The organism is Pseudomonas sp. UBA5706, from assembly GCF_002419965.1.
Classification (GTDB): Bacteria; Pseudomonadota; Gammaproteobacteria; order Pseudomonadales; family Pseudomonadaceae; genus Aquipseudomonas.
Window position 1 is genome coordinate 87,846 of sequence record NZ_DIHC01000033.1, and the last position, 57,671, is coordinate 145,516.

Here is a 57,671-nt window from a genome sequence, read left to right on the forward strand (position 1 = left end):
TCAAGCTCAGCTGAATAATCTTCAAACGATTTTTTGAGTCGGTTAAGCTCTTCTCTAGTACTTGGATTGTTCGTCGAGCTCAACTGCCTTTCAGTCTCATCGATTCGGCGCTCGGTTTCTTCTATCGTAAGCCGCAAATCCTCGATCTTGACCATACTCTGAGCAGAAACTATATGAAGTTCCGAATCGGACTTTAAATACTCAATAAAAAACTCACTGCCATTGCATATGATTTTCACAGACAGTTCATCTGACACCAACTCCAGCACGTCAGACATAGAGCTCGCCAGGCACTTCTCCTCATCTTCGAATACCATCTCGACTGATCGGAATGAAAGCCATCCTGGCACATCCCCAATGTCACCACATACGGTCTTGCGCGACAAAATATCGAGAGCAAGCTTCACCACCAGCAATATCGTCGTTTTCCCAGCTCCATTCGGGCCGACAAAAGCGTTTACATTGTCAAACTCTAGGCGCAGTCTTTCGACACCTGGCAACCCATGAAATACCGCACTCCGAAGCTTCATTTATACTCCATAACCCTAAAATCAAAGCATCAAGCGCCGATAAAGAAACTGGCAAACAACTCGGACTGGGTCTTGATATTCAATTTACTATAAATATGTCTGCGGTGCGTCTTAACGGTATCGACCGATATAGCCAGGCGGTCGCCAATGCCCTTACTCGAATGCCCACTGAGCATCAGTTGGCAGATATCAAACTCCCGAGCGGTCAGCGCTGCCCGCAATCCATCAAGCCCCGCTGTCGTGGGTGCCTCCACGCGCTCATGGGCCTCATAGGCAATGCGCTGACGCATCAAGGAGGTCATCCAGGGCTCGATCATGAACAGTGCTCCGATCTCCTCTGCGGTAAATCGCCTGTGCGATCCAAACGACAGGCAGACCAGCCGCCCATCGTCGAGCAAGCAGTTGAACTGAATTTCATCGGCGACGATGTTGAGATGGAAATAGCGCTGGTAGTACTCGGTGTCCTCAAAGCAATCCGGCGCCACATCCCGCAATTGGAAAAGTCCGCTACGAGGCGTTTCGCAATTGACGCCGTAGAACGGATCAATCAGATAGATACCGTTGAGGTAATCCTGAAATAACGGATCAGGGCCACCGCCGGGGGCTGTTGACTCAGCAAGCAAGGTTGGTCTGCCATGCTGAAAAAGCATTGCTACCCAGTTATCGAAGTGAAGTACGTCCGACACCCGCCCCACTACAGCTTGCCAAAAGCCTGGCCGATCAATGTGATCGATGAGAAGGCCTACGGCACGATGCCAAGCGATCTCCGGAAACGAGGGGGGCATAGTCACTCCTTGGGATTACCCACCACGTGTGATTACCGTCATGGCAAGGGCAGCTCATAATAGCTCAGCAGGAAGGCTCATCGCCTGCCCTTAGTGTCCTGGAGATTTTGAATGAAGGTCGAACTAGCCCAGATCAAGGGTCGAGATGGTGACACGGCATACAATCTGGCACGAGCGCTGGATGTGATTGCGACCTGCGCGGCCGACACTGAGCTGTTGATCCTGCCGGAGACGTACATCACTGGGTTTCCAACCAAAGCGAACATCTCCGAGCTAGCAGAGCCGCTGGACGGCCCTAGCATCCAGCGCCTGCATGTTGCTGCCAGCGCGCGGAACATCTCAGTCGCAGTTGGGTTCGCGGAGGTGTGCGATGGGCGCTACTTCAACACTACTGTTCTGATTACGCCTGAAGATGGAGTGGCGCTCCACTATCGCAAGACTCAACTGTGGTCGGGCGAGCGAGATGTTTTTGAGCCTGGCGATCGATTCGTGACCGGTATGTGGAAAGGCATCCGGGTAGGACTGCTGATCTGTTACGACATCGAGTTTCCTGAAACAGCACGCGCTCTAGGGCAGCTGGGTGCTCAATTGTTAATCGTCACCAACGGCAACTTCGATCCATACGGCCCGACTCATCGTACCTGCATCATGGCTAGAGCGTTGGAAAACCAGGCATTTGCTGTGATGGTAAACCGTGTGGGTCTAGGCGATGACGGCTTGGTTTTCGCCGGGGGATCCGCTGTAGTTGATCCGTTCGGGGATTTGATGGTCGAGGCTGGCCGAGAAGAGGCACGCATCTGCATGTCCCTCAACCCGGAGCTCTTAGCTAAAGCGCGCAAGCCCTACGTCTACTCTCAAGATCAGCGCATGAAAGTGTCCGGTGAAGTCATCGAGTACGCAGATCGCCGCGAGCTGCTGATTCCAGGCGCCCAATAACATCTGCTTCACCTCAAACAAAAATACTCAGCATTTCTCTTGCAGCACCTGCCGACCACCCGACCGCCAATGGCGGACGACAAAACCATAATCGGAGACGTCGATGACAGATTTAAAACGCACCTTGTCGCTTAGTACGCTGGTGATCTTTGGAGTTGGCCTGATGACTCCCATCATCGTGCTGGGCACCTTCGGCATCCTGGCCCAGTCCAGTGGTGGGCATGCCCCTATGGCCTACCTTGCCGCACTGGTGGCAATGTTCCTGACGGCCCTGAGCTATGCCCATATGGCCCGCGCGTTCCCCGTTTCCGGCTCTTCATACACCTATGTACGCAAAGCCCTTAATCCGAAATTAGGCTTCATGACCGGTTGGGCGATTCTCCTGGATTACCTGTTCCTGCCCATGGCGATCTGGCTCATTGGCACCGCGTATCTTAACTCGGCTTATCCTGATGTTCCCGGGTACGTGTGGCTGCTGGCATTCATCGTGCTCACTAGCGCTATCAACATCATCGGGCTCAAACTGGCGACGGCGGTCAACATCGCATTGCTGGTGATTCAGATCCTTGTCCTAGGAGTCTTTATAGTCCTTTGTGTTCATTACACACTAGGTGACGCGACGAAGCCTCTGTTCAGCTTAGCGCCGTTCATGAGCGGTGGTGTGCAGTGGCCACTGATTATGAGCGGCGCAGCGATTGCTTGTTACTCATACCTGGGATTCGATGCAGTCAGCACCTTGACCGAAGAAACTCATAACCCAGAACGAAACATGCCCAGGGCCATCCTTTGGGTAACAATTATCGGCGGCCTGATTTTCGTTGGCACGTCGTACATCGTGCAGATTGCTCAGCCATCGTTGGAGTTTGCCAACGTCGACGCAGCGGCATATGAGATCGCCCGCAACATTGGCGGTGACCTATTTGTCTCGATATTCCTGATTGGCCTCATTCTGGGCCAGTTCACTTCAGGCATCGCGGCCCAGGCCAGTGGGTCTCGCCTTCTGTACGTTCTAGGTCGTGACTCAGCTCTGCCAAAGGCATTCTTTGGCTACCTGTCGCCCCGCTTCAAAACGCCTGTCTTCTGCATCCTGCTGAGCGCTGTGGTGGCGCTGCTGGCACTCAATATGGATGTGACCACCTCCACATCATTCATCAACTTTGGTGCGTTCCTGACCTTCATCCTGGTCAACCTATCCGTCATTTTCCATTACTGGAGAGCTGAGAAACGCAGGGGCTTGGTGGCGTTTGTTCTGTATCTACTGTTGCCAGCCGCAGGCATGGCGGCTGACCTTTGGCTGATGTTCAGTCTTGATCACAAGGCAGTGGTGCTGGGCCTTTCATGGCTGGCGATCGGATTCGTTTACCTCCTGTTCCTGACAGGAGGACTTCGCCGGCAGCCGCCAGAATTGGCAATGTGATTATATAGCCGAGCGTCAGTCAGCATAGGTCGCACAGGGAGGTAGCGACCTACGCCAGCGTTACTCACTGACCAACCAGTAAGCCTTCGCCGCTCCGCCTTGGCGGGCATAGCCAATACAGAACGCCATCAAGTCGCTCAGCCGCTCGTCAACCATAGATCGGCGGATTCCAGGCTGAACCCCGATGACCGAAAAGCTAAGTTGAGTGGCTTGGGTGGACGTCAGCAACTGAATGGTCTCTGGAAGGTTGCCGCTCACAAAAAATGAAGGTGAGGTGTGCCGGCGATGCATACGATCTTCCATGTGATGTAGAAGGGTAGGCACTTCGCAGTAGAAAACAGATTTCACCAATTGACCTGCAACTTCATACACATCCCCCACTCGACCGCCGTTAGCCGGGCCACCAGCGCCTTTGCAGTGGTATAGGCTGACATCAACTTCCCCATCGTCTCCCCTAGTGACGCACACGTAGTCCGCGGCTTCGCCCGTACGGTGGTCATAGAAAATCGCCTGAACGTTGGGCAATGTCAGAAGATGTTGTTGCAAGCGTTCTTGCACCGTGGCCCTGCCCGCGAGCAAGGCCCGGCGCTCTAACGTCTTAGGCGTCGTGTCGTTGGGCAGAAATTCAACCGTGACGTCACAATTGTCCCAGACGATGGCTTCAGCATCCCCGGCAACAAGCTTGAGTGTCTGCTGAAGCGGAGCCGCGATAAGATTCATGCCTTCGAATGATGACTTGTCGGCGGCGTAAAACACGGGACAGTTCTCACACAGCCATTGAGCGAGGGGCATCCAAGCATCATGTGCAGATTCAATTTCGAGGGTTGCCACTCGATCCAGGCACGTGATCATTTGCCCTTGAGCGAGGTTGAAGCACATCTCAACCGCCCCATCCACGTGCGCAACGGCAAATGTCATGCTCCCAGCCTGAGGGTCACTCCGAAAATCCTGCAAATCCCATTCGACCAATTTCGAATACCTGTATGCGACTTGAACCGTCGGACGATATCGAATTTTCGGATTGGCCTTGAAGCCCTGCTTCGGCCAATTCGCCGCGATGACCATATCAGGCAACCGGCGCAGCGCAGTCGTAGTTCTGACGATGTCGAGGTGAGTCGCACTTAAGGGCATATCCCCTGCTATCCGGGCGTTCAGGGTACGAATCCATTCTACAAAATCGGGAATCGACAGGCGCTGATTGCTCCAGATTCTAGAGCTACTGCTGGCACCTACCGTCTCCTTGATCTGCCCATTCATGCCGCTCCCAAAAAAATGCCCCTGTGCGTATGCACGACTGTCTCCGGAAGTAACCGCACGCTCTGCCTGAGGCCCTGTCAGTGTCCGATAGGTCTCACTCTGCGAGTTGAAGGTCGTGTTCTTCAATCCAACGTTAAAGAACTTCACGCCCTGCAAGCCTGCCCTTGCTCGGCTGGTCTCTTCATAGCTCAGTGGCCTGCTACCGTCCGGACAAATGACATCCATGATGGCGAGGTATAGCTTTTCTGTCCGAAGGGTCGAGCCGATGTAGCAATAACTGGACTCAGGAAAAAACATCAGAAAAAACGCTTCATGGCGAACATCGATCACCGCATCCAGAATCGTCCACTTGGGAGGTGCTTCGTCCGCAGTGAGAATCACTGAGATGGAACCGTCCTCTGTTCCCCACTGCTTTACCACCCGCAACCGCCGACCTACCTTTTCGCCGAACAAGGAAAAATCGGGCGCTACGGAGCAGTGGAAAACCCGGACGTGAGCGTACAGATGAAAGGAGAGCGGGGAGACAGACTCATAGTCGGATTCGGTGATCCTGCGGACAGGCAGTCCCTGCATGAATTCTTGGTCTTCTACGGTGCCTTGGATCTGCGCGAAAGCTGCGTCATCAATCATCTGCGCCAGCTCTACACCCTCCTTGAGCAATGACGCGGTGGCCTCCCGTATCCTGAACGTAGGCGCGATCAGCGTCGGCTGGCCTGTGGAGGCATCAATTCTTGCGAACCGGCCAATGAACTGGATGGTTGGCACCAACGATTTATGAGGGGCGTGGAGCGCAGCCACCTTCAGCTTAGGAAAGTCGTAGCCCTCTCCAAACATATCCACGCATACGATCGCATTCAGCTCACCAGAAATGAGCTTCGCCTCGACCGCATCTTGCTGGCGTTTCGTCAATTGGCTGCTGATTGCTTCCACCGCAATGCCGAGTGCTCGGTACAGCGGGACTAGGTCTTGGGCAGCTTTGATTGTTGCGGCGCGTATGAAAAGCCTGTGGTCAAAGCCCTTAGCCAGGTCTTCATTGAGCTGGTGAACAGCGGCGCCGGCTATCATTTGATCGACGTGCGCATCGTCCAGTTCGTTCTCGATAGGTGCTGCACAGAATCTGATGGGATCAAACGCGCCCTCAGCGACTGCCCTCATCACCGGATATCTGTATACCAGCTTGCCCGGGATCAGACGCCCGTCGCGCCGAAACGGGGTGGCGGTCAGAAAGACGAATTTAGCGTTCCTGTAGTGCTCGACATAGGCGACCCATGAGTCTGCGGGTGCGTGATGCGCCTCATCGAAAATTATCAAATCAAATAGGTCGGGGTCGGCGCCTGGAACGATCGCGGGCGATGAGCTTCCTGGCGTGGAAACAACGACATCAAACTGTTCCAGTAAGCGCCAGTCGTCTACAGAGTGAGGCCGCTTGGCATGCAGGTGAACGGACGGCAGCGGGCCATCATTGGGAAGCGCCCCTATTCGCCTCAAGGTGGATAGCACCGAAATGTGAGAATGAACCTGTTTCCTCAAGGGATTGGTCGGCTCGACTATCAATACACGTGCAGGCCCCAGCAGCAAGGGTAACGCCATCATCAAGGATGTCTTGCCGTATCCCGTGGGTAGACAAATGATGGCGGGATCATCCTGTACCGAAAAGTGAGCCAGCACTGCATGCATGCCGCCCAGCTGGCCAGGTCTGAAGCCTGTGTTGGGACTTCGGTACTGCTGAAACAGATTGAGTGTCCCTGCTTGCTCGACAAAAAAACCTGGCACGGCAACCCCTCCATGGGATTGAAAAATTCCCACCTAAGCCTAACCGGGTAATGGCCATTCGCAAGCATCAACATCGAAGAAAAATCCGTCTGTAGTGGTCAACTGATCCCGGACACTGAATTGAGTTTTTCCTCAGCGACCGCAGGCGCTAGCCCTTCGTTGAACTGATGCGGTCGCCGCCAGTTGTATCGCTCCATCAGGAACCGGCCGATATCCTGTTGCGCTAGCGCAGCGCTCAGACATGCAAGCTCGGCATGAAGCTTAGGTTCGTAACAAGCTAATTTCACAGGTAGAAAAAAGGGGGCCGCGAGGCCCCCTTCTCTTAGTTCAATCACGCATTAGCGAATTGCGCACTGAGTTTCGCAGCAGCTTTTTCGAAAGCCACCTTCATCTCTTCGATCACAATGTTGCTGTGCTCAAAGGAGATGTAAATCCGCCCATAAGGCGAAGGCATCATGGTCAGACCCGCTTCCCGCAGCGCTAGATGGAGTGCTTTGGTGAAAGCAGGGTTGGCCATCTTGGCTGCTTCCTCATAGGTCACTGGCGCTTTGGCCGATCGCCATACGCCGAAGACGTTGCCGTAGCCGCTGGTGGTTACGGTAATGCCATGGGATTCAAAGATGGCCTCGATGGCAACGCGCAGGTCGTTACCGCGCTGGATGAGACGCTCGTAGTCACATTTGTCGAGGTGGGCCAGGGTGGTGGTCACCGCAGCACACGCCATCGGGTTCCCACTGAAGGTACCGCCGCGAGCGACACGGTTTTGCTCAAAGCCTTCAAGGATATGAGGCTTGCCTACAACCGCTGAAACAGGGATGCCATTACCGATCGCTTTACCGACGCTGGCCAGGTCAGGGTCAAGCCCTTCACGCAGACCCGCAAGGCCCGCATAGAGTCGAAACCCCATCAGTACTTCGTCGCAGATTACCAACGCACCATGCTTATGGGCGATGTCTTGAACATGCTTGAGGTAGCCAGGCAGCGCCATGATGCAACCTGCGTTTGCAAGCATTGGTTCCAGGATCACCGCTGCGATGTCTTGGTCTTCTGCGAACAGGCGCTCCACATCGGCGAAGTCGTTGAAACGAATGAGCGTCGTGCGATTGGTCGAAGGACGTGCGCCATCTTCAAACGTAGCCTCTTTGGAGGTCACGTTGCCGAAGCTCACATCATCAAACCAACCATCAAAACCAGCGGCCATCTTGGCAATCTTGCCTCGACCGGTGTACGCACGAGCTGCCCGGCAAGCGAGGTGAACCGCTTCGCTACCAGAGTTGGTAAACATGACCTTTGTCAGCTCGCCCGTGTGCTTTGCCAGCTCCGTGGCGGCGCCGTGCTCACGGACATGGGCCCAGGAGGGAGCAGCGCCGTCAGCCAGTGCTTGAGACACAGCGGCGTTGACGGAGTCATCGGAATGACCCAACAGAACTGCACCGAACCCTAGGGCTGTATCAATGTATTTACGGCCTTTGTCATCAAAAAGATACGCGCCTTTAGCGCTTTTAATGAACAGCTTTTCTCCTTCCAAGTCAGGAAGGATACGGGCGGCGCTTGATACATCACCAACAAGATTAGGCATCTTAAACCTCTGAATTTTGACAGTAGTTAACCGACCCGCTGGATGTTTCGGGAAGGGTAAATCTGGCTTTATAGCCGTCTAAATGAGTTGGCCTTGCCTTATTATTCTTGTTTTACTTTCATTTTCTCGTTACGACGCCGTAGAACTTCCAAGGTCAACAACATCAACACAGACAGGATGACCATGATTGTGGCTACAGCGGCAATATTGGGACTAATATTCTCTCGAATCCCCGCAAACATCTGAAGCGGGAGGGTGCGTTGCGAAGGGCTGGCAAGAAACAGCGTCACGACCACTTCATCAAAGGAAGTGGCAAAAGCGAACAGCCCGCCCGAAATCACGCCCGGTGCAATCAAAGGAAGCACCACTTTGAAGAACACCGTCAGCGGAGGTGCGCCCAGGCTGGCAGCGGCTCTGCTCAAATTGGTGTTGAAGCCTTGCAAGGTTGCATTGACCGTGATGACAACGAAGGGAACCCCAAGCATCGCATGCGCCAGAACCAGTCCTACATAGCTGTTGAGCAACTGCAGCTTGGCGAAGAAAAAATACAAGCCGACGGCAACGATGATCAGCGGAACGATCATGGGCGAGATCAGGAAGGCCATGACGATGCTCTTGCCCTTGAAGTCGCCACGGCACAGACCGACAGATGCCATCGTTCCGAAAATCATGGCCAGCACCGTAGAGCCTGGGGCAATGATGAAGCTGTTCTTGAATGCCTGTCGCCATTCCTGGGAGGTCATGAGTTCTTGATACCAGCGCAACGAGAAACCGTCCATTGGGTAGGTCAGGAACGACGACGAATTGAACGACAACGGGATGATCACCAGGATCGGCACAATCAAGAACAGCAGGATCAGAATCGATAGAGACACCAATCCGAAACGGGCGATCTTCTCTGCAGGTGATGCATAGGGTTGCAGCATTTCAATTACCTCGCCTGGTTTGGATTGGTGAGTTTTCCGTAAACCGTATAGAGCAACAGGGTCGCGATGAGCAGCATGCTGCCAAGCGCCGAGGCCATACCCCAGTTCACAGTTTTATTGGTGTAGAAGGCTACGAAGTAACTGACCATCTGATCTGCCGCGCCGCCTACCAAAGCCGGGGTGACGTAGTAGCCGATGGCGAGAATGAAGGTGAGCAATCCGCCTGCAGCCAAACCAGCGAAGGTCTGTGGTACATACACCCTCCAGAAAGCCACGAACGGGTGAGCACCCAATGAGATGGCTGCGCGCACGTAGTTCGTTGGGATGCTCTTCATAACGCTGTAAAGCGGCAATATCATGAATGGCAACAGCACATGGGTCATCGCGATGATCACGCCCGTACGGTTGAAAACAAGCTGGATAGGCGAATCGACAATGCCGAGAAACATTAAGCTTCTGTTGATCAGGCCATCCGATTGCAGCAGCACGATCCAGGCAGCTGTCCGAACAATCAATGACGTCCAGAATGGCAGCAGTACACAGATCATCAGCAGATTGCTCTTGCCTTCAGGCAGCGTGGCCAGCCAGTACGCTACTGGAAAGCCCAGCAACAGGCAGAGCACTGTCACGATCCCGCCGATGTAGAACGTGCGAATGAAGATGTCCACATAAATGGACTGGTTCGGATCGGCCTTGATGATGCTTCCGCTGGCCGGATCCAACCGATGATCCACAGAGGCCAAAAGGTAGTAAGGCGTGATCTTTGATGATGCCTGCTTCAAGGCTTTCCAGTAGGTAACGTCGCCCCATGCCTTGTCGATATCAATAAGCGCATCACGCTTGGATGGCGCGGTGTCATCGGGAAGGTTACGCAGCGTCTTGGTGATCACGGTGCGGTAGTCAGGAATCTCATAGCTCAAGCGCTTGCTCAAGGCCATGATCTGCCCATTCTCTTTGGCGTCCGCCAGCTCCTTGAGGAACCCTGCATAGGTGGCCTCATCAGGAAGCTCGCGCTCGTCCCAACTGCCCAAGGCAGCAGCGGTCACTGGAAGTGCCGTGTGTACCTCGGGGTTATCTACGCTACGGCTCAACATGGTGCCGATCGGGAATGCGAAGCACACCAGGATGAAGAGAAATAGCGGCGCGATCAGGGCAAGCGACTTCATCTTGTAGGCGCGCTGGGATTTCTTCAGCTTGGCCCTGAGGTCGATCGTCTCGTCAGTAGTTTGAAGCACTGCGGCTGTGTGGCTCATGATCGGCAACTCAGTGTTTGGTTACATCAAGAGCACGAATATGCTCAGGTGCCCAAGAGAGGGAGATCGAGCTACCAACTGTCCAACTGCTGTCCATTTGCGAGGCGGGAAGCTTGACCATGAAATTGGATTGCCCGGCGATCTCAGTGATCATACGGACATGGTCACCCAGGTAGATGTATTCCTGGATTCGGGCAGTCAGCGGAGTCGTGCCAGCTGGACTCACGATGACGCGCTCAGGACGGATGCACAAAGCGACCTGCTCATTCTGTTTCGCTTGGAATACGGTGAGAGCACGGATCAAGCTACCGTCAGCCAGGCGCACCATCGAGTGGGTCGCATCGGTCGATGCCAAGGTGCCAACGAGGGTGTTGTTCTCACCGATAAATTGGGCGACAAAGCTTTTGGTCGGAGCTTCGTAGATGGTCGAAGGGCTGTCGATCTGCTGAATCACACCGTCGTTGAATACAGCCACACGATCGGACATTGTCAGCGCTTCGCTCTGGTCGTGGGTTACATACACCACGGTAAGGCCCAGCTGTTTGTGAAGATGCTTGATCTCCAACTGCATGTGCTCACGCAGCTGTTTATCCAATGCCCCCAAAGGTTCATCCATCAAAACGAGCTTGGGCTCAAAGACCAGGGCACGGGCCAATGCCACACGTTGCTGCTGGCCACCGGACATCTGGGCCGGGTAGCGCTTTGCGAAATCTTTGAGCTTGACCATGTCCAGCGCGCGACGGACTTTGTCGATCCGATCGGTTCGATTCATCTTGCGCACAGAAAGCGGAAAGGCCAGGTTCTCCTCGATCGTCATGTGAGGGAACAGCGCATAGTTCTGGAAGACCATGCCTATATCACGCTTGTGAGGAGGCAGGTTGTGCAGCGGTTTATCTTTGAGAAAAATTTCGCCATGGGTAGGCGTTTCAAATCCTGCCAGCATCATAAGGCTGGTGGTCTTCCCAGATCCTGATGGGCCCAGGAGAGTTACGAACTCACCTTCCTTGATATCCAGATTCAAGTCTTTAACGACAGGACGAAAACCGTCGTACGTTTTCTGAATATTTTTGAAACTGACCAGGTGCTTCATGTTGCAAGCCTCAATAGGGAGACGCAGATACCTGCTGCGCTCTCCACCTGCGTTGATTGCAAATGAAGAGCCTGCAGCGGGTGCCTAGGTCACGCTGGGTGACCTCGGCCAAACTTCAGGTGAACCTGTCATCTCATTAAGATGACAGGTAGTACTGGACGGATGTATTACTTCTGGGCGATCCAGGCGTTGAAGCGTTCAGTCAGCGCTTCGGTGTTATCTACCCAAAACTCGACGTCCAGCGGCAGGGCCTGGGCCATGTTTTCTGGAGTGGTCGGCAGATCAGCCTTGAGATCAGCCGGCACCAGAGCATTTGCTTTGGTGTTAGTCAGGCCATAGGCGATGAACTTGGGAAGCTTGGCTTGGTTTTCCGGCTTGCTCGCATAGGCGATGAAGTCCATTGCCGCTGCTTTGTTTTCGCTGCCCTTGAGGACAGTCCAGGAGTCGATCGCCGAAACGCTGCCATTCCACAAGAACTTGAAGTGCTTGCCTTCGTTGCGGTTGAAGCCTGTGATACGGCCGTTGTAGGCCGAGCTCATCACAACGTCGCCTGCCGAGAGCATCTGCAGAGGTTGAGCGCCGGCTTCCCACCAGACGATCGAGGACTTGATGCTGTCGAGCTTCTTGAAGGCGCGATCAACGCCAGCGGGGGTACGCAACTCTTTGTAGACGTCAGCAGGCTTCACGCCATCGGCAATGAGGGCAAATTCCAGCGAGTACTTTGGCCCTTTGCGCAGGCCGCGCTTGCCAGGGAATTTGGTGGTATCGAAAAAGTCAGCCCACGACGTAGGAGCGGTTTTGAGCTTGTCACCATCCCAAGCCACACCCGTGTTCCAGACGATTGCGCCCACGCCACAGCTGTTGACCGCCTCAGGCACGAAATCCGACTTGCTGCCGATTTTGGCCCAGTCGATTTTTTCGTAAAGACCCGAATCGCAGCCTAGCGCGAGATCTTCGGCCTCAACCTCGACGACGTCCCAGTTGGGGTTACCAACCTTCACCTTTGCATCCAGCACCCCGACACCGCCATCCCAGCTCTGGTCGAGAACGTTCTTTCCAATCTGTTTGCCGTAAGGAGCAAAGAAGATTTCCCGCTGCGCGTCTTGAAAGTTTCCTCCCCAGGAAACGATGGTCAGATCACGAGCACTGGCAGCCTGAGCGGACATCAGTCCAGTGATTGCTAAGGCGAGTGCGGCAAAAGCATGGCATGGTTTATGCATTTTGAACCCCGAAGCGAGTGTTGTGTGGTGGCGGTAAAAATTTTTACCATTCCGCCCAGCTCTTCGCAAGCGATATTTATTTTCGTGCCGTATTTTCGTAAATCGCCCGGATAGCCGGTAAGCGATTGTTTTCTAACGCCTATGATTTAGTTGAAAGTGTTTATTTTGGCTTCCACAGATCCGAATTGTTAGCAGGCTAAGCAATCGACAGATAGACTTGATCTGGCCACCTCGTGTTACTTTTGCTCTCTAAAGGGAGAGCACAATGGTGCGACCTTACCCATATCGGTGCACGTAGCGGCCGGCTGGGAAAAAGACACATGCTGGCTGTGGAAGAAGCTGAATACATTTGAGGATTCAACCGTGATAGAAACTTCGGCGATCAGCCGGAATCCCCATGCTCCTGATGACTCGCAAGAGGTACCGGCATTCGCCGAGGAGAGTGCCTCGGTAGGGGAAAGACTCAAGGCTCTAAGGCAAAGCAGAGGGCTTTCTATTCGAGGCCTGGCTGAACAGGCAGGTGTGCCCCACGCAACGCTGTCCATCATCGAGCGCGATAAATCCAGCCCCTCGGTGAGTATCCTCAAGCGCTTGTTGCGCCCGCTGAATGTGACACTAAGCACGTTCTTCTCTGATTCGGCGGTTCAGGATCGAGCAGTCTTCTACAAGGCGAGTGATCTCGTTGAGCTAGCCGACGGCAGAATGCTCTCCTACCGCCAAGTCGGCGCCAACCTGACTAACAGCTCCATGATGATCCTCCATGAGCGCTATGAGCCTGGCGCGGATACAGGACAGGAAGGTGAGGAGCTCTATTCCCACGAAGCGGAAGAAGGCGGTGTCATCATCGAAGGTCGCTTGGAAATGACGGTTGGAGATGAGATACGAGTCCTGGGCCCAGGTGATGCCTACTATTTCGATAGTCGCCTACCTCACCGCATGCGCAACCCGTTTGATGAGGTCTGCGTCGTCGTGAGTGCAGTATCCCCACCGACGTTCTGACGTCGGGTGTCACAGAAGGGGCAGCCACTACGCTGTCCCTTGTCTATTGCGATGCCCACATGGAAGAAGTGCATGAGCAGCACCAAAGACTATTTCTTCGAGATCGAGCAAGAGCGGCGCGACGCATGGCTTCAGGAACGGCTCGGGGTTGAAGAGCTCGACGATGAGTCCGAAGCCTATATCCAGCTAGCCCTAGAACACGCAAACATGATGGAAGCTTACGCTGAGGAAGCGGAGTACCGATGGCTCGAACGCCAGTCGTTCCACGAGCAATACATCGATTTTGGAATAGATCTGCGGGCAGCAATGGATCTGATGACTCAGAGCCAAGGTGCTCCGCATTCGGCCATGATTTGCAAACTGCTCTACGCCCATGCCGTAACTCTTCTCGAAACCATGATCGGTACATCCGTTCAGGCTCTCGTCGTAAGGGACGAGACTTTCTACCTGAACATCGCCAAGCAAATGGACTTGATCCACAAGAGCAAAAAGTACTCGGTTTCTGAAATTGCCAGCCATCCAAAAGGCCTGCTAGGGCTGACACTGAAGATCCTCTCCGAACTTTCGTATCACAACCCCGCAACCATAAACACAGTCCTATGTGCCCTCATAGGCGATCGCATGAGGGGACTCGATGTTTCGCCCATCGTGACCATCTGCCAGAAGCGTCACGACATCGTGCACCGAAATGGCAAAACGATCGACGACCAGCCGATTGAGTTAACCCCGATGGAGGTGCACCTTGCGATGCACACCATTGATGCTTTTGCATCGGATGTGAGTCGTAGGATAAAGGCAGCTCTTGCCGACCTTGACGGCTCTGAGCTGGAGTCTCAATCCCGTGACGTAGATTTTTAGTTTGGATGCATTGGGTATCCAATGCGCGCGCTGGGTCAATGCCAGGGTGACTCGACGAGCTTGGCCTCCAGAAAATCTCGGAAGACCCGAATTCTCGGACTCAAATGCTTGCGGTTCGAGTAGATCAGATAGATGGGCTCTTTAGCCGGGATGGCAAATTCACGCAGGATAGGGATAAGCCGGCCCTCTCTGATATCGGCGCCGATGTGAAACTGAGCTAGCTTGACGATCCCTCCTCCGCCCAACGCAATTTCGCGCAGCAGATCCCCTTGGCCAAATACGGCTTTAGGTGCAATGGGTATCGTGACAGGCTCCTGGTCGATGATTAACTGCCAGGTGTTCCAGGCACTATTGAAGCCAAAGTTGAAGCAGTCGTGATCAAGCAAGTCAGATGGCTGGCTCGGGGTACCGCGACGCTCCAGGTACTCCGGCGACGCGCAAGCAATCCATGCGCTCTCTCCGATCTTCCTGGCGATCCTTGATGAGCTCGGGAGCACGCCGCTATGGATGGCTATGTCTAACCCCTGGTCGAAGTGATCGACGTACTGAGCACCTACCTGGATATCGACCGTCAGCCCCGGATAGGTGGACAGAAACTCAGGCAGCCAAGGCAAAATCTGGTGTTTGGCGAAAGTGGTCATCGTGTGAATCCGCAGCGAACCGGCCACACGCGTTGGAAAAGCCTCAGCCAGTGAGTCGGCCTCTGCCATGGCGCTGATGACTTCCCGCGCACTGACCAAATAAGCGGCCCCCTCCTCCGTCAACGTCAGGTTTCGATTCCCGCGCTGAAACAGCCTGACCTGCAAGCGATCTTCCAGGCGGGTGATCAGCTTGCTGACAGCCGAAGGCGTAAGCCCATTGGCACGCCCGGCAGCGGAGAAATTCCCGTGCTCGGTAGCCCACATGAAGGCGAGCATCTGGGAGTAGTTATCCATGGGAGCGGCCTCTCGGCAAAGTCTTGTGGGCGCAGCCTGCCAGCAATCCGCGACTCAAACAACAAGCGCGCCGAAGCGCGCTTGTGCAGAGCATACCAACGATCAGCGAATGAACTGCTCGATGTAGTCATCCGGCAGGCCAAGCTCTTTGTAGTGCTTACGAGCGGCTTCCAGCTTGGTGAAGACGTCCTCGTAACCCACAGCAACGCCCTGGGGGTCGACGTACGTGTAACCGCCCTGCACGTGGAACCAAGTGATCATCTCTTCCACGTCTTCCGGGACAAACAGGGTGTGCGTTTCGCCCGGTGGCTCATAGGCAAACGAACCCTCGGAAGCGACCCAATCGTGCTCCAGATAGTACCAGCGACCTTTCAGAACGATCGCGTGCACGCCACCGGTGTGGCGGTGACGGGACAGTACACCGCTTTGGCGGACGCGCAGCAGGTTGATGTAGTAACCGCCCGTGGTGCTCAGGAGCAGTGGCTTGAAGGATACCGAAGCAGTTACAGGAACCCACAGCTTGTCGTCATTCAGCCACTCGGTCAGCACACCTGGGTGCACCATATCCGGGGTCATATACGGTACTTGGGGCAACGCGTACGGGATCGCGAGTTCATCAGGCTTGCGTTCAGCGGTCATCATTTGGTTCCACGGTGGTCATCTGGTGTCCCCATTTGCTTGGGGTTGTACACAGGTTAAGCCACCGCTTTCGACCGAAAAAGACCAGCTTAGGAATACCTGCTATGAACCAAATTCACACCATATCTATGTTGTGGGCCAGATATCGGCTGGCAGCGCCCCATTCCCGCCGATAGCGCTACCAGCACCTAAGCGGGGTTCAAAGGCCGCGCAAAAAATGCACACATCCACTCGATGCCGTCGACGGCTGGAAATCCTACTACCCTATGTCAGGCTACACCATATGAGCAAAAGCCCTTCCCACACGAAATTTTTAAGGTATATAATCTCGTCACCCGAAACCAGAGCATGACTCAATGACCCTAACCCCTGAAGCTATTGCCGCCTTGCTAATCGCCAACGTCTCGCGCGACCTCGTGATGGGTGTCGAAGACGCCTTTGCTGCCGGTGCGCTACAGGCTTACGGGGTGACGAAGGAGGTGAGTAAGCAGCGCAAAACTGCTCTGGGACAAATGCGGCACATCCTGATGAACGAGCGCTTCAGCGACTTGCTGGAGGCATCCAACGCTGAATTGATCTCCCCCCAAGGTAACCGCGTGATCGTGGGCCAGGCTGGAATTTTTAAGTTTGCGCGCTTGAACATGAGTACTGCGAACTGGAATCGACCCACTCGTAGCATCATCCGACGTGAGCTGGCCGAAGCAAATGAGGCCATGAGCCAACTGGTGCAGCCATCCCTTCTTGGGCCTCAGGATGTGACCTCCGGGGCGTTTTTCTTCGTCGCACGTTTCAGCGGTTCACTGCATCATCATCCCGAGACGCCGCTGCAGGTCTATATCGCGGTGCCCACTCCGAAAATGGATGGCTGGCTGTTTCGGGAACCTTTAAGCCAGTTCCTAGATCGCTATGAAGCGGCTCCTAAACAGGCCGACAACGCAAAAGTAAAACTCAAATCGGGCCTCATCGAGCTCGGAGGACAGGAAGAAACATGAGCCGGGGCATTACAGATTTCCAGCCAGGTCGATTGATTCAAGCATTGGCTGCCCGCGCCCTTTCTCAGGTACAGCTTGCTGCCATGGTCGGCGTGTCGCCCGCCACGATCAGCAAGTGGAAATCGGGTCAGCAGGCACCCGAAGCGGAGGCGCTGGACAGCCTCTCAAAGGTCATCAATGTCAGCCCTGAATGGTTCACTCGCCCTCTTCCCAAGAAAGGATCGCTGCCTCTTTTCAGAAGCAACGCGTCCGCGCATGTCTCTGCAAGGGCGATGCTGGAAGCTCGGCTTGAATGGACGCAGGACATCGTCCTGGCGATGAGCGAATTTGTCGATTTTCCGGACGTTAACCTACCCGTAAGGACGTTCACGGATCCTCAGCAAATTGCCAATTCCGATATCGAGGAAGCGGCCAGCGAGTGCAGAGACCTCTGGAGTCTCGGCCGTCGCGCAATTCCTGATTTGGCATTGGCTGTGGAGGGAGCTGGCGTCATCGTGGTTCGCGAAGAAACCGGTATCGCACCGATCGAAGGACTTTCAGCTTGGAGCCACGAGCTTCAAAGGCCGCTGATCCTGCTTTCCGCCGACAAGGGTAATGGCTTTCGCAGTCGATTTGACCTTGCGCATGAACTCGGTCACCTCATTCTGCACAAGGGTATTGACCGCTCAACCGACCCCGAGCGCTACAAGTTGATGGAGTCGCAGGCTCACCGGTTCGCGGGAGCCTTTCTGCTGCCGGCAGAAACGTTTGCTGCTGATGTCAGGACTCCGGTCACACTGGACAGCCTCCTGTTGCTCAAACAGCGCTGGGGCGTCTCGGTCGCCGCCATGATCATGCGTCTTGAAGCGCTCAAGATCATCGATGCTGATGCGAAGCTGGTTCTGTTCAAACGCAGGTCAGCCAGGTGGGGAGCTAAATCTGAGCCAGGTGATGATGCGCGCGCCCCTGAACAACCTCGCCTTCTCAAGCGTACGATCGAGTTGTTGTCCTCTTCTGGGGTCATGCCGATTGAGTCGGTATCGAGCTATATCGGTTTGGCTGCAAACGATGTGGAAAAGCTGGCGGGCTTGCCTGAGCGTTATCTGTCGGGGAAAGCTTCGGTCTTCCATCTGGCCAAGCTGAAGTCTATGGTTAGCGGGGACTCGTCGATCAAATCTGCCGACAGCGGTGTGGTGCTTCCTTTTAATCGGAGCAGATGATCCTCGTCCGCCGCATCGAAGGGGTTCAATAGCTTGCGCATTGCTGAAACTCAGTTCTAGAAGACGGCTGCAGTTGGGAAATGAGCCATCAGCAATCTGGCCAGCACTCGTTGTGCACAGGCCTCCGTCCTTACACGGCTAAACGCTGTTTTGCACTGACGCGTTGCGCCAAACACAGCGGACACGCGTTGTCTGGACTTGGGGCTCTCGCAAACCGCGACAGCTTTTGGGCAGGCTCAAGCGGCGTAGGCGCTCATGACCAAGCCGCTTTACTGTTACCTAGCTGTTAGCCATAAAAAAACCGCTTATCCGTTATCCCTGAGCGGAACCATGTGCTGTCCGTCATAAGGCTCATCTAGGGGTAAGCTTTTATTAACGGGATGGGCTTCTCGGGATTAGCTTCCCAAAGGCCGGTCGTCAGCCCGAGCGTAAAGTGTGACCTGTGGTACCGACTAGTCCTCGGCTCACAGGACAGGAATCATAAGGAAAATATGACTAAGAAAATTCTAGATTGGCGTGCCCGCCGGAAATGGTTGGGCGACATTCGTTCATACTCAAAAGACTTATTGACCCCGGAGCTGACTGCCACCCTGGAGCGCACTCGCCCCAAATGTTGGTCAGACGTCATGGACTGGCTACCCGATCACGAAGAGGTCGTTGCAGAGTTTAGTAGTCGCATGTCCTCGTTCTATTCCCACTTCAAAGGTTTTCACGGGTGTCGGCCGGAATCACTGTCGTCCTATTACTCAGATGGGCTGAAGGGCCAAAACGCCGCCGCAATCATTGAAAGGTTTCGATTGCTATTTTCTGACGTTCCTCTGGTCGACCTTGAACAAGCCATTCTGGACATGGCTCATCGCGAGTCTAGCGAAAAGGGTAAAATATGGCTCTCGGGAGATGATCGCGAGATGCTCGAAAACTTCGGCCACTACGTTATCAACGGTAGCGAATATCTTTTGGCCTTGGCAGCAAAACTAGGAACCGGTGGCCGTGGTGGAGAAGACTACCGGCTGCGGTTACGTACCATTGGAATTCCGACCATCCTGGAAGTGGACATCCCGATTGACTTGGTTCCGCCCCTGCAGCAGTTCGAGGTAGCAAGAATGCTATTGTCCGAATGGGGGCAGCTTCGGACAAAGACACCACTCGGGATGTCATCTACCCCCTGCTACGTGGTGCGCTCGGATATTCCAAGCGAATGCATCAAGGCACATTACCACCCAGCGAGGATCAGAGACTTCCACCATTATGTACCCACCTATATCAACAAGATCGTGCGATGTGAGCACTGCCTGTGAGCTGAAATCTGACCCGGCATCTATACAAATAAGTGGGTGGAAGCAAACCTACACAAGCCCTTGCTTAATTACAACTCAATAAGCTTTAAGATATACACGCAATGGATATTGAATTTATAACAGAAGCAGAACGAAAAAGGATGATCGCTGCAGGTTATGCCAGTACAAAACACATTTCACTGGCGTGCGCCTATGTGACTCCACAACATTTGGAGCAAGCAATTGAGCCATTAACATTCAGCTTCTTTGAAGATCACTGTGACGAACGCGCCGCCATTGATTTTTCACAAATCCCAACGCTACACCGAGTAACGCTTTATCGGGCTTTGGAGAACGCGGATGAAATTCAAGGAATAGGTTTCGGCTTTCCTGGCATGCGGGGGCCAGGGGAGCATAAAGATCAGATCGTACCTATCAATGGCTGTGCGCTACTGCAGCTAGCACGTCACCTGTTGTCCAAGCTTCCTGCCCACGCGTTTCCGAAAGGCGAGATTGATACTAAGTTCTCAATTGATCTGGGATTGTGAACGCACCACGCATGTGGTCTTTGGCTTTCTTGAAGCTGCTGACGCACATGCCCACATGCAACCTTCCGCTCACTTTGGCTCGGCGGCGGTTTCGGAGACGTGGCACCTACCGGGGGTGGGGCTAACTACCAGAATGGCTGGACAGGATGGGTTAGCTTCTCGGTTGGCTGATGGAATTAGGCAAAGGCACGGGGCTGTAGGATTTGACAAAATCTGGGTTTTTTCGGTGCAGGTGACAAAACGTGATACTCGTCGAAGATCAAAAGTCCGACGCCTTCCAGCGATGGGTCGTCCTGCAGACGGCGGGTGAGAATCCCCTCGGTGACCACTTCGATCCGGGTACGGGGGCCGACCTTGCTGTCCAGACGGATCCGATAGCCGACCGTTTCCCCGACCTTTTCACCCAGCTCTGAAGCCAGCCGCTCGGCGGCGGCGCGGGCTGCGAGGCGCCGGGGTTCGAGCATGAGAATGCTTTGCCCGGCCAGCCAGGGCTCGCCCAGCAAGGCCAGGGGAACGCGCGTGCTCTTACCCGCGCCCGGGGGGGCCTGGAGCACGGCTTCATTGCGCAGCGTCAAGGCTTCACGCAGGACGGGCAGAACAACATCTATCGGCAGCGAACTCATGGCGACCCTCGAACTGGCCGGCGATTATAACGGCTAAGCACGGAGTCACTGCAGCGGTTTTCGATTCGCAAAGTCCCACAGCAGGTCTTGCCCAAGGGCCATCATTGACTGGTTCGGTACGCCTGTTACCCCACCTCAACACCACCTTGGCACCCAAGGGTGCGCAGTGGCTGCCCCGCCGGTACACGGATCAGAAAATATTGATCGGGTAGTCAACGATCAGCCTAACCTCGTTGATATCGGCATAGCGGTAGCCGGTGCTGGCGCGGTGAGTGGCCTGACGCAACCTGAAGCTCAGATCCTTGGCGGTGCCGGACTGCACCACATAGCGCGCCTCTATATCCCGCTCCCAGTGCCGGGTGTCGCTGCCTTCGGGGTAACGGTAGCGTGAGGTGTAGTAGGTGTTATCGCTGTGGGCATTGCCGATGTGGTCGCCGCGTACGTAACGGGTCATGAACGTCAGGCCGGGGACGCCAAACGCCGCCATGTCCAGGTCATAGCGCAGCTGCCAGGAGCGCTCGTTGGCCTCGGTAAACGTCGCGTATTGCACCGCGTTGGCCAGGGCCACGCCGCCGCCCATGGTGCCAAAACCAGGCCAGTCCATGGGTTCGTTGCCGTCCACGCGCTGATAAGCCAGGGTCAGCGTATGCGCCTGCATTTTGTACGCCGCCGCCAGCGACCACGTGGTGTTGTCGATGGTGCTCGCCAGTTGCTTACCGGTGTCGGTGGTGCGGTACACGTTGGCGTCCAAGCTCAACGACTGCGTCGCGGTCAGTGGCTGGCGGTATGTGAGATTGGCGTAGTACTGGTGCCAGGTGTCCTTAAGGTTCGAGCCGTAGAGACTCACACGCAGACGCTCGGTGGGCTTCCATACCCCACCCAGATAGTCGATGGAGCGGATACTGATCGGCAAACCGTAATCCAACGCCAGGGCGTCGTCATTGTTGCTGGAGTCGACACTGCCTTTGGCGGTGAAATGACCTGCGTCCAGGTGCAGATCCTCGATGTCATCGCTGGCGAGCATGAAACCGGTGGCGGAACTGGGAAACAGCCGCACCTGGTTGACCCAGAACACCGGCACGGCGGGAAACAGGTTGCCGTACTTGAGCTCGGTACGTGAGACCCGCACCTTCAGTGCACCGCCGGTTTTCGAGTAGCTGTCGTCGGGCTCGCCGTCGTCATGCAGCGGTAGCAGGCGGATACCGGCGCGCCCGCCCCCGCTGTCGAGCTTGATCGCGGTGTAGTTGTAGGCGTCGATGCCCAGACCAACGGTGCCCCGGGTATAGCCCGACGCATAATTGATCATCAGCCCCTGTACCCATTCTTCCGAGTACCGGCTGCGCTCGTCGCGTGATTTATAGGGGTTGCGCCCTACTCCGCTGACACCGTCATGTTCGTAGTCGCGACGGAAATAGAAATTGCGATTGAGCATGTCCAGATGGGCATCGTCGATAAAACCTTTGGCATCGGCCTGATCACCGACCGCCCAAGCGTAATCGATGCACGCCAAGGGGGTGGCCAGCAGGCAGGCAAGGGTATTGCGAAATCTCATGATGATGGCTCGCTTGTTGTTTTTGTTGTAGGAAGTTCAGTCGAACGCACGCGACCGTCCTCACGGCGAGCGCCCACGGGGGCACGCCGGTCGCGATGAGGCAAGGATTACAGTGCGCAAGCCAGTGGCCGTCGGGGATCAGGGCATGGTGCTGCTCGACATCGCCGCCAACGCAGGCCCGCCGTTGACCTGTCGTGCCTGGGCCATGTGGCAGGCGGCGATGTAGCCGAATGTCAGCCCAGGCCCCAAGGTAATGCCCGGGCCCGGGTACTGGCCGCCCATGATCGAGTTCATGTCATTACCGGCGGCATACAAACCCTCGATCGCCTGGCCCTGAGCATCGAGTACACGGGCCTGCTCGTCGGTGATGAGTCCGCACGCGGTGCCGATGTCGCCGGGCACCACCTCGACCGCATAGAACGGCCCCTTGATGATCGGGGCAAGGCACGGATTGGGCCGATGGGCCGGGTCGCCCAGATACTGGTTGTAAGCGCTCTGACCCTTGCCAAAATCCGGATCCTGCCCTTGCTCAGCGAACGTGTTGTAGCGCGCCACTGTGGCCTGCAGCCCTGCAGCATCAATACTCAACGCCAAGCCCAGTGCCTGAACGCTGTCACCACGTTTCAGGTAGCCGCTGTCGATAAAACGCCGCAGCGACGCCGCCTGCGGCCTGACCATGCCCAAACCGTAACGCTGCAGGAACTGACTGTCGCAGATCAGCCATGCCGGCACTGCCCCTGCCTTATGCTGGGCTTCGCCACAGGCATGGTAAGAGTCGGCCTCGTTGACAAAACGCTGACCGGCCTTGTTGACCATGATCACCCCAGGCTTATAGCGATCGAGCATTAAGTGCGGGAAACGCGCCGTGCTGCCATCGGCGCGTTGCATCATCGAAACCGGGGAATAAAAAGCGTTATTGCGATTGCGTGCGTGACCGGTGCCAGCACCCAAGCCCATGGCCAGGGTGATGCCGTCACCGGTATTGGCCTCATTGCCCGCCGACCATTGCCCGGTGGGGTGCGGCAGCCACTGTTCACGCAGTTTTAGATTGGCCGGAAAGCCGCCGGTGGCCAGCAGCACACCACGCCGTGCCGAGACCCGTACCGGCTGACCGGCATGATCAATCAGGGCACCCACAACCCTTGCTCCCTCCAGCAGCAGCTCGCGGGCCGGGGCTGTGCGCCAGAGCTCGACGCGCAGGTCCAGCAGGCTTTTATACAGGCGCCCAGCCAAGGCATTACCCAGCACCAGGCGTGTGCCACGTGAGTATCCGCGTAGACGGTCGCTGGCAAAGCGCGCGAGCAATTTCAGCGCGTGCCTCATGCCAGGCAACGAGCGCTTGGCTTTTAACAGCAAATCGATGTCAGTCTTGTTGACCATCATGCCGTCGAACGCAAGAAACTCTGGCCAAGGCGCGCGCAGGTTTTCGAAGTCCGCACCGAGCTGGCGTCCGTCGAACTCCAGCGGATCAAGCGCCCGCCCGCCTCGCCCGGCCCCTTCGAGTTCGCAGAGATAGTCGGGCGAGTACTGGCGACCGGAAAACTTCACATGGGTATGCCTCTCGAGAAATTCGAGCATCGCCGGGCCGTGGTCCAGAAAAGCCTGACGCATGGGCCGTGGCGCCGCCTCCCCGACCACTTGATCCAGGTAAGTCTCCACCGCTTCGCGGCTGTCCAGGACTCCCAGCGCCTTACCCTGGGCATTCAACGGCACCCAGGTGCCACCGCCGGACAGCGCCGTGGTGCCGCCGAAGCGATCAGTCTTCTCCACCAGCAGCACGTCCAGCCCATGCAACTTCGCTACTGCTGCGGCGCACATGCCGGCCGCACCACTGCCAATCACCAGCACATCGACTTCAATGGATTTCACAGGCACAGCCTCCGGGTTATTGGCTCAAGCCCAGCGATGGATCGACGTCCGCGTAGGGTGTCGGTCGCAGCAGCCATGTGTCGGCGCGGCCCAGCAGGCTACGGCCAAGGCTACGACGCTGCTCGGCATGAGCCTGTTGAATGCGCGCATCGCTCCAGTAGGCCTGCCAACCGGCCTCACGCGTGGCGAAATCCGGCCACGACAGCAGGCTGACCAGCCCCGGCATGTACTGCCCGGCGACCAGGTTGAAACTGCCGAGCAAACTGGCCCCCAACTCGTTGAGTACCGGAAGCGCGGTTTGTGCAAGGTAGGCGTGGGCGGCCTTGGGCTGCCCATTGGCGATAGGTTGCACGATCAACTCATGCAAAGCGCCCACCTGCGGCGCTGGGCCGTGCTGGCGGTGCTCCAGCCAGGCCGGACTGGGCGTGAGCAGGGAAATGTCGTAGTGCTGGACCAGTTCACTGCCGCCGTTGGTTTCGGCCCGCAATGCCCACCAGTCGGGGTCGGCATAAAATCCGTTCCAGTGCGTTTCGCGCTCGGTGTTGTCCTTCCACGCCATCAGATAGATGAACAGCGGCGTGCCACGCCCGGCAATGGCGTGCCAGCGACCAACGACACGAATGCCGTGCTTATGCAGCAAGGGCGGCAAACCATCGCGCATGCGCGCATCCAGATCGTGCATGCGCCCCGGTTCGACGTGGTAATAGCGAAGTTCGTATTGCATGGGATGCTCCTGAGTCAAAGACTGGCCGAGGCCACGTAGTTGCCGACGCTCCAGCCACCGTCGACGGTTAGCGTGTGGCCGTTGATGAAGCCGGCCTGATCGCTGCAGAGGAAATAAATGGCGTTGGCAACGTCTTGCGGCGTGCCGATGCGATGGAACGGTGTGGTATCGATCATCACGGCTTTAAAGCGCGCGTCGGTGCGAATGCGTTCGGCGGTCAATGGCGTCTCGATGATGCCGGGAGCCACCGCGTTGACCCGGATGCCCTGCGGTCCGTAATCCACCGCCATTTGCCGGGTCAGACCGACCAGCGCAGCCTTGGTCGCAGCATAAGGCGCTACGCCGGGATGCCCGATAAGGCCAAAGATCGACGCCAGATTGATAATGCAGCCACGACCAGGCTTGAGGTGCGGTAAGGCCTCGCGGGAGAAGCGAAAGACACTGCGCAGGTTGATGTCGGTGTAACGGTCCCATTCCTCGTCACTGGTCTGCGCCGCACTCTTGGCTTTGCCGATGCCTGCATTGTTGATCAGCCAATCCAGGCCGCCAAAGGCGTCCACGGCCAGCTCTACGGCCTGCCGTGGCGAGTCCTGCGAGGTGACGTCCTGGACCAGCAAGCGAAACGCCTCTGGCCGAGCGCTAAGGCTGCGGGTCTGTTCGAGCAGCGCACGGTCCAGGTCGGTGATCACCACGCGCGCGCCCTGCTCTGCCAGACGCAATGCGGTGGCGCGCCCCAAGCCTTGGCCTGCCCCGGTAATCAATGCCACCGGCGCCGTTGAAATTTTATCTGCACACATGCTCGATCCTCCTTAGCTGTAGCTGCCGCCCAACGACTTGCCGCCGTCGACGAACAGCACCTGTCCGGTCACAAAACCCGTGGCCGGGCTGCAGAAAAAGGCGATGGCATTGGCGACGTCCTCGGGCCGTCCGGCCTTGCCGGTCGGCTGCAGGGCTTCCTGTGCCCGCCGACGCTCGGGGCTCAGCGACTGCAACAAGGGGGTATCGATCAAACCGGGGGCAATGGTATTCACCGCGATGTCGCGCGAGGCTAACTCCATTGCAGCAGCGCGGGCGTAACCGACCACTGCAGCCTTGGAAGCCACGTAATGGGCATGATTACGCGCCCCGAGGTAAGCCCGCGACGCGACGATAACCACCTTGCCACCCGCGGTCATGCGCTCGCTCGCTGCCTGGGTCAAGGTATGCACGGCAATGGTGTTGATCTCGTACATGCGCCGGAAATCATCGCCGCTGGCCTCGCCGAACGGGCGTTCATCGAAGATCCCGGCGTTGTTGACCAGGGCCGTCAGCGGTGGGATATCGGCCAGCATCTGCCGCACGGCCGCTTCATCGGTGATGTCCACGCCCAGTGCGGTGACGTCCAGGCCCTGCTCGCGAAGCTTTGCCGCCTCGGACTGCGCGAGGGTGACATTGCGGTCCACCAGGAACACCGCGAAGCCGTCTTTGGCCAGCCGCTCGACAGTGGCGCGGCCCATGCCGCTGGCGCCGCCGGTGACCAGCGCGTAAGGAAGAGTCATAGGGTTGCCTCTACTCGATTCATTGTTGTTGGAAGAGGTGCAGGCATGCACAGCGCGGGGCCTATTGCATGCGGTAACCACCGTTGACATCAGTCATGGTGCCGGTGATGTACGACGCTTCAGGAGAGATAAGGAAGGCGATGGCCGCGGCGATATCGTCCGGCTGACCCAAGCGTCCCAAGGGGATATTGGCAGCGGCCGCAGCCTCCTGACCGGGCGCCATGGACAGGCGCAGCATCGCTGTGTCGATCAGGCCTGGCGCAATGCCGTTGACGGTAATGCCCATTCCTGCCGTTTCACGTGCCAGTGCCTTGGTATAGCCCAGCACCGCCGCCTTGCTGGAGATATAGGCCGAACTGGAGCGATACCCGCCCAACTGCGCCGCGCATGAGGAAAACGTCACGATCCGGCCATGGTCCACGGCTCGCAGTCGGCGCGCACGCACGAAGGCACGTGTACATAGGAACGTGCCGCGAGTGTTGACCGCGTGGGTCAGCTCCCATTCGTCGAGCTCGGTGTCAGCGATCAGCCGCCGCTCACCCTCGTGGAGGATGAGGATCCCGGCGGCGCAGACAATCGCGTCGACCGGGCCGTGCTCGGCTTCGATGGCTGCAAAGGTGGTATCGACGCTGGGCTCTTGGGCGACATCCATGCGCCAGGCGCTATGGCCGCTGCCGGGCAAACCATTGACGGTGGCTTGGCAACTGGCCTCATTGAGGTCGGCAGCGGCAATGCGATAGCCACGGCTGGCGAGATACCTGGCTACTCCGGCACCAATGCCTTGGGCGGCACCGGTAATCAAAACGTGGCGCATAGCGCCATTGGAAGACACTGCAGGCGATGACATGAGGTTTTCCCCCTGACTATTGTTTTTAGAGACCATGTATACATGTAAGCCAGTTACCCGACAGCGCGGCACAATAAGCTGCGTAGCGACAGAAAAACGCTGGACCATGGATACAAGATTGGTGCTAATCTAGCATCTTTACGTAATGCGTAAACAGATTACGTAAATTATTTGATCGCTGCTCTTGCGTGATTTGGTCAGAGCCAGCACAAAAGGCCAGCGATCAGCCCCTTGCGTATCGCCCGATAAAAACAACAAACAGGACATCGTTGATGGAATCTCAAATTGCCCAGTTCCACGCGGCGCTAGACCAACGCCCGGTTTCCAGGCAGCAATGGCTGATGCTGTTGATGCTGGTTTTTCTTTTGGTGACCGATGGCTACGACGCTCAGGTCATCAGCTATGTAGTACCGGTGCTGTCCCAGCAGTGGAATTTGCCGCCAGCCGCGTTCGGGCCGGTGTTCAGCGCTAATTTGTTCGGCCTGACCCTTGGCGCGCTGTTGGTCAGCCCGCTAGGCGACCGCATTGGAATTCGCCGGGTGCTATTGGCTTGCGTGTCGTTGTATGCGGTGCTGACGGTGACCATGGTCCTGGCTAAAGACATTGAGCTGCTGATGGCCATGCGTTTTGTCTGCGGCTTGGGCATGGGGGCGGCAATGCCCAGCACCATGGCGTTGATGGCCGAATATTCGCCCCCTCGCCTGCGCACGGTGATGGTCACCATGGCCGCCTGCGGTTATTCGCTAGGGGGTGTGCTGGGCGGATTCGTAGCTGCCCTGATGATGGATAGCTACGGCTGGCAGGCTGTGTTTATTGCCGGGGGCATCACGCCGCTGCTGTTGCTGCCGTTTCTGTTCAAGTACCTGCCGGACTCGCTGAGCCATCTGTTCAAGGACCCTGCGCCCTATACGCGGCTGCTGCAGATCACTCGTCGCTTCATGCCTGAATGGCAAGTGCCCGAGCGCAGCACCGCGCCCGCCGACGCGCAACCGGTAGCGACCAGCAAACTGCCGGTGGTCAATCTGTTTCGGCAAGGCTGGTCGCGCCCTACCCTGTTTATCTGGGGCACCTTCCTGTTCAGCCTGATGCTGACGTACTTCTACCTGAGTTGGCTGCCGGTGCTGCTCAAGCAAAGCGGCATGACGCTCAACGCCGCCAACGTCACTACCTCGATGTTCCTGCTATCGGGCGTGACCGGCGCGGTACTGATGTCGTACCTGGCCGACAAGCTACAAAACAAAACCCGCGTGCTGGCCTTGATGCTCTGCGGTGCAGCCTTGGCCACCGTCGCCATTGGCAAAAGCCAGGGCCATGCCGGGTGGTTGGTGTTCTTCGTATTGGTGGCCGGTTTCTGCATCATCGGCGGGCAACTGATGCTCAACTCCTTCACCAGCAGTTTTTACCCCAGTTATGCCCGCGCGACGGGGATCGGCTGGGCCATGGGCATCGGCCGTTTCGGCTCGATCATGGCACCGCTGCTGGGCAGCCTGCTGATGACTCTGAACACGCCGCCCGAGCAGATCTTCTATCTGTTCGTCATCCCGGCGCTGATCTCCATGGTCTTGATCACTCAGGTGCGCAGGCCACAAAGCCAGCCGCCTGCGCAGGAGAGCGTCGATGAAAAAGCGCAGGATCCGCTGGCACGAGCAGATCAGACGCTCAGTCGCCACTGACCCGCGCGAAGTTGGCTTCCAGAAAGCGCCCGGCAAAATACACGTGCTCGCGCATCAACGCTTCTGCGCGCCATCCCTCACGGCGAATCACCGCATCGACGATGCGGTGATGGTCGTCATGAGAACGCAGGATCGTGGCGTAGTCATGCCAAAGCATCAGACGTGAACTGACATATGGAATTTCCTGGGTGCGCTGAACGAACTCGCCAATCCAGTGATTGGCGCTGTTGTCGATCAGCACCTCGTGCAGCATCACGTTCATTTGTCGGTAGGGTTCAAAGTCCTCGGCTGCCAGGTAGCCTTTGCCAAGCATGGCGTCTCCTGCGGCCAATTGTTCATGCAACAGGGCAATGAGTTCGTCGCTCAGGCCTTGCTCGGCAGCCATCCGGCAGGCCATGCCTTCGAGGTTGGCGCGCACCGCATAGGCTGCAACGATGTCACGGATGTCGAACCGGCGGATCAGGTAGCCGCGCTTGGCCTGGTACGTCAGCAGGCCCTGATGCGCCAAGGCATTGAGCGCGCCGCGCAACGGCGTACGCGAGACTCCAAGCTGGCTGGCCAGGGGAATTTCCTCCAGGTGCTGGCCGGGCTTGAGCGCACCGCTGAGGATCTGTTCGCGCAGTTGCTCGGTGATTTTTTGCGACAGCGTCTGCATTGACCTTCCTTGTTATGGACCAGCGTGCCGTGACAGGCGCACGTTTATTGCGCCGGCGCCGCTGCCCAATGCGCGGCAGCCAGTTCAGGCAACCCGCCTTGCCAGGTCAAGGCCAGCGCCGTGATTGCGCGTCTCACATCAATACGTGTGGGGCTGCTCTGAGCGCCCGGTTCATAGCGCCGTGGGTCGGGTGCCGCCCATGCGCCGGGTAATAGTGTCCGCCGTCTGCAGCAGCATATCGGCCGCCGAAGCCTGGTTGGAGGGCGTAAACACCGAAGCCGCGCCGACGACGGTGATCACCCCGGCCAATACCTGCCCGGTCGCGAACAGCGGCGTGGATACGGCATTGACGCCCGGCATCAGCAAGCCGTGGATCTGATTCCACCCCGTGGCGCGGATCCGCGCGACCTGCGCTTGCACGTCTTCAGGGGTGGGAGCGCCGCCGTGAGCCCGCTCCTGATCGCTAAGCTCGCTGGTCTCGGCCAAAGGCAGGAAACTGTTGAAGACCATACCGGTGGATGATGTAAGCAACGGCAGCACCGAGCCCACCCGCGTCACCAGCGTCACCGCGCCCAGCGAGGGCTCGACATGCACGACAGTGGGCCCCTTATTGCCCCAAACGGCCAGAAAGCAGGTCTCGTTGAGGCTTTCACGCAGGCTCTGGAGATAGGGAATACCGACCTTAATGACGTCCAGCCCGCCCAACGCAGCCAGTCCTACCAACAGCGCCTCGCGGCCCAGGCCGTAGTGATTGTTGGCGCGGTCCTGTTCAGCGAAACCACTGGCAATCAACGCTTGCAGGTAGCGATGGACCTTGGCCGCCGGCATGCCGACGTGCTCTGCGAGCCTGGACAGCGAGGTGCTGGGCGCCAGCTCTGCCAGCCCCTTGAGGATGCCGGTACCCACTTCGGCGGCCTGCACTTTCTGCTGCCGGGCGCCGGGTGCGAATGCGGCTCCTGATTGGATGTTGTCACTGACCATGAGCGATAGGATGCCTTTGCGGAGAGTGCGCTTTTATAACTTGACCTCCACCCAAACTCAAATTACGTTATTCGTAATCCAATTACAAAATATACAAAGAGGTCGTCCATGCTCCCCGCCTCCGATACGCCGCGCTATCTCAGCGGTTTCGGCAACGAGTTCAGCAGCGAAGCCCTTCCCGGCGCCTTGCCGGTGGGCCGTAACTCACCACAACGCCCTGATTACGGCCTGTACGCCGAACTGTTCTCAGGCACGGCGTTTACCGTCCCGCGCAGCGAATCGCGACGTACGTGGCTGTACCGCATCCATCCATCGGCGAAACATCCGCGGTTTGGCCGCCTTGAGCGACAGATCCCCGGACGCGAGCCGGGACCGGTCAATCCAAACCGCCTGCGCTGGAACCCCCTTGAGTGCCCTGCTACGCCGACCGATCTGCTGGACGGCCTGGTGACACTGGCAGCAACCGGGCCGGCGGAACGCGCTGAGGGCATCACCGTGCACCTGTATGCCGCCAATACCTCCATGCAGCGCGCGTTCTTCAACGCGGATGGCGAGTGGTTGCTGGTTCCGCAGACAGGGCGCTTGCGTGTGGTCACGGAACTGGGCGTACTGGAAGTCGAGCCGCAGGAAATCGTCGTGCTGCCGCGGGGCCTGAAATTTCGCGTGGAACTGCTCGACGCCACCGCGCGGGGTTACATTTGCGAGAATCATGGCAGCGCCTTGCGCTTGCCCGACCTGGGACCGATCGGCAGTAACGGCCTGGCCAATCCGCGAGACTTCCTGGCGCCGGTGGCGCACTTCGAAGAGCAGAACACGCCCTGTACGCTGGTGCAGAAATTCCTCGGCGAGCTATTTGCCACCCAGCTTGATCACTCGCCGTTCAACGTAGTCGCGTGGCACGGTAACAACGTGCCCTACAAGTACGACTTGCGCCGCTTCAACACCATCGGCTCGATCAGCTACGACCATCCCGACCCGTCGATCTTCACTGTACTGACCTCGCCCAGCGCCACCCATGGGGTGGCGAATGTCGACTTCGTGATTTTCCCGCCGCGCTGGCTGGTTGCAGAGAACACCTTCCGCCCACCGTGGTTTCATCGCAACGTGATGAACGAGTTCATGGGCCTGATCGAGGGTGTCTACGACGCCAAAGCCGACGGTTTCGTTCCTGGCGGTGCATCGCTGCACAACTGCATGAGTGCCCATGGCCCGGACGACACCACGGCGCAAAAAGCCATGAGCGTGGAGCTGGCACCGCACAAAGTCGACCACACCATGGCCTTCATGTTTGAAACCTGCCAAGTGCTGCGGGCCAGTCAGGCAGCCTTGGACAGCACGCAGTTGCAGATCGATTACGACGCCTGCTGGAGCGCACTGGCCGACAACTTCACCCGAGAAAGATCATGACCCCTGTTCACACACAACAAAGCTGGATCGCCAGCGCCAACGACAACACCGACTTTCCGTTGCACAATCTGCCGCTCGGTATTTTCAGCCGACCCGGCGAACAGCCGCGGGGCGCCGTGGCCATTGGCGATCAACTGCTGGACCTGGCCGCTGCCGTGGCCGCAGGTGTATTCCAGGGCGCAGCGCTAGGGGCCGCGCAAGCCGCCAGCGCCAGCAGCCTGAACGCCTTCTTCGCGCTGGGCAGCGGGCCGCGCCGCGCGTTGCGGGCAGCCCTGATCGAGCTGCTGGGTGAACACAGCGCGCATCAGCAACAATTGCAGGCAGCGATCTACCCGCAGGCCGAATGCCAAATGCATCTGCCAGCCAAGGTGGGCGACTACACCGACTTTTATGTGGGTATCCACCATGCCACCAATGTCGGCAAATTGTTCCGCCCGGACAATCCCTTGTTGCCTAACTACAAATACGTGCCCATCGGCTACCACGGCCGCGCCTCGACCTTGAATATCAGCGGCAAGGCCTTCAAGCGACCGCAAGGGCAGACCCTGCCCGCAGGCGCCAGCGAACCGGTGTTCGGCCCCAGTCAGCGACTGGATTATGAGTTGGAAATAGGCGTGTGGATTGGCCAGGGCAATGCTCAGGGCGAACCCATCGCGATTGCCGATGCGCCCGAGCATATCGCCGGGCTGTGCCTGTTGAACGATTGGTCGGCACGCGACCTGCAGGCATGGGAGTACCAACCCCTTGGGCCGTTCCTGTCCAAAAGCTTCGCCACCACGCTATCGCCCTGGGTGGTGACCGCCGAGGCGCTGGCGCCGTTTCGTTGCGCCCAGCCAGCACGCCCCGCAGGCGATCCGCGGCCGCTGGAGTACCTGTTCGATGAGCATGATCAACAGCACGGCGCACTGGATATAGAGCTGGAAGTCTTGCTGCTCACGCCAAAGATGCGGCAGGAGAATCTGGCGCCTCAGCGCATCGGCTTGAGCAACACGCAATACATGTATTGGACGATCGCGCAGATGGTCACCCATCACAGCGTCAATGGATGTGCCTTGCAACCTGGCGACTTGTTGGGCACAGGCACCTTGTCAGGGCCGGAGCCGGACCAATACGGCAGCCTGCTGGAAATTACCCAAGGCGGCAAACAGCCACTGAGACTGGACAACGGTGAAGTGCGCAGCTTTGTGCTCGATGGCGATGAAATCATCCTGCGCGCGCGCTGCCTGCGCCCCGGTGTAGCGCCTATCGGCTTTGGCGAGTGCCGCGCCAGGGTCGTTTAAGCAAGCCGTTGCCCATACGCAGAATGCAGACCACAACCTGCATTCTGCGATTGCCTTCCCAAACGTGCCCCCGCCTCGCCGGCCTGGCGTTGCAAATGGCGAATTCGCGTGTGATTGGTCATGCCCCGATGGACAGCTGTTCGGTTAACCACCAAGGCCGTTACGCCGCGCTGAACAGCTCGTCGATAGCGGCCTTCAGTTCGCTCATTGCAAAGGGCTTCGGCAGCCAATGAACCCGTCCATCTTCGAATGCCGAAGTGGGCACGGCGTTTTCAGAGAAGCCCGAGATGAACAGGACCTTGAGCGACGGGGCTTTCTTCAGCGCCAGTGTCGCCAGCTCATGACCGCTGGTTCCCCCGGGCAAGCCGATGTCAGTGACCAGCAGTGTCAAGGACGGAAGTTCGGCCAGTAGCCTCAGCGCTTCATCGGCCGTCCCGGCCTTGATGATGTGGTAACCGACCTCCTGCAGCGCCTCACCCACCAGATCACGAATGGCAGCTTCGTCGTCCACCACCAGTACCGAGCCCTGCTCAACAATGGTGCCATCACCGGCAATCACCGGAGTACCTGCTGCAGCAGTAGGCGATGCCCCCTGATAAATCGGCAGAAACAGGCTGACTGTTGTGCCCTTCCCCACCGCTGAGCTAATCCGGACATCGCCTGATGACTGACGGGCGAAGCCGTGGACCATCGACAGTCCCAACCCGCTACCAGCTCCCAGCGGCTTGGTGGTGAAGAACGGATCGAACGCTCTCTGCAGAATGCTTTCAGGCATGCCGGTGCCGGTATCGGTGACGCGGATCAGTGCATAGTCACCAACGTCCAGTGCAAGTGCGTCCGTTTGCGAAGTGATCCGGACCTCGCTCACCTCAATCCGCAGCCGTCCGCCACGGGGCATGGCATCCCTGGCGTTTATACAGAGGTTCAAGACTGCGTTTTCAAGCTGATGCGCGTCACACAGGCAGAGCAACACAGTGGCAGGCGCCAGTAACTCCAGTTCGATGAGAGGCGTCAGCGTGCGGCTGATCAACTCTTGCATGTCCTGCATGAGCAGTGCTGGCGCAACGACCTTACTGGCCAGCGTCTGACGTCTGGAGTAGGTCAGCAGGCGATGCGTCAGCGCTGCGGCACGGGACGAAGCCCCTTGGGCCGCCGCCACGTAGCGCTCTATGTGCTCGAATTTGCCTTGGGCAATACGCCGCTGGAGCATTTCCAGGCTGCCACCGATCACGGTCAGCAGGTTATTGAAATCATGCGCCAGACCGCCGGTCAACTGACCGACCGCCTCCATTTTCTGACTTTGCTGCAACTGCGACCTCACCTGCTCCAGCGTCTCCTGGCGCTCCTTGAACAGCGTGACATCCCTAGCCACCGCAAGGTATCGGCCTTGCCGCCGCGCAATACGCCAATTGAGTTGCAGATGCTTGCCATCGCGCCGAACGCATTCGGTGTCGAGCTCGACACTCGTGAGTGTATTCAGCGTCTGCAGCGCAACGGCCAACTGCTCCGCGGAAATAAACTCCCAGAGACGTCCCTGCGCCAGCTCCCCTTCCGTCCACCCGGTCTCGACCTGCCACGCAGGGTTGGCCGCCAGCAATTGGCCGTTTTCCGAGAGCGTGCAGATCAGGTCCGGGGAAACATTCCAGACGTCATTACGCTCCTGAGTACGGCGTTCCACCTCCTCCTCCAGACGCATATTGGCGCGATACAGTGCGTTCAAATTCTGCCGGAACAAGTGGCAGACCATTGCCATGGCTAAGCTGACCAGGCCGAAGCTGAAGGTATTGCCCCAACTGGACCCGTCGTGCTCAAAGCCAACAGAGCCAATGAAAAAGTACTGAGCTGTCAGCACTGCCAATGCGCAACCCACGATGGACGCACCGGTGCCGAACCAGAACCCGCAGAACATCAACCCGGGAATGAAGAACAGATAAGGCAGCGCCGTGCCAGGCATTTGTGCTCGTATCAAACCGCACAGGGCCACGACTACGACTGCCCCCAGGTAGCGAACGACGAAGCCTTGCCGCATGCGTACCTGTCGGCGCGCCGTGTGCAGCGTCGAAACGGACGCATCGCTCAGCCGACCTTTGACGACATGGGTCGATTCGGACATGCACTCGCACCCCTCTGACGTTCGATTTGACCTGTGTGAAAATTGCGCCGGGCAACCCCGGCGTGCTGACAGGCTATCGGCAAAGCCTGCGCTAGACTTGAGTCTGGCGTTCCGACCCCGCATGATGGCCATCCAATAGCATTTCTCGAACAATGTTAGTGAAAAATCCGATTAGTCGCAGGTTTCGGGAATGAATAAGCTAGCGAGGCCAGATGGGCGCGCTCATTCGATCGTCGACCGCCTCATTACGATTTGCCACAGGAAAGGCCTATGCAAAGCTTCAGCGTAACGTTCGACGAACGAGCACGCCTGGCCGAAGTCGATCGGCTGACTGCGGACTTGCCGAGCGGTTCGGACCCCGTACTCAACAGTATCGTGGCGATGATCTCGACGCATTTCGGCGTGGCCACGGCGCTGGTCAGCATCGTCGATCGCGACTTTCAGGTGTTCAAGGCCAAAGTAGGCCTGTCATTACCGCGCACCTCGCGAGAAGTTTCTTTCTGCGCCCATGGCCTCGACAGCAGCGACATACTTGAAGTGTGCGACACGCACGCCGACTCGCGGTTTGCCGACAATCCCTTGGTCAGTGGCGCGCCGTTCATACGCTACTACGCAGGCGCACCTCTGGTGATCGAGCCCGGGCTGGCGCTGGGCGGCCTGTGCGTTATCGATAAGGCAAAACGAGCCCCCATGAGCGCGCAGGACAAGGTGTTCCTGCAAAATGCGGCAGAACTGGTGGTGGCCCGACTGCAATCCATTCACTCGCAGCATTTCTTCGACGCGATGACCGGGCTGCCCAACCGGCAGCGCTTCGAACTGGACGTCAATCAATTGAACGTCCCCTCATCCGAGCGAGCGGCGCTCCTGATCGAACCACTGTCAGCGATGGGGATGGACAGACTCGCCAAGTCGCTGGGCCTGGATTTCTTCGCCGACTTCATGTTGGCAGTCAAAGAGCTGCTGCTCGGACTACTGCCCCCAGGGGCGACCTTGTATCGAACACACACGCTGTGTTTCACGATACTGGCCGACTGTCATACCCAGGACACCCTGCCCCGGCTGCTTGACAGCATTACCGAAGCGCTCGGGCGGCCGGTGAACAGCAAAAACGTGCCGGTCGTTGCGGATGTAGGCATCGGTGTACTGAAATTCGGCCCCGACGCTCAACTGCCTATCGACAGCTTGCGCTTGATGGCCAGCATTACGGAGGCGGCGCGCAAGGGTTCACACCGCTGGCTTCACTACGATCCGGCAATCGATGCATCGCTACGCCGCAGCGTCACGTTGCTCAATTCAATCGAAGCTGCATTACTGGCGCCCGACCAATTGCGGCTGGTCTACCAGCCACGGGTTGACCTGGGTAGCAACCGCTGCGCCTCTGCTGAAGCGCTGCTGCGCTGGGCCCATCCGACATTGGGTGAGGTGGGCCCTGCCGAATTCATCGGCCTTGCGGAAACCACGGCGTCGATTCGCCATATCACCCGCTGGGTGGTCAGGCATGTGTGCGAACAGTTGGCTCAATGGCGTCGCCAGGGGCTGACCATGACGGTGTCACTGAATGTGTCGGCGCTGGACCTGACCGACGCGGGCCTGTTTGATGAACTGTGCCAGGCGCTGGACACTTACGACATCGCCCCGGAATACCTGGAGCTTGAGTTCACTGAAAACGTGCTGGTGACCGACTTTGCCGCCGTCCGTGAACAGCTGCTTCGCCTGCGTCGCCTGGGTGTGGCCGTAGGTATCGACGACTTCGGTAGCGGTTACAGCAACTGGACCTATCTGCGGCAAATCCCGGCGACCAGCGTGAAGCTGGACCGCTCGCTGCTGGCCGATCTTCAACCGGGCAGCAGCGACTGGCACATCGTGCGCGGCCTGATCAGCCTGGCAAAGGACCTCAACCTCACGGTGGTGGCAGAGGGAATAGAAACCGAACTTCACTACCATCTGCTGCGCGGCTGGGGTTGCCACGAGGGGCAGGGTTATTACTTCGCCAAACCCCTGGCCCCTGACCATTTGGTCGACTGGTTGTCCAACGGTTCCTACCCGCCCATGATTCCTATGAATGCTGCCAACCAGGACGTTTAAAATACAGCCTGCCGGCACAGAACCGTCCCACGCACTGGATAGTCTTAGAGATTAGGCATTTGCCTTGTATAGTTGCGACTTTCTCTTAAGGAGATCTCCATGCGTATTCCTTCCCGTGTGATTGGCGGCGCTCTGGTCGTCAGCCTGCTGGCTCAACTGACCGCCTGCGGCAGTATTTTCTATCCTGACCGTCGTGGTCAGATCCAAGGCAGTGGCCGAATGGACCCGGCAATCGTGATCCTCGACGCCGTGGGCCTGCTGTTCTACATCATCCCTGGCGTCATCGCCTTTGCCGTCGACTTTGCGACCGGTGCGATTTACCTGCCTTCCGGCAAGCAGGCGCAGATCGACCCGCAGAAGCTGCAGCCCGCTGTGAAGGCAGACGGCACCGTGGATAACGCCAAGCTGCAAGCCATCATTCAAACAGAGCTGGGTCGCACCCTGCCGCTGGACGATCCTCGCCTGATTCAGCACAAAGGCAGCGCGCAGCAGTTGGCGACGCTGGGTCTGGTGCCGTCCGCTTGATTTCCAGGTCCAGATTGAAGGAAGCGCCATGAGCACCAGCCCTGAACATGCCCGGTTATTGCGTCTGGCGACGCGGGCATCGCTGGCCGTCGCCAGCACTCTGATCGTCGCCAAGGCCGTGGCCTGGTGGCTAAGCGGCTCGGTCAGCATGCTGGCGGGCCTGACCGACTCGCTGCTCGATGGTGCGGCCTCGTTCCTCAACCTGTTGGCAGTGCATTACGCGCTGCGGCCCGCCGATGAGGACCACCGCTACGGGCATGGCAAGGCCGAGGCATTGTCGGGCATGGCGCAGTCGCTGTTCATTGCGGTCAGTGCGTTTCTGATCGGTTTCCAGGCCATCGAGCGCATTCAACATCCGCAATCATTGGGCGCTCCGGGGCTCGGCATTCTGGTAATGCTACTGTCGATCGCACTCACCGTCGCGCTGTTGACTTTCCAGCACAAGGTGGTGAAGGAAACCGGCTCGGCAGCGATTCGCGCCGACTCGCTGCATTACCGCTCTGACCTGCTGCTCAACATCAGCATCATGGTAGCGCTGGGGCTAGCGTATTTCGGATATGACCAACTGGACGCTTACTTCGGTCTGGTGATCGCGTTCTACATTCTCTGGAGCGCGATCTCGATCGCACGGGAAACGGTGTCGGTGCTGATGGATGCCGAGCTGGAGCCAGGCGTCAGCACGCGGATGCTGGAGTTGGCGCAGAACGTACCCGGCGTGCTGGGTGCCCATGACTTGCGCACGCGCATCTCGGGCAATCATTGGTTTGTGCAGTTGCATCTGGAATTGCCCGGCACGCTGACACTGCTGGTGGCGCATGACCTGTGCGAGCAAGTGGAGCGCGCGATCATCGCCGAATATCCCAAAGCCGAAGTGCTGGTGCATGCCGACCCGCAGGAGGTAACGCAGGGAGCGAGTGGACCGGTGTTGAATTGAAGACTTATTTCGATAACAACCTGTAGCCAACCGGCTTGCCGGCGCAAGCGATCTCAAAAACGCCACTGCCGGCAGGCCGAACCGCAGAAAAAGCAGCAGCTCGACAGCAAATCACTGTTGAACGCTGTATCCCCTCCCCGCATAACACGCCGCCATGGCCTGACGGTAGATCCCCACGACTTCAGGCGCTGGCTGGTAGGTCGCAGCCGCTGGGTCAAAGTTGCTTTGCTGCACAGCGTATCGATAGCAATCGTATCGATCCTGCTCGATCTGTTGCTGGGTCTGGCCATTGGCCGGATAGGCAAGCACGTCGTAGGGGTCGGCCGTTTGCTGCTGAGCCTGTTGTGGCACCTGCTGCGGCGAGTACACCGGTTCGACACCTTGCGGCGGCTCGGCGACGACGTATTCCTGGGTGCTCTGCTCGTAGGTGTAATAGGTGCCCGCCGCGAGGAAGAACAGCGCGCTGCCCAGCCAGACCTGTTGCGCATAATCCGGCAGATACCGCACTCGCACCCCGTGCGGCGGGGCAACCACCACATAACGCGGGCCCTGCGGGCGATACCAGTAGCCACCTGAATAGAAGTAATCGCTGCCGTGGTAAGGCACGCGGGAGTAGCCGCCTGGCATGCGATCAATTTCATAACCAGGACGATAGCGTGGTCCGCCGCCCCAACCATCGCCATGGCCATCGGGGCGACCGACGTCCGGACGACGATCGCCACCCCGCCATGGGTTGTTCTCACGGGGCTGATCGCGGTAGAAGCCCTGGCGCGGCTGCTGGGTCTGCATCACGGTGTCCGGGCGGCTCTGGATCGGCAGGTTGCTCTGGCGATCCTGCAACTGGCGCTGCTGCAATTGTTGCTGTTGCTGGCGCTGTTGTTGTTGAAGCTGATCCTGTCGTTGCTGATTACGTTCGCGGTCCTGCTGCTGGCGCTGTTGATCGGCGCGCTGCTGCTGATTTTGCTGGACCTGACGCTGCTGGTTGAGTTGTTCCTGCTGGCGCTGTTGCTGTTGTTGCTGTTGTTGCTGTTGCTGGCGCTGCTGGTCCTGATTGAAGCTGCGCTGCTGGTTCTGTTGCTGGCGTTGCATCTCGAAGCCACGCTGCTGTTGCTGGCGTTGCTGCTGCTCATTGCGCTGCTGTTGTTGCTGCTGTTGATTGTTGTCGTCGGCCAACACCTGAGCGCTGATGCTCAAGGACAAAAGACTGACACCTGCCAAACGCCAGATGCACATGTTCATGCTTTCCTCACTGCGGCGCGGATACCTGTTGATAGGACTGCATTCTGGGTACGCCGTTCGCCGCACTCTATCAGCGAGGGTCAGGCCGCGAAACCATCAGGGTGGCCAGGTCCCACACCCGGCATCACCCTCTTGACCAAGCCAGCTTGCTGACGGTGGCAATTTCGATGAAGCCACCGTCGGCAAGTCGGACGGCTACAGGAGCGCACGCAGCTTATGAATAGGGGAAACAAAATCGCAGGCATAAAAAAGAGGGCCTTTGGCCCTCTCTTGAATACTTCGTCCTGGCTCGACGCTTTTGACGCCGGCTCACCTCGCATCGTCTTCTGGACACTGCGTAGCCCGGTGGCCTGATCAACCCTATGGGGCTGGAGGCCGCGGCAGGCCTGATTCGGCGGGCCGCGCTGGACGCGTTGTCCGGGCAGTGATTCTGGTTAAAAGAATAGGCTCGAGCATGCGACACAGGATTGCGAATGTTGCTGACGAAAACACTACTTGCGCAATTTTTCGCTTCGGATGAATAATTCGGCGCAATCGTTCTTATAAAGGTGCCCTCCGTGAGCAAGCTCGATAGATATGACCTGAGTATTCTGGCCGAACTGCAGCGAGACGCGCGCATCTCCAATCAGGAGTTGGCCGAGCGCATCGGGCTGTCGCCCTCGCCCTGCTCACGGCGGGTCAAACAGCTCGAAGACGACGGCTATATCGTGCGTCAGGTGGCACTGCTGGACCGCAAGAAGCTGGGCCTGAGCCTGACCGCTTACGTGCTGATCGGCATGGACCGGCACACGCCCGACCGCTTCGAGCATTTCGAACAGCAGATCCGCAACTTGCCGCAGGTTCTGGAGTGCAGCCTGGTCACCGGTGTCGATGCCGACTACCAACTGAAAGTCGTGGTGCCCGACATGGACCACTACCAAAAATTTCTTCTCGGCCATCTGACCCGTATCGACGGTGTCACCAGCGTGCGCTCAAGCTTCGTGCTCAATCAGGTGCTGGCCAGTACCGAACTGCCGCTGGTTCATCTGCGCAGCTGATGTCACGACAACGTCTATAACCGTAAGCCCACCGTTGAACCGGAGATGATGATGCAACCCGAGGTGTTCGAAGAATGGATGATGACCATTCTAGTGACCGTGCTGATCGGTTTCATGGGATTCATCGTCTGGGACCTGGCGAAAAAATCCGGGGCTGGGCGGTTCGGCACGATGATTCTGTTCGGCGTGCTGGGGCTAGGGGTTTTGGCGTTTGTGATCAAGACCGTGGTGATAGCCTATCTTGAGCAGCACCCATGATACCGATCGCGCTTCGGACCTGTAGCGGAACGCTTTGCCGGCGGTAGCGGTGTCGAAGCGGGCAACCTTGCCCTACACAAGGCGATCAATTCCAGACACGCACTCACGACAACTTCGCAGGCACTTCCCGCCACTGCCCTTGATCCAGCCCATCGATGGTCCAGTCGCCAATGCGTACCCGAACCAGCCGCAGGGTGGGCAAGCCCACTGCTGCAGTCATTCGGCGCACCTGCCGATTCCGGCCTTCCTTGATGATCAGCTCCAGCCAATGGGTCGGCACACTTTTGCGGAAACGTACCGCAGGGTTGCGCGGCCAAAGGTTGGGCTCGTCGAGGCGTCGGGCCTGCGCGGGCAGGGTCGGGCCGTCATTCAGTGCGACGCCATCTCGCAGGGTTTGCAGTTGCTCATCGGAAGGCTCGCCCTCTACCTGCACCCAATACGTCTTGGCCAGCTTGTGTTTGGGGTCGGCGATCCGCGCCTGCAACTGCCCATCGTTGGTCAGCAAAAGCAGGCCTTCGCTGTCACGGTCCAGTCGTCCGGCCGGGTAGATGCCGGGGATTTCGATAAAGTCCTTAAGCGTCGCACGCCCTTGGTCATCGCTGAACTGAGTCAACACGTCAAACGGCTTGTTGAACAGGATCAGCCGGGGCTCGGCAGGCGGTGCCTTGGCGACACGGCGAGGTGCGCTGGATGCATTCGGCGCGGGGCGGCGGGAAATGGGGCGTTGATGGCGGGGCATATCGGCTCAAAGCGTAAAAACGGAAAGGACCACTTTAGTGGCCCTTTCTCTGAACAGCCAGTAAATCAACGGAACGGTGGCTCGTCGAAACTGCGCAGCTTGCGCGAGTGCAGCGAGTTGAGCTGGGTGCGCATCAGGTCCAGGGCGGCGATGCCGATCTTCAGATGCTGGGTGACGGCGCGCTCATAAAAAGCATTGGCCGAGCCCGGCAGTTTGATTTCGCTGTGCAGCGGCTTGTCGGAGACACAGAGCAAAGTCCCGTATGGCACGCGCAGACGATAGCCTTGAGCTGCAATGGTGCCGCTTTCCATGTCCACCGCGACGGCGCGCGACAGGTTGATCAGCGGCCGTTCCTGTGCCCAGCGCAGCTCCCAGTTGCGGTCGTCGTAGGTCAATACGGTGCCGGTGCGCAGGCGCTTTTTCAAATCGTCTCCACGCTCGCCCGTGACCTGCGCTGCCGACTCCTGCAACGCCATTTGCACTTCAGCCAGCGCAGGGATCGGGATGTTTGGCGGCAGAACACGATCAAGAATGCCGTCACGACGCATGTAGGCGTGGGCCAGCACGTAATCGCCGATGGTTTGCGACTGACGCAGGCCGCCGCAGTGGCCGATCATCAGCCAGCAATGCGGGCGCAGTACGGCCAGGTGGTCGGTGATGTTCTTGGCATTGGACGGGCCGACACCAATGTTGACCAGGGTCACGCCGTGGCCGTCTTCGGCGATCAGGTGGTAGGCCGGCATCTGGTATCGGTGCCAGACCACGCTGGAGACGATGGCCTGAGCCTCGCCGTGGTCCATGCTCTTGTCGACGATGACGTTACCCGGCAGGACCATTTTCACGAAACGCGGATCGTCACGCAGTTTTTCCAGGCCGTGGACGATGAACTGGTCGACGTAGCGATGGTAGTTGGTCAACAGAATCCAGGGCTGCACGTGGCGCCAGTCGCTGCCGGTGTAGTGCACCAGGCGGCGCAGCGAGAAGTCCACGCGAGCGGCGTCGAACAGCGCCAGCGGCAGCGGATCGGTATTGGCCCAGTCGTACAGCCCATCGGCGATGCCGTCGGTGGCGGCGGACAGGTCGGTACTCGGGAACACGCGCGCCAGGGTGGCGGCGGTAACGCCCGTGCCGGCCAGTTCGTCGCCCTGCTCGACCACATACGGATAAGGAATGTTCTGCGCGCTGACCCCGACTTCGACCGTGACAGTGAAGTCGTTCATCAACGGTACGAGCTGTTCGAGCAAGTATTTGCGGAAGGCCGCCGGGTGGGTGACGGTGACGCTGTAAGTACCGGGCAGTTGGACCTTGGCATAGGCACGGGTGGTCAGCGGTACTTCGCCATGGCAGTGGTAGGTCAGGCGCAGCTCAGGGTAGCGGAACAGCAGACGCTCGGCGGCATCGGGCTCGACGCGGTCTTTGAGGTAACGCTTGAGCGCCTGGTTCAAGGCGCCGGTCGCACGTGCGTGCAGCTCGGCAAGCCGATCCACGGCTTGCTCGGCGGTTTCTACGACAATAAAAGCTTCAGTCACGATGCGCATCCTTCTGATCTTGCAAGGCTCCATCTTGCCTGCAACGGCGGGGGAAGGCACGAAATGATGCAGCAACAAAAGGTGATCTGCAGCAGCACGATTCGCTGGCAGCGGCGTCCTTAGAACGCTATTGCCGGCAAGCCCTACTGCTACGGCAAGGGTCTATCGATCACGCTACCTGCGGCGACGACCGCGCCACCAACGCCTGAACATCCACTCCACGAGGCAGCACGCCGTAGACCCGGCCGGGGTGTTGCAGTCGTCCTGCGATGAAACCGTCACTGACCGTCGAATTCCCCGCCTCCAGCAGCAGCTTGGCTTGCAGTCCTACGGCGATGTCTTCGGTCAGTTGCCGCGCGCGGTACTGAATATCAGCTGTGTCCTTGAACGCGGTCTTCAATTGGCCGATATGCGCTGCCAGTCGCGCATCGCCGTGGCCATCGCCCAGTTCGTCGAACAACGCGTCCAGTACGCCCGGCTCTTTCGACAGCGCTCGCAACACGTCCAGGCACTGTACGTTGCCTGAGCCTTCCCAGGTTGAGTTCACCGGCGCTTCTCTATAAAGACGCGGCAGGATGGTGTCCTCCACATACCCCGCGCCGCCCATGCACTCTGCGGCTTCGTTGATCATGGCCGGGGCGCGCTTGCAGATCCAGTACTTGCCCACCGCCGTGACCAACCGTGCAAAACGCGCTTCGTGGGGATCGTCAAGCCGCTCCAGCGAGCGCCCCATACGCAGGGTCAATGCCAGCGCGGCTTCGCTTTCCAGCGCTAGATCAGCCAACACGTTCTGCATCAATGGCTGCTCACTGAGCACACGCCCGCTGACACTACGGTGGGCGCAATGATGCGCCGCCTGCGTCAGCGCCTGACGCATCAAGGCGCTGGAACCGGTCATGCAGTCGAAGCGGGTCATGGCAACCATCTCGATGATCGTTGGCACGCCGCGCCCTTCTTCACCCACCATCCAGGCCAGCGCCCCGCGGAATTCGACCTCGCTGGACGCATTGGACCAGTTGCCTAGTTTGTTCTTGAGGCGCTGTATGTAGAACTCGTTGCGGGTGTCGTCCGGGCGATGGCGAGGCAGCAGGAAACAGCTCAAGCCTTTGTCAGTCTGCGCCAGGGTGAGGAAGGCATCGCACATCGGCGCCGAGCAGAACCATTTATGTCCGACCAGCTCGTAGGCCTGACCCGGGCCAGGCTGACCGACCGGATAAGCCCGGGTGGTGTTGGCTCGCACATCGGTGCCACCCTGCTTTTCGGTCATCGCCATGCCGATGGTGACCCCGGTTTTGTGAGCGATCCCGACATTGCGCGGGTCGTACCGGGTCGCGAGAATTTTCGGCAGCCAGATGTCGGCCAGATCAGGTTGCAACCTGAGGGCCGGAACGCTGGCGAACGTCATGGTCAGCGGACAGCCGCTCCCAGCCTCGGCCTGGGTGTGCAGGTAACTCATGGACGCGCGGGCGACATGAGCGCCCGGGCGCGGGTCCGTCCAGGGCAGCGAAGCAATGCCGTGCTCGACAGCGGTCTGCATCAATTGGTGATATGCGGGGTGGAACTCCACCAGGTCGACGCGATGGCCATAGCGGTCATGGCTGACGAACACCGGTTTGTTCTGATTGGCGAGAAATCCCGCCTCCATCAGCGGCCCGCCCGCCAATGCACCGTACGCATCGATTTTCGCCTGCGCCCAGCCCGCACCGAAACGCCTGGACCACTCCTGCAACGGCAGATCGATGCGGTACAGGTTGGTCCCGTCCAGCGCTGGGGGCTGGTTGGTGACCTCGTGGGTTTCGGCGAACTGATGCAGGTTCATGAGCGGGCTCCGATTCGGGTCGGTACGCGGCAATCGCGCAGAGGCGAACCAGTGAATCACGCAGCGGCAGCGAAAAAAAAGCGCCATAGGCGACTAAATGACGGCGGTTTTGCCATGTCCCTGGGCAGTCACGCTGCAAGCGCTCCGCAGCGATCCGGCTTGCCAACGGCAGCAATTTGCAGGCCAATCCCCGCCGGCCAGTGGTGCCATTACAGGTCCTGTTGCGGGGGTTTCGCTCGAGCGATGTCCAGACTTAACCTGAACTGACTGCCATTGCCCGGCTCGGACTGATGGCTCAAACGGCCGCCTTGTAATTCGATCAGTTGCCGACAAATCGCCAGCCCAATCCCAAGCCCGCCGTATTCGCGGGTCATGGAACCGTCGACCTGATAAAAGTTGGCATAAAGCGTGTCTTCGTCCAAGCGAACGAAGCCTATGCCAGTGTCTATGACATCAATCAGCAAGCGCACTTGTTGATCGTCGGTGTGGCCTTTCACGCAGACTCTGATCGAGCCCTGCCTGGTGAACTTGATGGCATTGTCGACCAGACATTCCAGGCACTGACGCAGTTTCAGCGCATCGCCTTGCAAGCTGTCCGGCAGCGCTTCGTCCAGTTCAACACTCAAGGCCAGGGCCTTGCTGCGGGCCGGCGGCTCGAATGTGCTGCGCAGCTGAAACAGTAAATGCCGCAAGCTGAACGCTTCGCTGTGCACCTCAATCCGTCCGGCCTGCAGTTCGGTGAGGGTCAGGATCCCGTTAACAATGCCCATCATGTTCTGCGCGGAGTCGGCGGCGGTCTGGCGGTACAGCTCGATGTCGTCCTCGGCACCGTTCATCTGCATCAGCTCCAGGGAGCCGATCACGCCGTTCATCGGCGTGCGCAGCTCATGGGTGAGCGTGGCCAGAAACTCGTCTTTGAGTCGGTTGCTCACCGCCAGTTGCTGGTTGAGGGCTTCCAGGTCCCTGCCGGACTGCGCCAGGATATGCGCCTGGCGTTCGCGCAGGGTGTTGATGCGATCGGCCAAGGCCAGCGACAGCAGCGCAACCTCCACCACCGAACCAATCTGGCTGGCATACATGGTCCAGAAGTTGTTCGGCAACAGCCCTAGCAACATCGTCGTGTTAATGACACCGCCCAGCAAAAACGCCGACCACGCAAAAATGAAATAACGCGCCACGCGACGCCCTCTCAGCCAGGCGACGATACCGATCAGGAGAATGACCGGGGTAAACAGCAACACCAGTCCTGTCACCAGTCGCAGCGCGATGCCGTAATCCTGCGTCAGCGACAGCAACATGATCACTGCCGCGCAGGCCGTCATCAGTTGCAGCGGCACATCCAGCCAGCGACCTAGCCTGGGGGTTTGCAGGAACTTGCGGGCGAACTGGCTGGCAAAGAGAATCGCTGCCCCAATCAGGAACGTGGTCGAGGTGTTGGCCCACCAGGGGCTGTTCGGCCACAGGAACTCGATACCGGCACCATTGATAGACACCTGATACAGACCGAAGCAACAGATATAGAGGATGTAATAGAGGTAGCTTCTGTCGCGCACGCTCAGGTAGATGAACAGGTTGTAGACCAGCATCACGGCCAACACGCCGTAGATCATGCCCAGAATGTAAAGCCGCGCCGGTTGCGCCTCTATGTACGCATGACTGGCCCAAAGATTGAGTGGCGCCTGCACCGAACCATGACTGGAGACCCGCACGTAAGCGGTCTTGCTTTGGTTGGGGGCAAGATTGAGTTCGAACAGGTAGTTATTCTGTTTTACCTGACGGCTGTCGAAGGGCAGCATGTCGCCGGTCTGCCAGGTCAGGCTGGGCTCGGCGGTTTCGCTGGCCAGGTACAGGTCAACGTGATCCATCGGCGGATAAGCAAGTTCGAGCAACCAGTCGGCAAACGCCACTGGATTGACCGGCCGATAGGTCAGGGTCACTTTCAACCAGAACACCGACTCCGAAAAGCCTGCGTTAAGCGCATTGCCCTCCAGCGCGCTAAACCGGGACTGGCCTTCGGGGGACGACACTTGCTTGATCGTGGCGGCGCCTGTCGGATCTTCGAAGACCTGGGTCGCCGGCCCCAATGACAGCGTGCGCGTGTTCTCGTCGAACTCTACGGCACTGACCAGCGTTGGCAGCAATATCAGCAGCAGCGTTAAAAACAGGCGCAAGGATCACCGCCAATCGTAGTCTGAGCGGCGGTCTGAAACCCTTGATCCATGGGAGGCAACATCCGAGTCGAGACCGAGATGTCGGCCAGTCTGGTTAACGGGCAAAGCACTTACGTTCACTCTTTGGCAGAAAAAAACGGCGGCTCGCCGACAGCATAAAGACTGATAGCCGCATGACACTATCTGTATCGTCACACGACAGAATTTCGTGATGTTTTCAAGACGACCGGCGCGCTCCTGCCTGCAGACGGCGCAATAGAGCGTCCCAGCGCCGGTAGACGAAAATTGTGCGGCCGACCGGCGGCCCGGCAAAAGCTTTAGTGGTAAGCTCGCGCACCATGAATATCTATAGCTCCCGCCCTGTTGTCCTCTGTCTCTCCGGCCACGACCCCAGTGGAGGCGCCGGCTTGCAGGCCGATATCGAAGCCCTACTCGCCCAAGGCTGCCACGCCGCTGCGGCAGTGACCGCCCTGACCGTGCAAGATACCGTAAACGTCAGCGATTTCCGGGTGCTGGACCGTGAGTGGGTGCTGGCCCAGGCCAACGCCGTGCTCAACGACTCGCCTGTCGCAGCGGTGAAGCTGGGCATGCTTGGCTCGCTGGAGATGGTCGACACCGTGGTCGAGTTGCTTGAGGGCCATCGACATCTGCCGCTGGTTTGCGATCCGGTCCTGCGTGCGGGCGGCGGCGGGCGGCTTGGCAAGGATGAAGTGGGTTACGCCATGCGCGAGCGCCTTCTGGCGCTGGCAACCGTTGCCACACCGAACCTGCCCGAAGCGCGGATTCTGGCCGAACTGCCCGAAGGCACCGCCGACGAATGCGCCGAAAAACTCTTGCCATACTGCGAGCACCTGCTCATCACCGGCGGTCACGGGGACGAGCATGAGGTGCATAACCGACTCTACCTGCGCAACGGGCAATCGCGCACCTTCATCTGTCAGCGGTTGCCGGGCAGTTATCACGGCTCAGGCTGCACGCTGGCCAGCACCCTGGCCGGTCGCCTGGCTCTTGGGCAAGACCTGATCAGCGCCGTGCAAACCGCGCTGGACTACACTTGGCGCACGTTGCGCGACGCAGAACAACTGGGCAAAGGCCAGTTCGTCCCCCGTCGCCTGCCGCTGGATTTCTGCTCGTAACGCCACGATTAAAGAGGCACCCCCTGATGAAACTACGTGGCTTGTACGCCGTGACCGACAGCCAGTTGCTGGCTGGCAAATTCCTGGCCTACGTCGAAGCCGCGCTCGACGGCGGCGTGACCCTTCTGCAATACCGCGACAAATCCGGCGACGAGACCCGCCGTCTGCGCGAAGCCTCGGAACTGCTCAAGCTGTGCGAGCGCTACAAGACCCACCTGATCATCAACGATGACGCCGAAGTCGCCGCACGGCTCGGCGTTGGCGTGCACCTGGGGCAAACCGACGGCTCGCTGCCGGATGCCCGCGCCCTGCTTGGTCACAAGGCCATCGTGGGCGCTACCTGTCATGCGCAGCTTGAGCTGGCGGAAAAAGCCAAGGTAGACGGGGCCACCTACGTTGCATTTGGCCGTTTTTTCAACTCCAGCACCAAGCCCGGCGCGCCGGCATGCAGCCTGCAAATGCTGGCCGAAGCACGCCAGCGCATCAAATTGCCGATCGCTGTCATCGGCGGCATCACCCTGGACAACGCCGCGCCGCTGGTGGCCCATGGTGCTGACCTGCTTGCGGTGGTGCATGGCCTGTTCGGTGCCGAAACAACCCAGGAAGTCACGCGTCGTGCCCGTGCTTTCAACGACCTGTTCAAATTGGCCTGACTGGAGTCGGGCCGGTTCACCTCATTCGATTCAAGCAGAGACCTTCACCATGTCCCGTTCTGAAACCCTGTTCGCCAATGCCCAGAAACACATTCCCGGGGGCGTTAACTCGCCGGTTCGCGCCTTCAAAAGCGTTGGTGGCACCCCGCTGTTCTTCAAACATGCCGCTGGCGCCTACGTGACCGACGAAGATGACAAGCGCTATGTGGATTACGTGGGTTCCTGGGGGCCGATGATTCTCGGCCACAGCCACCCGGATGTACTGGACGCTGTGCGCAAGCAGCTTGAACACGGCCTGTCCTACGGGGCACCGACCGCGATGGAGACCGAAATGGCCGATCTGGTCTGCTCGATCGTGCCGTCGATGGAAATGGTGCGCATGGTCAGCTCCGGCACCGAAGCGACCATGAGCGCAATCCGTCTGGCCCGTGGTTATACCGGTCGCGACAGCATCATCAAATTCGAAGGTTGCTATCACGGTCACTCCGACAGCCTGCTGGTCAAGGCCGGTTCGGGTGCGCTGACGCTGGGCGTCCCGAGTTCGCCGGGCGTTCCCGCTGCATTCGCCAAACACACGCTGACCCTGCCATTCAACGACATCGACGCCGTTAAGGCGATGCTGGCCGAAGTGGGCCAGGAAGTGGCCTGTATCATCGTCGAGCCGGTCGCCGGCAACATGAACTGCGTGCCACCCGCACCGGGTTTCCTGCAAGGCCTGCGCGACGCGTGCGACGAACACGGTGTGGTGCTGATTTTCGACGAAGTGATGACCGGTTTCCGTGTTGCCCTGGGCGGGGCGCAGGCGTATTACGGCGTCAAACCTGACTTGAGCACCTTCGGCAAGATCATTGGCGGCGGCATGCCAGTGGGCTGCTTTGGTGGCAAGCGCGAGATCATGTCGCACATCGCGCCGCTGGGTCCGGTGTATCAGGCAGGCACGTTGTCCGGCAACCCGCTGGCCATGGCGGCAGGTTTGACGACGCTCCGCCTGATCAGCCGTCCGGGCTTTCATGACGAGCTGAGCAACTACACCACCCGGCTGCTCGACGGCCTGCAGCAGCGGGCGGACGCAGCGGGCGTCCCGTTCGTGACCACTCAGGCGGGCGGGATGTTCGGCCTGTATTTCACCGATGCCAAACAGATCGTCACCTTCCAGGACGTGATGAGCAGCGACGCAGATCGCTTCAAACGCTTCTTCCACCTCATGCTCGACGGCGGCGTGTACCTGGCGCCGAGCGCCTTCGAAGCCGGCTTTACCTCTATCGCCCACGGTGAAGCGGAGTTGCAACACACGCTGGATGCGGCCGAGAAGGCATTCGCGCAGTTGAAATAAGGCACGTCACACGAGCCGGGCTGATCGCTACCTGGCACTGTGTGACGCAAATCCGCAAAGCGCCGCAGCCTGTGGAAGACGTCGCAGGTTACGACCGTAGTGAACGCGTTGGTCAGTCAATAACAGCGTGACTGGCACACCGCGTTCGCCAGCAACCAGCTACTGAAGCCGTTGACTGGTGGATGATGCATTGAAATTCCAGGCTTGCCGACGGTCCAGGCGCCTGAATACGGGCCAATCAGCGCCTTGCTGCAGAAAATCAGTAAAGACTTTGTAAGGTTGGCCCTGCTTATTTCATAATGCGCAGCCAGCACGTTTCGCTGGACGGGCATGCCCGCACCTTTTTCAGAGGTAAGTCGACTTCCATGAATCGCACCGGCCGCACCCTTGCATTGGGCTGCCTGTTGCTTCTTCATCCCCTGCTGACGAATGCAGGTGGCAACTCGTTGTTGATCCCAGCGGCGGGTCGCTGCACCCTGAATACCCAGCCAGACGACCTGCCAGCCGCGTTGTCGGCATGCCAGCAGGCGGCTCAAGGCGGGGATGCTCAGGCGCAGTACGAGTTGGGACAGTTCTATTACGACGGCAAGAGTACGCCGCGTGACCTGACCCAGGCCCTCAACTACTTCGAACAGGCCTCGTTGCAAGGCCATGCACAGGCGCAGTATCAGCTGGGTCTGATGTTCTTCCGTGGTGAAGGCGTGCAAGCCAATAACATCCAGGCTTATATCGTGCTGAAAATGGCGGCGGTCAACGGTTCGGAGGATGCCCTGGATCAGGCCGACGAAGTGTCCGCGCAGATGAAGAAAGAGGACCTGGAAGTGGCGACCCAGGTGCTGGGGCAAATCTTCCGCAAATACTTGCTGGAACTGCAAACCGCCGAAGGAAGAACGCCCTTCGCGCCCTTCCCTGATACCACCAAGCCCTGATTGCCTGGCCTGTTCAGCAGGCCCTTACTTGTCCGGCATCGGCATCGGAAACGGCATGACGTTGCCGGTCTGACGCGCTTCGCTGATCTTCGCAGTCCCCATGCGCTCGACTTCATCGATGCGCACGATTGAATGCATCGGCACGAAGCTGCGCACCACACCATCGAACTGCGCCTTCAACTTCTCTTCGCTTGGGTCTACCACCACGGTCGTACGCTCACCGAAGACGAATTCTTCCACCTCCAGGAATCCCCACAGATCACTTTGATAGATCTGCTTGGCGTACATCTCGTACACCTGTCCCTGGTTGAGAAAAATCACCTTGTAGATTGGAGCTTCGCGTTTGGTCATAACAGGCAGGCAATGATCGGTGTTTTGAAAGGGGCGCGAACTATAGCATGCCGCGGGTTACGCAACGCTAGGAAGCTGGGACCAGGGTCCCTATAATGCGCGGTTCTTCGAATCACCTGATGAATCCGAACCCGCATGGCCAAGAAGCTTTACATCGAAACCCACGGCTGCCAGATGAACGAGTACGACAGCTCGCGCATGGTCGATCTGCTGGGCGAACATCAAGCACTGGAAGTCACCGCTCGCGCGGAAGATGCCGACGTCATCCTGCTTAACACCTGCTCGATTCGCGAGCGGGCGCAGGATCGCGTCTATTCCCAGCTTGGCCGCTGGCGTGAACTGAAACTGGCGAACCCTGAAATGGTCATCGCCGTCGGCGGCTGCGTGGCCAGTCAGGAAGGCGCGGCAATACGTGATCGCGCGCCTTACGTCGATGTCGTATTCGGCCCGCAGACCCTGCACCGCTTGCCAGAGATGATCGACGCCGCACGCATTACTCGCCTGCCGCAAGTGGACGTTTCGTTCCCTGAAATCGAAAAGTTCGACCATTTGCCTGAGCCTCGCGTCGATGGCCCGAGCGCTTATGTGTCGGTGATGGAAGGCTGCAGCAAATACTGCACGTTCTGCGTGGTGCCCTATACGCGCGGAGAAGAGGTCAGCCGCCCGTTCGATGATGTGATCACCGAGGTGTTCCACTTGGCCGAAAACGGCGTGCGCGAAGTGACGCTGCTCGGGCAGAACGTCAATGGCTATCGCGGCACCACCCATGACGGGCGGGTGGCGGATCTTGCCGAGCTGATTCGCGTCGTGGCCGCTATCGACGGCATCGACCGGATTCGCTACACCACCTCGCACCCACTGGAGTTTTCGGACAGCCTGATCCAGGCCCATGCCGAAGTGCCGGAGCTGGTCAAACACCTGCATTTGCCGGTGCAGTCGGGTTCGGACCGCATCCTGGCGGCGATGAAGCGTAATCACACCGTCCTCGAATACAAGTCGCGCCTGCGCAAGCTGCGGGCGGCGGTCCCGGACATCTGCATCAGCTCGGACTTCATCGTGGGTTTTCCCGGCGAAACCGAGAAAGACCATCTGCAAACCATGAAGCTGGTAGAAGATGTCGGCATGGACTTCTCCTACTCCTTCGTCTATAGCTCGCGTCCCGGTACACCGGCAGCGGATCTTGTCGACGAAACATCTGAAGAGACCAAGAAAGAGCGCCTCAAGCAGTTGCAGGATCTGATCAACCGCCAAGGCTACGAGATCAGCCGCAAGATGGCTGGCACCGTGCAGCGCATTCTGGTGACCGACTACTCCAAGAAGGACCCTGGCGAACTGCAGGGTCGCACCGAGAACAACCGCATCGTCAACTTTCGCTGCGACGACCCCAAGCTTATCGGGCAGTTCGCCGACGTCTACATCGACAGCGCGCAGCCGCATTCGCTGCGCGGGTCACTGTTGCAATAGGCCCGGTCGCCGCCATTCGAAGGCAATACTGATACACCTGTTGCAGTCCGGGCTGCCGGCGGTAGCGCTTCGACGTCCGGCGCCTGCAAGCCGGACTGCTATAGGGCACACATCGCCAGCCCTACAGTAGTCAGCGTCGCGCCTGACGACGGCCATCAAATTCAGCAGCTATCCAACCATTAGTAAGCGGGCCCTTTCGGACACTGCGCACAGGGGTTATCCTTCGTTTCACATTCACTGCCGTCGGGCGGCTAAAAACCACTTTGAACGCACCTATCGAACCACATCGTTTCAGCCTTGAACCTATCGAGGCACATCGCTTCGCCAATCTGTGCGGCCAGTTCGACGAGCACTTGCGCTTGATCGAACAACGTCTGGACATCGTGATCCGCAATCGCGGAGGCCAGTTCGAGATGATTGGTGAGCCCAAACACACCACTTCGGCAGAAAACCTGTTGCGTCGGCTGTATCGGGAAACCAAAGGTACCGAACTGTCACCGGACATGGTCCACCTGTTTCTGCAGGAATCCGGCGTTGAAGAGCTGGACAACCATCCCGCCGCCGAAGTCGGCGTCGCCCTGCGTACCAAAAAAGGCATGATTCGCCCACGCGGCCTGAATCAGCAGCGGTACGTGAAGGAAATCCTCGCCAACGACATCAATTTCGGCATCGGCCCTGCCGGTACCGGCAAGACTTACCTTGCCGTGGCCGCGGCTGTCGATGCGCTTGAGCGCGAGCAGATCCGTCGCATCCTGCTGGTTCGTCCTGCCGTTGAAGCGGGGGAAAAACTCGGCTTTCTGCCCGGCGACCTGGCGCAGAAGATCGACCCTTATCTGCGACCGCTCTACGACGCTTTGTACGAGATGCTGGGTTTCGAATACGTAGCCAAGCTGATCGAAAAACAGGTCATCGAAGTTGCGCCGCTGGCTTACATGCGTGGCCGCACGCTTAATAACAGCTTCATCATTCTCGACGAGAGTCAGAACACCACCGTCGAGCAGATGAAGATGTTCCTGACCCGTATCGGCTTCGGCTCCACCGCCGTGATCACCGGTGACATCACCCAGATCGACCTGCCAAAAGGCACCAAGTCCGGGCTGACCCACGTCATCGAAGTGCTCAAGGACGTGCCGGGCATCAGCTTCACCCACTTCAAGCCCAAGGATGTCGTACGCCATCCGCTGGTGCAGCGCATCGTCGAAGCCTACGAGCGCTTCGAAGAACGCAATGATCAGTCAGGCTCACGGGACACCCGTCGCGATGCTTGAGCTGGATCTGCAAACGGCCAGTCAGGCCAGCGCTCCAAGTGAAGCGCAGTTGCGCCTCTGGTGCGAAATGGGCCTGCGCCAGCGCTCGGCTGACTCGGAGATGACCATTCGGCTCGTCGATGAAGCCGAAGGCCGGGAACTGAACCACACCTGGCGGCACAAAGACTACGCCACGAACGTGCTGTCGTTTCCTGCGGACGTGCCCGATGAATTCCTGGATATCCCGCTGCTGGGCGATCTGGTGATCTGCGTTCCTGTCGTGGCCCGTGAAGCCGCCGAACAGGGCAAGGCACTGGACGCTCATTGGGCGCATCTGGTGATTCATGGCTGCCTGCATTTGTTGGGCTACGATCACATCGACGATGACGAAGCCCAAGAGATGGAAGCACTGGAACGAGAGTTGCTTGCAGAGCTGGGCTATCCAGACCCCTACGCCGACGATGACCTCGTCGACACATCACCTACCGAAACACCCCGCAAGGACCACGAGTAAGGGCTATGAGCGAAGACCGATCGAGCAACGGGCAAAAGTCATGGTTGGGCAAACTGACCCAGGCATTTGCCCATGAGCCGAAAAACCGCCAGGAGCTGCTTGAGCTGCTGCGCGAAGCCCATCAGAACAAACTGCTGGACAGCGAGGCGCTGGCTATCGTCGAGGGCGCCATTCAGGTCGCAGACCTGCAGGTGCGCGACATCATGGTGCCGCGCTCGCAGATGATTAGCATCAAGGCCAGCCAAAGCCCTCGTGAGTTCCTGCCCGCAGTGATCGACTCGGCGCACTCGCGATACCCGGTCATTGGCGAGAGCCATGACGACGTGCTTGGCGTGCTGCTGGCCAAGGACCTGCTGCCCTTGATTCTCAAGGAAGACGGCGGTGCTGCGGACGTCAAGAACCTGCTGCGCCCGGCGACTTTCGTGCCCGAGTCCAAGCGCCTGAACGTGCTGTTGCGTGAGTTCCGCGCCAACCACAACCACATGGCCATCGTCATCGACGAGTACGGCGGCGTGGCGGGCCTGGTGACGATCGAGGATGTGCTGGAGCAGATCGTCGGCGACATCGAAGACGAGCACGACGTCGAGGAAGACAGCTACATCAAACCGCTACCCAGCGGCGACTTCCTGGTCAAGGCGCTGACGCCGATCGAGAGCTTCAATGAGTTCTTTGACAGCGAGTTCTCCGATGACGAGTTCGACACCGTCGGTGGCCTGGTGATGAATGCATTTGGGCATCTGCCAAAACGTAATGAAATCACTGAAATCGGCGCGTATCGTTTCCGCATCCTGAACGCCGACAGCCGGCGCGTTCACCTGTTGCGTCTGAGTCCGATCTCCCGCTCGTAATATCGTTTGTCATAAGGAATGTAAATGCGCTGGATCACCCGCCCCGGCTGGCCCGGTAACCTGCTGGCCGTGGTGGCTGGCGCGCTGATCACCCTGGCCCTGGCGCCGTTCGACATCTGGCCACTGGCGCTCGTCGCGCTGGTGGTTTTCTATCTGGGGCTACGTGACCTCAAGCCTCGCCAGGCCCTTTGGCGCGGCTGGTGCTACGGGTTCGGCCTGTTTGGCGGCGGCACCAGCTGGATCTATGTCAGCATCCACACCTATGGCGAAGCACCTGTCTGGCTCGCGGGCTTCCTTATGGTGCTGTTCTGCGCTTCGGTGGCTTTCTTCTTCGCCCTTCCCGCCTGGCTCTGGGCTCGCTGGATCCGTCGCAATGAAGCACCGCTGGCCGACGCACTGGCATTCGCGGCGCTGTGGTTCGGCCAGGAAATGTTTCGGGGCTGGTTCCTGACCGGTTTTCCCTGGCTCTATTCCGGTTATAGCCAGCTTGAGGGCCCACTCAAGGGCCTGGCCCCGCTGGGTGGCATGTGGCTGATCTCTTTTTGTCTGGCGCTGACCGCTGCGCTGCTGTGCAACCTGCCTCGCTTGCGCGCACGCAAAGGCTTTTTCGCAGCAGGCAGCCTGTTGTTGCTCGCGCCCTGGGTTATCGGGTTGGCGCTTAAAAGCTACGCCTGGACCGAAGCATCCGGCGCGCCGCTGAAGGTCGCCGCCATGCAGGGCAACGTTGAGCAGAGCATGAAGTGGGACCCCGCCGCGCTGAATGCGCAACTGGCGCTGTACCGCGACATGACCTTTACCTCGCAGAAAGCCGATCTGATCATCTGGCCGGAAACCGCAGTGCCGGTGCTCAAGGAGTCTGTCGAAGGCTACCTGTCGATGATGGGCAAATTCGCTGCCGATCGCGATTCGGCGCTGATCACCGGCGTGCCTATGCGCGAAAAGGGCGGCCGGGGCGAGTACCGTTATTACAACGCCATTACCGTCACCGGCGAAGGCGATGGCACTTACCAGAAACAGAAGCTGGTGCCTTTTGGCGAATACGTACCACTGCAGGATCTGCTGCGTGGCGTGATCGGCTTCTTCGATCTACCGATGTCAGATTTCGCCCGAGGCCCAGCCGAACAGGCCCTGCTGCAGGCCAAGGGCTATCAGATCGCGCCGTTCATTTGTTACGAAGTGGTGTACCCGGAATTTGCCGCCGGGCTATCTGCACAAAGCGATTTGTTGCTCACGGTCAGCAATGACACCTGGTTCGGTACGTCCATCGGCCCGCTGCAGCACCTGCAAATGGCGCAGATGCGCGCGCTGGAAGCGGGCCGCTGGATGATCCGCGCCACCAACAACGGCGTCAGCGCGCTGATCGACCCGTTCGGCAAGATCACCAC

Annotated in this window: 50 protein-coding genes and 2 pseudogenes (2 of these 52 cut by a window edge); 25 read left to right on the plus strand and 27 right to left on the minus strand. The window is 58.5% G+C overall.

The features are described from left to right. Both B3I26_RS15660 and B3I26_RS15665 read right to left on the minus strand, forming a co-directional pair. Positions 1-530, minus strand: partial view of an ATP-dependent nuclease gene (locus B3I26_RS15660; RefSeq protein WP_296258866.1) — the 5' portion only. 1,372 nt of this gene lie to the left of the window's left edge; 530 of the gene's 1,902 nt are visible here — the first part of the coding sequence; it begins with the start codon at positions 528-530; its stop codon lies off the left edge, out of view. Positions 531-559: 29 nt separating this feature from the next. Next, positions 560-1,315, minus strand: coding sequence for a response regulator transcription factor (locus B3I26_RS15665; RefSeq protein ID WP_296258868.1), 756 nt, complete (start codon positions 1,313-1,315; stop codon positions 560-562). Between the two features lie 111 nt (positions 1,316-1,426). On the opposite strand from B3I26_RS15665, the gene B3I26_RS15670 reads away from it, so the two are divergent. Next, positions 1,427-2,251 (plus strand): carbon-nitrogen hydrolase family protein, encoded by an 825-nt coding sequence (locus tag B3I26_RS15670; RefSeq protein ID WP_296258869.1) that lies wholly within the window; start codon positions 1,427-1,429, stop codon positions 2,249-2,251. 103 nt (positions 2,252-2,354) lie between these two features. Next, entirely contained in the window at positions 2,355-3,668 is a 1,314-nt protein-coding gene (locus B3I26_RS15675) for an APC family permease (protein ID WP_296258871.1), read from the plus strand. A gap of 60 nt (positions 3,669-3,728) precedes the next feature. Here the strand turns inward: B3I26_RS15675 and B3I26_RS15680 are convergent, their stop codons facing one another. From B3I26_RS15680 to B3I26_RS15710, 7 genes and pseudogenes are all read right to left on the minus strand, one after another. Beyond that, complete coding sequence (locus B3I26_RS15680; protein ID WP_296258872.1) at positions 3,729-6,698, minus strand: DEAD/DEAH box helicase; 2,970 nt, start codon at positions 6,696-6,698, stop codon at positions 3,729-3,731. Positions 6,699-6,796: 98 nt separating this feature from the next. Continuing rightward, a pseudogene (locus tag B3I26_RS15685) lies at positions 6,797-6,937 on the minus strand (IS3 family transposase); the annotation flags it as partial. A gap of 92 nt (positions 6,938-7,029) precedes the next feature. Continuing rightward, positions 7,030-8,277, minus strand: coding sequence for an aspartate aminotransferase family protein (locus B3I26_RS15690; RefSeq protein WP_296258873.1), 1,248 nt, complete (start codon positions 8,275-8,277; stop codon positions 7,030-7,032). 101 nt (positions 8,278-8,378) lie between these two features. Next, entirely contained in the window at positions 8,379-9,203 is an 825-nt protein-coding gene (locus B3I26_RS15695; RefSeq protein WP_296258874.1) for an ABC transporter permease, read from the minus strand. A 5-nt stretch (positions 9,204-9,208) separates the two neighbouring features. Further along, a complete protein-coding gene (locus B3I26_RS15700) occupies positions 9,209-10,456 on the minus strand; it encodes an ABC transporter permease (RefSeq protein ID WP_296258875.1) in 1,248 nt (415 codons plus the stop codon). A gap of 10 nt (positions 10,457-10,466) precedes the next feature. Further along, entirely contained in the window at positions 10,467-11,546 is a 1,080-nt protein-coding gene (locus B3I26_RS15705; RefSeq protein ID WP_296258876.1) for an ABC transporter ATP-binding protein, read from the minus strand. Positions 11,547-11,713: 167 nt separating this feature from the next. Continuing rightward, positions 11,714-12,766, minus strand: coding sequence for an ABC transporter substrate-binding protein (locus B3I26_RS15710; RefSeq protein WP_296258878.1), 1,053 nt, complete (start codon positions 12,764-12,766; stop codon positions 11,714-11,716). A gap of 363 nt (positions 12,767-13,129) precedes the next feature. Between B3I26_RS15710 and B3I26_RS15715 the strand changes: the two genes are divergently transcribed. Both B3I26_RS15715 and B3I26_RS15720 read left to right on the plus strand, forming a co-directional pair. Continuing rightward, positions 13,130-13,765: a cupin domain-containing protein gene (locus tag B3I26_RS15715; RefSeq protein WP_296258879.1), complete on the plus strand. Its 636-nt coding sequence runs from the start codon at positions 13,130-13,132 to the stop codon at positions 13,763-13,765. Positions 13,766-13,837: 72 nt separating this feature from the next. Then, positions 13,838-14,623: a hypothetical protein gene (locus B3I26_RS15720; protein ID WP_296258881.1), complete on the plus strand. Its 786-nt coding sequence runs from the start codon at positions 13,838-13,840 to the stop codon at positions 14,621-14,623. A 35-nt stretch (positions 14,624-14,658) separates the two neighbouring features. Here B3I26_RS15720 and B3I26_RS15725 read toward each other — a convergent pair whose 3' ends face one another. Continuing rightward, a complete protein-coding gene (locus B3I26_RS15725; protein WP_296258882.1) occupies positions 14,659-15,558 on the minus strand; it encodes a LysR family transcriptional regulator in 900 nt (299 codons plus the stop codon). A gap of 102 nt (positions 15,559-15,660) precedes the next feature. Continuing rightward, entirely contained in the window at positions 15,661-16,197 is a 537-nt protein-coding gene (locus B3I26_RS15730; RefSeq protein WP_296258883.1) for a 2,4'-dihydroxyacetophenone dioxygenase family protein, read from the minus strand. Positions 16,198-16,553: 356 nt separating this feature from the next. Between B3I26_RS15730 and B3I26_RS15735 the strand changes: the two genes are divergently transcribed. The 4 genes from B3I26_RS15735 to B3I26_RS15750 all read left to right on the plus strand — a co-directional run bounded on the left by B3I26_RS15735 (position 16,554) and on the right by B3I26_RS15750 (position 20,213). Further along, positions 16,554-17,189 (plus strand): hypothetical protein, encoded by a 636-nt coding sequence (locus B3I26_RS15735; RefSeq protein WP_104698714.1) that lies wholly within the window; start codon positions 16,554-16,556, stop codon positions 17,187-17,189. After that, positions 17,186-18,388: an XRE family transcriptional regulator gene (locus tag B3I26_RS15740; protein ID WP_296258884.1), complete on the plus strand. Its 1,203-nt coding sequence runs from the start codon at positions 17,186-17,188 to the stop codon at positions 18,386-18,388. Before B3I26_RS15735 ends, B3I26_RS15740 begins: the two co-directional genes overlap by 4 nt. Positions 18,389-18,879: 491 nt before the next feature. Beyond that, positions 18,880-19,686: a hypothetical protein gene (locus B3I26_RS15745; protein ID WP_296258886.1), complete on the plus strand. Its 807-nt coding sequence runs from the start codon at positions 18,880-18,882 to the stop codon at positions 19,684-19,686. Between the two features lie 101 nt (positions 19,687-19,787). Then, positions 19,788-20,213 (plus strand): hypothetical protein, encoded by a 426-nt coding sequence (locus tag B3I26_RS15750; protein WP_296258888.1) that lies wholly within the window; start codon positions 19,788-19,790, stop codon positions 20,211-20,213. 242 nt (positions 20,214-20,455) lie between these two features. Here B3I26_RS15750 and B3I26_RS15755 read toward each other — a convergent pair. From B3I26_RS15755 to B3I26_RS15785, 7 genes and pseudogenes are all read right to left on the minus strand, one after another. Beyond that, positions 20,456-20,836, minus strand: a pseudogene (locus B3I26_RS15755) (DEAD/DEAH box helicase); the annotation flags it as partial. 190 nt (positions 20,837-21,026) lie between these two features. After that, positions 21,027-22,388 carry an OprD family porin gene (locus B3I26_RS15760; RefSeq protein WP_296258889.1) on the minus strand — a complete coding sequence of 454 codons (1,362 nt, stop codon included), beginning with the start codon at positions 22,386-22,388 and terminating at the stop codon, positions 21,027-21,029. A 138-nt stretch (positions 22,389-22,526) separates the two neighbouring features. Continuing rightward, positions 22,527-24,257 carry an FAD-binding protein gene (locus tag B3I26_RS15765; RefSeq protein WP_296258890.1) on the minus strand — a complete coding sequence of 577 codons (1,731 nt, stop codon included), beginning with the start codon at positions 24,255-24,257 and terminating at the stop codon, positions 22,527-22,529. Between the two features lie 16 nt (positions 24,258-24,273). Next, positions 24,274-24,981 (minus strand): NIPSNAP family protein, encoded by a 708-nt coding sequence (locus tag B3I26_RS15770; RefSeq protein ID WP_296258892.1) that lies wholly within the window; start codon positions 24,979-24,981, stop codon positions 24,274-24,276. Between the two features lie 14 nt (positions 24,982-24,995). Next, complete coding sequence (locus B3I26_RS15775; RefSeq protein ID WP_296258893.1) at positions 24,996-25,778, minus strand: SDR family NAD(P)-dependent oxidoreductase; 783 nt, start codon at positions 25,776-25,778, stop codon at positions 24,996-24,998. A gap of 12 nt (positions 25,779-25,790) precedes the next feature. Further along, entirely contained in the window at positions 25,791-26,519 is a 729-nt protein-coding gene (locus B3I26_RS15780; protein ID WP_296258894.1) for an SDR family NAD(P)-dependent oxidoreductase, read from the minus strand. A gap of 61 nt (positions 26,520-26,580) precedes the next feature. Then, positions 26,581-27,366, minus strand: a complete 786-nt coding sequence (locus B3I26_RS15785) for an SDR family NAD(P)-dependent oxidoreductase (protein WP_296258895.1) — start codon at positions 27,364-27,366, stop codon at positions 26,581-26,583. Positions 27,367-27,638: 272 nt separating this feature from the next. On the opposite strand from B3I26_RS15785, the gene B3I26_RS15790 reads away from it, so the two are divergent. After that, on the plus strand, positions 27,639-29,039 hold the full coding sequence (locus B3I26_RS15790; protein ID WP_296258897.1) for an MFS transporter: 1,401 nt from the start codon (positions 27,639-27,641) through the stop codon (positions 29,037-29,039). Here the strand turns inward: B3I26_RS15790 and B3I26_RS15795 are convergent. Both B3I26_RS15795 and B3I26_RS15800 read right to left on the minus strand, forming a co-directional pair. Continuing rightward, a complete protein-coding gene (locus B3I26_RS15795; protein WP_296258899.1) occupies positions 29,026-29,694 on the minus strand; it encodes a GntR family transcriptional regulator in 669 nt (222 codons plus the stop codon). The two genes, B3I26_RS15790 and B3I26_RS15795, sit on opposite strands and share 14 nt — an antisense overlap. A gap of 171 nt (positions 29,695-29,865) precedes the next feature. Next, positions 29,866-30,675 (minus strand): IclR family transcriptional regulator, encoded by an 810-nt coding sequence (locus B3I26_RS15800; RefSeq protein WP_296258901.1) that lies wholly within the window; start codon positions 30,673-30,675, stop codon positions 29,866-29,868. A 108-nt stretch (positions 30,676-30,783) separates the two neighbouring features. On the opposite strand from B3I26_RS15800, the gene hmgA reads away from it, so the two are divergent. Then, entirely contained in the window at positions 30,784-32,082 is a 1,299-nt protein-coding gene (gene hmgA, locus B3I26_RS15805; protein ID WP_296258903.1) for a homogentisate 1,2-dioxygenase, read from the plus strand. Then, complete coding sequence (fahA, locus tag B3I26_RS15810; RefSeq protein ID WP_296258904.1) at positions 32,079-33,362, plus strand: fumarylacetoacetase; 1,284 nt, start codon at positions 32,079-32,081, stop codon at positions 33,360-33,362. The genes hmgA and fahA overlap by 4 nt, the downstream gene beginning before the upstream one ends. Before the next feature lie 160 nt (positions 33,363-33,522). Here the strand turns inward: fahA and B3I26_RS15815 are convergent, their stop codons facing one another. Next, positions 33,523-35,475 (minus strand): ATP-binding protein, encoded by a 1,953-nt coding sequence (locus B3I26_RS15815; RefSeq protein ID WP_296258906.1) that lies wholly within the window; start codon positions 35,473-35,475, stop codon positions 33,523-33,525. 270 nt (positions 35,476-35,745) lie between these two features. Here B3I26_RS15815 and B3I26_RS15820 point away from each other — a divergent pair, with 270 nt between their 5' ends. The 3 genes from B3I26_RS15820 to B3I26_RS15830 all read left to right on the plus strand — a co-directional run bounded on the left by B3I26_RS15820 (position 35,746) and on the right by B3I26_RS15830 (position 39,019). Next, on the plus strand, positions 35,746-37,560 hold the full coding sequence (locus B3I26_RS15820) for a sensor domain-containing phosphodiesterase (RefSeq protein ID WP_296258908.1): 1,815 nt from the start codon (positions 35,746-35,748) through the stop codon (positions 37,558-37,560). 99 nt (positions 37,561-37,659) lie between these two features. Then, positions 37,660-38,085 carry a polyribonucleotide nucleotidyltransferase gene (locus tag B3I26_RS15825; protein ID WP_296258909.1) on the plus strand — a complete coding sequence of 142 codons (426 nt, stop codon included), beginning with the start codon at positions 37,660-37,662 and terminating at the stop codon, positions 38,083-38,085. Between the two features lie 28 nt (positions 38,086-38,113). Then, positions 38,114-39,019 carry a cation diffusion facilitator family transporter gene (locus tag B3I26_RS15830; protein WP_296258911.1) on the plus strand — a complete coding sequence of 302 codons (906 nt, stop codon included), beginning with the start codon at positions 38,114-38,116 and terminating at the stop codon, positions 39,017-39,019. Between the two features lie 111 nt (positions 39,020-39,130). Here B3I26_RS15830 and B3I26_RS15835 read toward each other — a convergent pair whose 3' ends face one another. After that, entirely contained in the window at positions 39,131-40,258 is a 1,128-nt protein-coding gene (locus B3I26_RS15835) for a DUF6515 family protein (protein WP_296258913.1), read from the minus strand. Positions 40,259-40,815: 557 nt separating this feature from the next. Here B3I26_RS15835 and B3I26_RS15840 point away from each other — a divergent pair. Together B3I26_RS15840 and B3I26_RS15845 are read left to right on the plus strand one after the other, a co-directional pair. Beyond that, positions 40,816-41,295, plus strand: a complete 480-nt coding sequence (locus B3I26_RS15840) for an Lrp/AsnC family transcriptional regulator (RefSeq protein WP_296258915.1) — start codon at positions 40,816-40,818, stop codon at positions 41,293-41,295. 51 nt (positions 41,296-41,346) lie between these two features. Next, a complete protein-coding gene (locus tag B3I26_RS15845; RefSeq protein ID WP_296259001.1) occupies positions 41,347-41,553 on the plus strand; it encodes a DUF2788 domain-containing protein in 207 nt (68 codons plus the stop codon). A gap of 103 nt (positions 41,554-41,656) precedes the next feature. On the opposite strand, the gene B3I26_RS15850 is transcribed toward B3I26_RS15845, so the two are convergent. From B3I26_RS15850 to B3I26_RS15865, 4 genes are all read right to left on the minus strand, one after another. Then, positions 41,657-42,292, minus strand: a complete 636-nt coding sequence (locus B3I26_RS15850; protein WP_296258917.1) for a pseudouridine synthase — start codon at positions 42,290-42,292, stop codon at positions 41,657-41,659. A 65-nt stretch (positions 42,293-42,357) separates the two neighbouring features. Beyond that, complete coding sequence (amn, locus tag B3I26_RS15855; protein WP_296259003.1) at positions 42,358-43,854, minus strand: AMP nucleosidase; 1,497 nt, start codon at positions 43,852-43,854, stop codon at positions 42,358-42,360. A 136-nt stretch (positions 43,855-43,990) separates the two neighbouring features. Further along, a complete protein-coding gene (locus tag B3I26_RS15860) occupies positions 43,991-45,640 on the minus strand; it encodes an acyl-CoA dehydrogenase family protein (protein WP_296258918.1) in 1,650 nt (549 codons plus the stop codon). A gap of 209 nt (positions 45,641-45,849) precedes the next feature. Continuing rightward, entirely contained in the window at positions 45,850-47,811 is a 1,962-nt protein-coding gene (locus B3I26_RS15865; RefSeq protein ID WP_296258919.1) for a sensor histidine kinase, read from the minus strand. 338 nt (positions 47,812-48,149) lie between these two features. On the opposite strand from B3I26_RS15865, the gene B3I26_RS15870 reads away from it, so the two are divergent. The 4 genes from B3I26_RS15870 (at position 48,150) to B3I26_RS15885 (ending at position 51,862) form a co-directional block, all read left to right on the plus strand. Beyond that, positions 48,150-48,947: a bifunctional hydroxymethylpyrimidine kinase/phosphomethylpyrimidine kinase gene (locus B3I26_RS15870; protein ID WP_296258921.1), complete on the plus strand. Its 798-nt coding sequence runs from the start codon at positions 48,150-48,152 to the stop codon at positions 48,945-48,947. A gap of 26 nt (positions 48,948-48,973) precedes the next feature. Further along, positions 48,974-49,600, plus strand: coding sequence for a thiamine phosphate synthase (gene thiE / locus B3I26_RS15875; RefSeq protein ID WP_296258923.1), 627 nt, complete (start codon positions 48,974-48,976; stop codon positions 49,598-49,600). A 49-nt stretch (positions 49,601-49,649) separates the two neighbouring features. Further along, positions 49,650-50,933 carry a glutamate-1-semialdehyde 2,1-aminomutase gene (gene hemL / locus B3I26_RS15880; protein WP_296258924.1) on the plus strand — a complete coding sequence of 428 codons (1,284 nt, stop codon included), beginning with the start codon at positions 49,650-49,652 and terminating at the stop codon, positions 50,931-50,933. A gap of 365 nt (positions 50,934-51,298) precedes the next feature. Then, positions 51,299-51,862, plus strand: coding sequence for a tetratricopeptide repeat protein (locus tag B3I26_RS15885; RefSeq protein ID WP_296258925.1), 564 nt, complete (start codon positions 51,299-51,301; stop codon positions 51,860-51,862). A 24-nt stretch (positions 51,863-51,886) separates the two neighbouring features. Here B3I26_RS15885 and B3I26_RS15890 read toward each other — a convergent pair whose 3' ends face one another. After that, a complete protein-coding gene (locus tag B3I26_RS15890) occupies positions 51,887-52,213 on the minus strand; it encodes a DUF1820 family protein (RefSeq protein ID WP_062384926.1) in 327 nt (108 codons plus the stop codon). Positions 52,214-52,348: 135 nt separating this feature from the next. Between B3I26_RS15890 and miaB the strand changes: the two genes are divergently transcribed. The 5 genes from miaB to lnt form a co-directional block, all read left to right on the plus strand. Next, entirely contained in the window at positions 52,349-53,677 is a 1,329-nt protein-coding gene (miaB, locus tag B3I26_RS15895) for a tRNA (N6-isopentenyl adenosine(37)-C2)-methylthiotransferase MiaB (RefSeq protein ID WP_296258927.1), read from the plus strand. Between the two features lie 263 nt (positions 53,678-53,940). Then, complete coding sequence (locus B3I26_RS15900) at positions 53,941-54,945, plus strand: PhoH family protein (protein WP_296258928.1); 1,005 nt, start codon at positions 53,941-53,943, stop codon at positions 54,943-54,945. Beyond that, the gene (ybeY, locus tag B3I26_RS15905) at positions 54,938-55,438 is read left to right on the plus strand and encodes an rRNA maturation RNase YbeY (protein ID WP_296259004.1); all 501 of its coding nucleotides are present in this window, start codon (positions 54,938-54,940) and stop codon (positions 55,436-55,438) included. The genes B3I26_RS15900 and ybeY overlap by 8 nt, the downstream gene beginning before the upstream one ends. A gap of 5 nt (positions 55,439-55,443) precedes the next feature. After that, entirely contained in the window at positions 55,444-56,286 is an 843-nt protein-coding gene (locus B3I26_RS15910) for an HlyC/CorC family transporter (RefSeq protein ID WP_296258930.1), read from the plus strand. 24 nt (positions 56,287-56,310) lie between these two features. Then, positions 56,311-57,671 carry the 5' portion of an apolipoprotein N-acyltransferase gene (gene lnt / locus B3I26_RS15915; protein ID WP_296258932.1) on the plus strand. The gene runs 160 nt beyond the window's last position, so only the first 1,361 of its 1,521 coding nucleotides appear in the window; its start codon is at positions 56,311-56,313; its stop codon lies off the right edge, out of view.

Excerpts from the sequence above, each read along its gene's own strand:
- B3I26_RS15705 (WP_296258876.1), bottom strand. The coding sequence starts at position 11,546 with ATGAAGCACCTGGTCAGTTTCAAAAATATTCAGAAAACGTACGACGGT.
- B3I26_RS15725 (WP_296258882.1), bottom strand. The coding sequence starts at position 15,558 with ATGGATAACTACTCCCAGATGCTCGCCTTCATGTGGGCTACCGAGCAC.
- B3I26_RS15870 (WP_296258921.1), top strand. The coding sequence starts at position 48,150 with ATGAATATCTATAGCTCCCGCCCTGTTGTCCTCTGTCTCTCCGGCCAC.
- B3I26_RS15670 (WP_296258869.1), top strand. The coding sequence starts at position 1,427 with ATGAAGGTCGAACTAGCCCAGATCAAGGGTCGAGATGGTGACACGGCA.
- B3I26_RS15745 (WP_296258886.1), top strand. The coding sequence starts at position 18,880 with ATGACTAAGAAAATTCTAGATTGGCGTGCCCGCCGGAAATGGTTGGGC.
- B3I26_RS15710 (WP_296258878.1), bottom strand. The coding sequence starts at position 12,766 with ATGCATAAACCATGCCATGCTTTTGCCGCACTCGCCTTAGCAATCACT.
- miaB (WP_296258927.1), top strand. The coding sequence starts at position 52,349 with ATGGCCAAGAAGCTTTACATCGAAACCCACGGCTGCCAGATGAACGAG.
- thiE (WP_296258923.1), top strand. The coding sequence starts at position 48,974 with ATGAAACTACGTGGCTTGTACGCCGTGACCGACAGCCAGTTGCTGGCT.
- B3I26_RS15740 (WP_296258884.1), top strand. The coding sequence starts at position 17,186 with ATGAGCCGGGGCATTACAGATTTCCAGCCAGGTCGATTGATTCAAGCA.
- B3I26_RS15770 (WP_296258892.1), bottom strand. The coding sequence starts at position 24,981 with ATGCAATACGAACTTCGCTATTACCACGTCGAACCGGGGCGCATGCAC.
- B3I26_RS15785 (WP_296258895.1), bottom strand. The coding sequence starts at position 27,366 with ATGTCATCGCCTGCAGTGTCTTCCAATGGCGCTATGCGCCACGTTTTG.
- B3I26_RS15735 (WP_104698714.1), top strand. The coding sequence starts at position 16,554 with ATGACCCTAACCCCTGAAGCTATTGCCGCCTTGCTAATCGCCAACGTC.
- ybeY (WP_296259004.1), top strand. The coding sequence starts at position 54,938 with ATGCTTGAGCTGGATCTGCAAACGGCCAGTCAGGCCAGCGCTCCAAGT.
- B3I26_RS15795 (WP_296258899.1), bottom strand. The coding sequence starts at position 29,694 with ATGCAGACGCTGTCGCAAAAAATCACCGAGCAACTGCGCGAACAGATC.
- B3I26_RS15860 (WP_296258918.1), bottom strand. The coding sequence starts at position 45,640 with ATGAACCTGCATCAGTTCGCCGAAACCCACGAGGTCACCAACCAGCCC.
- B3I26_RS15850 (WP_296258917.1), bottom strand. The coding sequence starts at position 42,292 with ATGCCCCGCCATCAACGCCCCATTTCCCGCCGCCCCGCGCCGAATGCA.
- B3I26_RS15890 (WP_062384926.1), bottom strand. The coding sequence starts at position 52,213 with ATGACCAAACGCGAAGCTCCAATCTACAAGGTGATTTTTCTCAACCAG.
- fahA (WP_296258904.1), top strand. The coding sequence starts at position 32,079 with ATGACCCCTGTTCACACACAACAAAGCTGGATCGCCAGCGCCAACGAC.
- B3I26_RS15830 (WP_296258911.1), top strand. The coding sequence starts at position 38,114 with ATGAGCACCAGCCCTGAACATGCCCGGTTATTGCGTCTGGCGACGCGG.
- hmgA (WP_296258903.1), top strand. The coding sequence starts at position 30,784 with ATGCTCCCCGCCTCCGATACGCCGCGCTATCTCAGCGGTTTCGGCAAC.
- B3I26_RS15690 (WP_296258873.1), bottom strand. The coding sequence starts at position 8,277 with ATGCCTAATCTTGTTGGTGATGTATCAAGCGCCGCCCGTATCCTTCCT.
- B3I26_RS15695 (WP_296258874.1), bottom strand. The coding sequence starts at position 9,203 with ATGCTGCAACCCTATGCATCACCTGCAGAGAAGATCGCCCGTTTCGGA.
- B3I26_RS15790 (WP_296258897.1), top strand. The coding sequence starts at position 27,639 with ATGGAATCTCAAATTGCCCAGTTCCACGCGGCGCTAGACCAACGCCCG.
- B3I26_RS15700 (WP_296258875.1), bottom strand. The coding sequence starts at position 10,456 with ATGAGCCACACAGCCGCAGTGCTTCAAACTACTGACGAGACGATCGAC.
- amn (WP_296259003.1), bottom strand. The coding sequence starts at position 43,854 with ATGGAGCCTTGCAAGATCAGAAGGATGCGCATCGTGACTGAAGCTTTT.
- B3I26_RS15845 (WP_296259001.1), top strand. The coding sequence starts at position 41,347 with ATGCAACCCGAGGTGTTCGAAGAATGGATGATGACCATTCTAGTGACC.
- B3I26_RS15780 (WP_296258894.1), bottom strand. The coding sequence starts at position 26,519 with ATGACTCTTCCTTACGCGCTGGTCACCGGCGGCGCCAGCGGCATGGGC.
- B3I26_RS15885 (WP_296258925.1), top strand. The coding sequence starts at position 51,299 with ATGAATCGCACCGGCCGCACCCTTGCATTGGGCTGCCTGTTGCTTCTT.
- B3I26_RS15910 (WP_296258930.1), top strand. The coding sequence starts at position 55,444 with ATGAGCGAAGACCGATCGAGCAACGGGCAAAAGTCATGGTTGGGCAAA.
- B3I26_RS15720 (WP_296258881.1), top strand. The coding sequence starts at position 13,838 with ATGAGCAGCACCAAAGACTATTTCTTCGAGATCGAGCAAGAGCGGCGC.
- B3I26_RS15775 (WP_296258893.1), bottom strand. The coding sequence starts at position 25,778 with ATGTGTGCAGATAAAATTTCAACGGCGCCGGTGGCATTGATTACCGGG.
- B3I26_RS15730 (WP_296258883.1), bottom strand. The coding sequence starts at position 16,197 with ATGACCGCTGAACGCAAGCCTGATGAACTCGCGATCCCGTACGCGTTG.
- B3I26_RS15750 (WP_296258888.1), top strand. The coding sequence starts at position 19,788 with ATGGATATTGAATTTATAACAGAAGCAGAACGAAAAAGGATGATCGCT.
- B3I26_RS15665 (WP_296258868.1), bottom strand. The coding sequence starts at position 1,315 with ATGCCCCCCTCGTTTCCGGAGATCGCTTGGCATCGTGCCGTAGGCCTT.
- B3I26_RS15820 (WP_296258908.1), top strand. The coding sequence starts at position 35,746 with ATGCAAAGCTTCAGCGTAACGTTCGACGAACGAGCACGCCTGGCCGAA.
- B3I26_RS15835 (WP_296258913.1), bottom strand. The coding sequence starts at position 40,258 with ATGAACATGTGCATCTGGCGTTTGGCAGGTGTCAGTCTTTTGTCCTTG.
- B3I26_RS15675 (WP_296258871.1), top strand. The coding sequence starts at position 2,355 with ATGACAGATTTAAAACGCACCTTGTCGCTTAGTACGCTGGTGATCTTT.
- hemL (WP_296258924.1), top strand. The coding sequence starts at position 49,650 with ATGTCCCGTTCTGAAACCCTGTTCGCCAATGCCCAGAAACACATTCCC.
- B3I26_RS15815 (WP_296258906.1), bottom strand. The coding sequence starts at position 35,475 with ATGTCCGAATCGACCCATGTCGTCAAAGGTCGGCTGAGCGATGCGTCC.
- B3I26_RS15825 (WP_296258909.1), top strand. The coding sequence starts at position 37,660 with ATGCGTATTCCTTCCCGTGTGATTGGCGGCGCTCTGGTCGTCAGCCTG.
- B3I26_RS15800 (WP_296258901.1), bottom strand. The coding sequence starts at position 30,675 with ATGGTCAGTGACAACATCCAATCAGGAGCCGCATTCGCACCCGGCGCC.
- B3I26_RS15760 (WP_296258889.1), bottom strand. The coding sequence starts at position 22,388 with ATGAGATTTCGCAATACCCTTGCCTGCCTGCTGGCCACCCCCTTGGCG.